Raw genomic sequence first — 56,109 nt, forward strand, 5'->3', positions numbered from 1 at the left:
GCTCGCACGAACATCATCAATCAAATCGGCGTTCTTGTTTGTGTGTTTCCCGAGATTCCGTGAAGAACCTTTTTTTTTCGCCAACCTCGTCCAGGCTTAGGTAGGATGAACCTTCCCTGCCCACGAGGTTTCGCGACATGTTCATCGGCGTCTTGCTGGTCATCACCTGGCTGATCCTGCTGTTGCGTTATCCGGCCAAAGCCTTGCCGGTGTCCATAGCCGCCGCCGTGGGCCTCGGGTTGGTGGCGATGTGGGTGGTGTGGCTGGACAACCGTGAGATCAAGCAACTGGCGCGGCTTGAACTGCGCATCGTCTATGCCCCCGAACACTGCCCCGCCGACCGTCCGCTGTTGCTCAAGTTGAACAATGGCAACGACGTGCCGCTGACCGAACTGCGCTGGCGCATTGCCGCGTACGCGCCGGGCGATACCGTGAACCTGGCCGACAATCAATACGCCGCCCCACGCTATCGCGGCCCCGGCGAATTGCAGGCCGGTGGCAACTGGGAAGACTGTTTGCCGATGCCGCCACTGCGTCCCGGTTATCGCCCGCAAACCCTGGAGTTTCGCGCCGAGCGATTGCAGGGTAGTTTCTCCGACTGATCCCCTCTCCCACTGTTTTGCACAAGGAATGCGCCATGCCCGTTGCGTTGATTACCGGTTGTTCCAGCGGCATCGGCCGCGCCCTCGCCGATGCCTTCAAAAGCGCCGGCTACGAGGTCTGGGCCAGTGCGCGCAAGACCGAAGATGTCGCGGCTCTCAGTGCCGCCGGGTTCACAGCGGTGCAGCTCGACGTCAATGACAACGCAGCGCTGGAACAACTTGCCGAACGAATCAACCAGCAACACGGCGGCCTCGATGTGCTGATCAACAACGCCGGCTACGGCGCCATGGGCCCATTGCTCGATGGCGGTGTGACGGCCATGCAGCGCCAGTTCGAAACCAATGTGTTTTCGATTGTCGGCGTGACCCGTGCGCTGTTCCCGGTACTGCGCCGGGCCAAAGGCCTGGTGGTGAATATCGGCAGTGTTTCCGGGGTGCTGGTCACGCCATTTGCCGGCGCCTATTGCGCGTCGAAAGCGGCGGTGCATGCACTGAGCGATGCGTTGCGCATGGAACTGGCGCCGTTCGGGATTCGCGTGATGGAAGTGCAGCCGGGGGCGATTGCATCCAGCTTCGCCAAAAATGCCGGGCACGAGGCCGAACAATTGATCAACGAACAATCGCCGTGGTTTCCGTTGCGCGAAGGCATTCGGGCGCGGGCCAAGGCCTCGCAAGACAAACCAACGCCGGCCAGCGAATTTGCCGCCGAGTTGCTCAAGGCTGTGCAGCAGAGCAAACCGCCACGGCTGATCCGCATCGGCAATGGCAGCCGGGCGTTGCCGTTGCTGGCGACGTTGTTGCCAAAAGGGTTGCTGGAGTCGACGTTGATGAAGCGCTTCGGGTTGCGGGGGCAGCTTTGAAATACAGGACGTGACGCAGAGCGTCACAGGATGCATTCCCACGCAGAGCGTGGGAACGATCAATGAAGGCGTTGCGGTCTGTCAGTTATCCACAGCGCCCTGCTTCACCACCACGGTGCAGGTAATCCCTGCCGCCAGCAACACACCTTCCGGCACTTCATCGATGTGAATCCGCACCGGCACCCGTTGCGCCAGACGCACCCAGTTGAAGGTCGGGTTCACATCGGCGATCAGCTCGCGGCTTTCCGGGTTGTCGCGGTCGTAGATGCCGCGAGAAATGCTCTCCACGTGGCCCTTGAGGACTTCGCCGCTCATCAGTTGCATGTCGGCTTTGTCGCCGACCCGCACGTGAGGCAGTTTGGTTTCTTCGAAGAAGCCGTAGACCCAGAACGAGTTCATGTCGACCACGGCCATTTTCGCCTCGCCGATGCGCGCGTAGTCACCGCGATGGACGTTGAGGTTGGTCACGTACCCGTCCACCGCCGCCCGCACTTCGGTGCGTTTGAGGTTGAGTTCGGCGGCTTCCAGCTGCGCCTGGGCCTGTTGGTAATCGGCCAGTGCGGAGTCTGCGATGTTGCTGGCGTCGTCGCGGTTTTCCTTGGAGATCACCAGGTTGTCCAGGTCGGCGCGGCGATGGGCGTTGACCTTGCGCATCTCCCACGTGGCCTTGCGCGAAGCGACCAGCGACTGCGCCTGCTTCACCGCCAGGCGGTAGTGCTCGGGATCGATCTGCATCAGCAGATCACCTTTCTTCACCAACTGGTTGTCGCGCACCGGCACGTCAACCACTTCACCAGTGACGTCGGCGGCGACGTTGATGATGTCGGCGCGGACCCGACCGTCGCGGGTCCACGGGGTGTTCATGTAGTGCTCCCACAACGTGCGGCCGATCCACAACGCCAGGGCCAGCACCAGCAGGGTCGCGAGCAGGCTGAAAAACTTTTTCATCGGGACAATTCTCAGACTCAACGGTAGACAGTCAGCGCCATCGCGCCGAACAGACAGGAAAACAGGCTCAGGCGCAGCAGCGCCGGGTGCCAGAAGAAGCGGTACAGATCGAACCCGGACAAGAACCGGTCCAGCGCCCAGGCCAGTGCCGCGGCGATGAAGAACATCAGGGTCATGGTCGGCATGTACACGCCGTGGAAGGCGATTTCACGAGGCATGGGCAAGTCCTTCGGGCTTGGCGATGGCATAGGCAGCGAGTGGCGATTGCGGGTCGAGCAACGAGGTGCGGATGAAGTGCAGGTAGCTCTTCACCCGACGCAGGGCCGAGGTATCGAAGTGCGGTGCGAACGGTTCATCAGTGGCGGCGACCCGGCTGATCGCGTGATCGACCGCCACCAGCGCACGTTCCAGATTGCTCGAATTCGGCTGCAGGAACAGGCGCACCAGCGAGCGCCCCATGACCCGGATTGCCTGGCGCCATGGCTGCGATTCGGCATAGGCCGGATGCACCGGCAGGATCGCCTGTTCCTTGCGCAGCTCGATGATCGCGTGGCCGACTTCCAGCACCACGAACATCCAGCGCAAGAGGTTTTTCTGCACCAGCGGCTGACCGGCCGCCAGACCGTAAGCCTGATGCATCAAGTCGCGGGTACGGCTTTCGAAACTCGACGCCAGACCCTTGAGTTTGCCGCTGATCGCGTACACCACTTGCCCGCGCAAATCCTGTTCCAGACGCTGCCACAACCAGCGGCTGTTCGGCGGCAGAATGATCGCCCCCGCCGCCGCGCAGACCAGCATGCCCATGACCATGGCGATGTAGTCGTTGATGAAGGTGTAGGGGTTGTAGATCGTCAGGTTGTCCGGCACCGAACCGGTGCTGAAAAAGATCAGCAACCCAAGACCGACACCGGCGTATTGCGGACGCGAAGTGAGGAACGAGCCGAGCACGATCACCGGCGCAAGCATCACGCACAGCAGCGGGAAACCATCGATCCACGGGAAGATGAAAAACATTTCGACGAAGCCGATCAGCGCCCCCAGAAACGTGCCGCACGCCATTTGAAACGCCATGCGTTTCGGGTTCGGTGTCGCCGCCGACAGGCCCACGGTGGCGGCAGCGATCAGGGTCATGGTCGCGCCGCTCGGCCACGCGGTGGCAACCCAGTAACTGCCGAGCACGACCAGGATGAACGCAGCACGAATCCCCGAAGCCGCTGCCGCCCACCAACTGGTTTGCGGGGTGAACGGCTCGTCCCAGCGCTCGCGTTCGTGGCTGTGGTCGGCCAGCGAGGCGTGGGTCTGTGCATAACTGTGCAGGTCATCGACGAAGCGATAGAGCAGCTCGTACGCGGTGTGGAAATCCAGTTGCTCGGCGTCGCTCGGTTCGCTCTCCTGAAAGATCGCCCGCAGGCTGCGCACCCGCGCCGGCAAGCCTTCCTTGTACGCCGCGAGCGCGAGCGCCAGACGCGCCGCGTCCGGGCTGGTCAGGGCGCGGCCGCTGAACCCGTCGAGCACTTCGGCCAGATCCTGCAGGCCCGGTTTGATCGCCGCCACGACATGCGCTTCGTCATTGACGCGCAGACGCTCAAGCAACTGATGCAAGGCGTTGAACCGGGTGGTGATGCCCATGAACTCGCTGTTCAGGCGACTGAGACGACCGTTGCGCCGACGCATGTGCGGGTCTTCGAACACGGTCACGCTGCGCAGCCCTTCCAGCCCCACCGCTTCGGCGATGAAGCGCACGTTGCTGGCCTCGAACGACTCCGGCTTGCTGCGCCCGCGCAAGCCGTCGGTGACGAACAGGGCGAACACACCGAAGCGCTGATACAAGGCGTTGCGCATCGCCGCGCTGGCGGTTTGCGGCAGGATCGCGGCGCTGACCAGGGTCGAGCAGAGAATCCCCAGCGAAATCTCCAGCACCCGCCACACCGCCGCCATGAACGCGCCATCGGGATGGGCGAGCGCCGGCAGGCCGACCATCGCCGCCGTATACCCGGCCAACACAAAACCGTAGGCGCGGAAGTTGCGGCAACGGGCGGCGCCGGCCGAGCAGATGCCGACCCAGATCGCCAGCGAACCGAGGAACAATTCAGTGTTCTGGGCGAACAGGGAAATCAGCGTGACCATCATCGCCGACCCGGCCAGGGTGCCGAGGAAGCGATAGAAGCTCTTGGCGAACACCTGGCCGCTCTGCGGCTGCATGACGATGAACACCGTGATCATCGCCGTGCGCGGTTGCGGCAGTTCCAGGCGCATCGCCAGCCACAGGGTCAGGAATGCGGCGATCAACACCTTGAAGATGTAGACCCAGGTCACGCCGTCGCTGCGTGCCCATTCGAAGAAACCCCGGCGCCATTCCAGGGAGTAGAGCCAGCGCAAGGGTGCGGGCAAGGGAGTCATTCAATTATGCTCAATGAGTTTCAGGTCGGACCCATACCCTGTGGGAGCGAGCTCGCTCGCGAATGCGGTGTATCAGCCGACATGTGTGCTGGCTGACACTCCCGCTTCGCGAGCAAGCTCGCTCCCACAGATTGTGTTTTCAACGCAGGAGAACCGGGGTTTTCGGGGCGGCGGTCTGTTCGGTGGTCGGCACGTCTTTACCCGCGCCAAGACCGCCGCCCAATGCCGTCACCAGTTCCGCATGGGCGCTCAAGCGCGCCGCCTGCACCTGCTGCTGAACCTGTTGCTGTTTGAACAGCAGGGTCTGGGCGTTGAGCACGTTGAGGTAATCGGTGAGGCCGCGCTGGTAGGCGATCATCGCGATGTCGTAAGTCTTCTGCGCGGTGGCCACGGATTCGGCGGCGAACGTCTGCTGCTTGTCCATCGACTCGCGGCGGATCAACTGGTCGGAGATGTTCTTCAGCGCATTGACCAGGGTCTGGTTGTAATGCGCGACGGCGATGTCATAACCCGCCGAGGCCTCACCGAGTTCGGCACGCAGTCGCCCACCGTCGAAGATCGGCAGCGAGATCGCCGGCCCGACGTTGTAGTTGAGCTTCTTGCCGGTCAGAAACTCCAGCGCCCCGCCGCCGGTGGCCATGTAGCCGAGGCTGCCGACCAGATCGACGTTGGGATAAAACCCGGCATGCGCCACATCGATCCCGCGCGCCTGCGCCGCCACTTGCCAGCGACTGGCAACCACGTCCGGGCGCTGGCCGAGCAGTTCGGCGGGCAATGCCGACGGCAGTTTCAGCGCCGCGCCGAGGGACAGGGTCGGACGCTGCAACTGCGCGCCGGCGCCCGGCCCTTTGCCGGCCAGTGCAGCAATCTGGTTGCGGCTCAGGGCGATTTCTTCGTCCAGCGCATCCAGTTGCCGATGGGTTTCCGGCAGCGGGGTTTCAGCCTGACTGACTTCGAAGTGCGTACCGATCCCGCCGTTCAGGCGTTTCTGCGCCAAATCGAGAATCTGCTGTTGCTGCTTGAGCGTCGCCGCGACGATGTCGCGCTGGGCGTAATGCAGCGACAGCTCGATGTAGGCGCGCACGATGTTGTTCTGCAATTCGAGTTGCGCCTGCCGCGCCTCGGCAGCGCTCATGTGCGCCAGATCGACGGCCCGCTCGGTGCTGTTGCTTTCACGGCCCCAGAGGTCGAGGGCGTAACTGAAACCCAGCGCGGCGTTGTTGTCCCAAGTCGTGGTATTGGCCAGCTCACCGGGGCCATAGAACTGGTCGGTCGGCCAGTTGTGACGTTTGAGGGTCGATTCGCCATTGATCTGCAACGACTCGGCGGCTTCGGCGACACCGGCCATGGACCGGGCCTGACGCACTCGCGCAGCGGCCATGGCCATCGTCGGGCTGCCTTGCAGGGCAAGGTCGATCCAGCGGTTGAGTTGCGGGTCGCCGTAGGCTTGCCACCATTGGGCGGTGGGCCAGTTTGCGTCACGGGCGGCGTGTGCGATGGCCTCGTCGGTGGCCAGTTCATTGGCCTCCAGAGCCTTGCCCTGCGGGGCAATCCCTCCGGTTCCGATGCAGCCGCCAAGACCTAACGAAAAAGCCAGAACACTGAGCGGCAAAAGCGCTCTGTTGATGCGACGCGGCACTGCTGCGAATTCCTGAGGTGGGAGATGTTTCGAGGTGGGCGCAATTCTAGGGGGCGCCCTGAACGGCGATAAGCTGGGTTTTCTGCGAATCTTTGTTACGGTTAACGAGATAATCCCTTGGTCGGGGGTCTCAGCCCCTGAAACTTCGTGTCACAATTTGCCATCTCCCTTGAGAGCACCCCATGGACACATTGCAAAACATGCGCGCCTTCAGTTGCGTGGCCGAAGCGGGCAGCTTCACCGCCGCCGCCGTGCAACTCGACACCACCACCGCCAACGTCTCGCGCGCGGTCTCCAACCTTGAGGCCCACCTGCAAACCCGCCTGCTGAACCGCACGACGCGGCGCATCGCACTCACCGAAGCCGGCAAGCGCTACCTGCTGCGCTGCGAGCAGATCCTGGCCTACGTCGAAGAGGCCGAAGCCGAAGCCAGCGAAGCCCACGCGCGCCCGGCCGGTCAGTTGAAAGTGCACACCATGACCGGCATCGGCCAGCACTTCGTGATCGACGCCATCGCCCGCTACCGCAAGACCCACCCGGACGTGACCTTCGACCTGACCATGGCCAACCGCGTGCCGGACCTGCTCGACGAAGGCTACGACGTGTCCATCGTCCTCGCTCGCGAGCTGCCGGACTCAGGCTTCGTCTCGCAACGCCTGGGCATCACCTACAGCATCGTCTGCGCCTCCCCGGCCTATGTGAAAGCCAACGGCTGCGCACAAAAACCCAGCGACCTGCTGAACCACGCCTGCCTGCGCCTGGTGAGCCCGGTGATCCCCCTGGAAAAATGGGCCTTCGACGGCCCGGACGGCCAGGAAATGGTCACCATCAACAGCTCGCCGTTCCTGGTCAACTCCGCCGACGCGATGAAAACCGCGATCACCAGCGGGATGGGGGTCGGCGTGTTACCTGTGTACGCCGCCATTGAAGGCCTGCGCAATGGCTCGTTGGTACGGGTCATGCCCAACTACCGCTCGCAGGAACTGAACCTGTATGCGATCTACCCGTCGCGGCAGTATCTGGATGCGAAGATCAAGACCTGGGTCGAGTACCTGCGTGGCTCGTTGCCGGAGATATTGGCGGGGCATCAGGCGGAACTGGCGGCTTATGAAATGAGTGGAAGTCTGGCGGGGGCTCGGGTGGCGAATTGACTTGGCCGTCCTACAGACGGGCTGGTTTTTGGCGGATGTTTCCGACAAGTCGTGTCGGTTGTCCCTCGGAAACGAGGTGGATAGGCTTTTGGGGTCGCTGACGCATCGGCGGCCGGGTCTGGAAAACCCGAAGTTCAGGATCACAGCCCATGACATAATGCGGCGTTTTTTCGCGACGTTATGGTAGCTGTACGTGGGAGACCTCCGGGTCTGCCGGGTTTGATCCTTTCCGGTTTTTCCAGTCCGCGTACAGCTGCCACCTCTTTCGCCTGGAAAACGAAGAATGGCAGCTCCTCCAAGACTTAAGGATCTATGCCATGAAAAAACTTACTCCGAATCCCCCTGAAACCAACGACACCTCGCCCTACGAGTCCGCCGATTCAAAAAAACTCCACGAGGCTGCCGAACGCGCCCTCGACCATCACCTCAACCCCTTCCCGAAAAAATGCTCCAGTCGCCGACCAAGCAAGATGTTCCAGGTCGCCCCGGACATGGACGACGAAAGCCTGCTGGCCCACGCCTGCGAATCCCTGGCCACCGCCAGTGCCATGGCCAGTGATGTAGCGGCTTTTTTCGACACACCGCAGCGGCACCGCATCCTGGGTATTCAGCAAGTAATCATGCTGGCGGAACTGGCGGTGAATCGGGTGCTGGACAACGTCGAAGTTCAGCGTTGCCCAACACACAGCTAAGCCGTTCCGACAAAACCGACCTGCCAGCGCCGACTGCATTCGCTGGCAGATCGATTGGGACGCAGAGCGTCCCGGGCTGCATTCCCACGCGGAGCGTGGGAACGATCAAAGCAAAAGCAGTCCGCTTTCTGCTTTCTGCTTTCTGCTTTCTGCTTTCTGCTTTCTGCTTTCTGCTTTCTGCTTTCTGCTTCTGCTTTCTGCTTCTGCTTTCTGCTTTCTGCTTTCTGCTTCTGCTTCTGCTTTCTGCTTCTGCTTTCCGCTTCCCACCACTCAACACAATGAGCGTTAGCTCGAGTACCGCTCTTGACGTACCGGCCCCATCGGAAGGCTGAGTGTAGGGATTGATCCGGGGGTGGGAGCGAAGCGACCGTTTGGCGAAGCCAAACACATCGAGAGGAGGTGCAGCGAAGCAAACCGTAGGCGATGCCCCCGGATCAATCCCGGAACGAAGGAACACCGAGCCACAGCGAGGTGCCGAACGCAGGGGCCAAGCCTTTTTGGTTACTTTTGAGGCGTTTGTCAAAAGTGACCCGCCGTAAGGGCGGAACCATAATCCGCAACACCCGCAGAAACGGATATTCACCCAAAACCCCAAAAGTCTGGTCGGCCCAGAGGCCGCCAAGACAACCCAAAACAGAAATGTTAGCTTGCTTGGCAACCCAGAACAGCCGAGCCCAATGCCAATGAAAAAAACAGTCCTGGCCTTCAGCCGAATCACCCCACCCATGATCGAACGCCTGCAACAGGACTTCGACGTCATCGTCCCCAACCCGAAAAACGGCGACATCAACGCCCAGTTCAACGAAGCCCTGCCCCACGCCCACGGCCTGATCGGCGTCGGACGCAAACTCGGCAAGGCCCAACTGGAAAACGCCGCAAAACTCGAAGTGGTCTCCAGCGTCTCCGTCGGCTACGACAACTACGACCTCGCCTACTTCAACGAACGCGGGATCATGCTCACCAACACCCCGGACGTCCTCACCGAAAGCACCGCTGACCTGGCCTTCGCCCTGATCATGAGCAGCGCCCGCCGCGTCGCCGAACTGGACGCCTGGACCAAGGCCGGCCAATGGCAGGCCAGCGTCGGCGCATCGCTGTTCGGCTGCGACGTATACGGCAAGACTCTGGGCATCGTCGGCATGGGCAACATCGGCGCCGCCGTCGCCCGTCGCGGCCGCTTCGGCTTCAACATGCCGATTCTCTACAGCGGCAACAGCCGCAAGACCGGACTGGAACAGGAACTCGGCGCGCAGTTCCGCAGCCTTGACCAACTGCTGGCCGAAGCCGATTTCGTCTGCCTTGTCGTGCCACTGAGCGACAAAACCCGCCACTTGATCAGTCATCGCGAACTGGCGCTGATGAAGCCGGACGCGATTCTGGTGAACATCTCCCGCGGCCCCGTGGTCGACGAGCCGGCACTGATCGAAGCGTTGCAGAACAACCGCATTCGCGGCGCCGGCCTCGACGTCTACGAAAAAGAACCGCTGGCCGAATCGCCGCTGTTCCAGCTGAAAAACGCTGTCACCCTGCCGCACATCGGCTCGGCCACCAATGAAACCCGTGAAGCCATGGCCAACCGTGCGCTGGCCAATCTGCGCAGCGCCCTGCTCGGCGAACGGCCGCAGGATCTGGTTAATCCGCAAGTCTGGAAGGACTGATGACCCACGGGGCTGGAGTAAAAGTTTCCCGGCCCCGTCTGTTTTAAACCTGTTTCCCAAATGGCCTGAAGTTATTAACCCCCTTTAACTACACAACTTGAAAACGACTCCTCACCCAACTTCTTTATACTCGCTATAGAATCCCGAGAGTCATCTGCCAACGGACAGACACTACTCACGGAGAATCAATAATGACTTATCTTAAAACCTCCCAACTTATTCGAAGAAGTAAAGTTGCAATCGTTTTCATGGTAGGTATTCTGGGCGCCCTGATTGTTTTCAGCAACGCCACCGATTACAACTCAAACTACATTTACCTTGGTCATATCCTGAGCATGGATACGACAGGCAGCCATTTGATGTACCGGTCGATCAACTCGGAAATGATGCATCACCGGATCTACTGGATGATCATGACACTGGAGACCATATTTACTTCAGCCTGCCTGTTGGGAGGCTATCAACTTGCAAAGAATATAAATGCATCAGACGAGCAGTTTCATGAAGCCAAGAAATATGCCGTACTGGGATTTCTCGTGGCGCTGTTTATTTATTATTTTTGCCTGCAAGTCATTGGCATTGAATGGTTCGACATGGATCAATCAGAAGACTGGAATGCCATGAAGTGGGCACAAAGCATTGTCGACTTTCTGTTACCGGCACTGATCTTTCTTGTAATGAAAGTCGACAGTTGAACATTCAATATTCAATGTGCAGGTTTGGCGACCATGGCAATGTCGGGTTTGGGTTTGCGAAACACCAACACATTGCCCAACATCACCAGCACCAGACCCACCAATGCCGGCGCCGTCCATTGATAGCCTTCGGCAAAGGCCGAAACGTTCAGCGCCACCACCGGGAACAGCACGGTGCAATAAGCTGCGCGTTCCGGCCCCATGCGACCGACCAGCGTCAGGTACGCGGTGAAACCGATCACCGAACCGGGGATGACCAGGTACAGCAGAGCGCCGATGTAGCGCGACGTCCATTCCATCTCGAACGGAATGCCTTTGACCAGGCACCACACCGACAGCATCGCTGCACCGTAAGCCATGCCCCACGCATTGGTAGTCAGCGGCTTGAGACCGGCCTTCTGTTGCAGGCTCGACAACATGTTGCCGGCCGAAAAACACAAGGTGCCGCAGAGTGCCAGGCCAAGGCCGAGCAGGGTTTGCGGACTGGCGTGATGCCCGGCCAGTTCGGGCCAGAACAACAGGCCCAGACCACACAGCCCCAGCGCCCCGCCCATCAGTACATTGCGCGCGATACGCTGGCCGAAGAACACCCGCGCATTCAGCGCGTTCCATAAGGTCGCGGTGGAAAACACCACCGCCACCAGACCGCTGGGAATCCACTGACTGGCGGTCAGGAAACACATGAAGTTGACGCAGAACAGGCACAAGCCCTGCGCCACACAGATCAAATGCCCGCGCCGGTTCATCGGTTGCAGGCGACGGCTGAGCAGCAACAGCGCAAACAGCACCAGCGCGGCGAGACCGAAGCGATAGACGATCGACACCGGAATCGCCACCACGCCCAATTGCCACTTCAGGGCGATCCAGGTGGTGCCCCAGATCAGCACGGTCAACAGATACAACGACAGGTTCATGGCAGACACTCCTTGATTGGGTTTCAGTCTCCGCCTGCGCCCTCGCCCCTCGCTTGCATAAACTTGCGCTTTTGTCGGTGCGCAGGCTGCCAGCGCGAAATCCAGGGAGTAGGATGCAAGGCGTTGAAGAGAACCGATCATGGCCGCCATCGATACCCTGCAAGTCTTTCAAGCGCTCAACAATTCGCCCAATGCACGCCTTGTGCACAGCGCCGAACTGGGTGACGGCTTGTCTGCAGCTTTGTGGACCAATCACCACGACGCCCAGGAATACGAAGCGCCAAGCCATCACACCCTCTCCTGCTACATCGCTGGCGGCACCGGTACCTTCCGCCGTGGCGAACCCGCTATCAAGGGTGGCCCGGACAAGTTGTGCATCCTGCCGGCCGACCATGAATCGGGTTGGGTCATCAACGGTGATATTCGTCTGGCCCACCTGTATTTCAGCGCCGAACAATTTGCCCTGGGTTGCGTCACGCTGCTGGACCGCGAGCCTCGGGAAATGCAGTTGCGCGAACAGACTTTTCTGGAGGATCCGCAACAGGCCCGACGGTTTCGCCAGTTGCTGACGCTGAACTGGGACGAGCCCGGCGAGCGTTTACTGACCAGTAGCCTGGCCCACGAATTGATCAGCCATACCTTGCTGAGTCAGGTCGGCGTACGTCAGGGCTTGCGCCTCAAGGGTGGGCTGGCGCCGCATCAACGCCGGCAACTGGCGGAATTCATCGACAGCCAATTGGCCGAGCCGATCAGCCTCGGGCAACTGGCGGGGTTGTGTGCGTTGTCGGAATACCACTTTGCGCGGATGTTCCGGGTGAGTTTTGGCTTGCCGCCACATCAGTACGTGCTGGCACGGCGCTTGAGCCGGGCGCGGGAGTTGTTGCGCGCAACGACGTTGCCGCTGGGGGAGATTGCTCTGGCGTGCGGATTCGCCAGCGCCAGCCACTTCACCAACCGCTTTCGCCAGGTGCTGGGTGGAACGCCCGGCGAGTATCGCCAGGCGTTTTTGCGCTGATCAGAACTCCAGGGTGCTCGACAACGAAATCTGCCGCGAATCGCCCATCGACACGAAGAACCGGCTCGCCGCCGAGGTGTAGTAAGTGCGGTCGAACAGGTTCTTCACGTTGAGCTGGAACTTGACCTTCTGCCCCTCAACCCGGGTGTCGTAAGTGGCGAACGCATCGGCCACGGTGTAGCTCGGAAGATCGAAATCATTCACCGCGTTACCCGCTCGTTCACCGACATAGCGCGCACCGGCACCGACCCGAAGCTGATCGCCACCGATCACGCTGCCGAAGTCATAGACCGCCGACAACGAGCCGCTATTCTTCGCCACGTTTTGCAGCCGGTTGCCTTTGTAGTCCGGATCTTCCGTGACCTCGGCGTCGGTGTAGGCGTAGCTGCCGATCATGCTCCAGCGGTCGCTGAGCTGGCCGGTCAGATCGACTTCCAGACCACGGGAGCGTACTTCACCGGCGGCGCTGTAGATGGTGGTCGGGCCTTCGGCGTTGGCCACCAGCACGTTGCGTTTCTTGATGTCGAACAGCGCGACGTTGCCGGTGATGCGTCCCGGTATATCCAGACGTGCGCCCAGCTCCCAGGATTTGGCTTCTTCCGGCGCGATGCTGCCGTCGAGCACGGTACTGCTGCCGCTCAGCGGGGCGATGGTCGAGTTGGGTTTGAACGATTCGGTGTAGCTGCCGTAGAACGACAGTTCGTCGGTGTAGCGATACACCAGACCTGCGCGCGGCACCCACTTCTGGCCGTTGCTGTCGGTGTTGGCCTTGAACGGCACGCCTTTGCCGGCGTACTGGTCGTACTCCTGGAAGCGCCCGCCAGCTACCAGGATCCACTGGTCGTTGAGGTGGATCGAGTCCTGCAGGAACACCGAATCGCTGCGCAGCAGATCGGTCTGCGCGCTGTCCGCCGGGCTGACGGTGGTGCCTTCGACTTCACGGCCGTAGACCGGGTTGACGTAACTGAAGGTGCTCAGGCTTTTCTGGCGGATCAGGTCGGCGCGATAGATCTTGCGGTATTCGTCGTCGACGCCGAACACCAGGTCATGTTGCATGCCCAGCACGTTGACCTTGCCTTCGAGGCTGGCGGTGGTGAAACGGTCGGTGCTGATCGCGCCCCGGGTGCCATCCATGCTGCGGGTCAGCGTGCCTTTTTTGGTGTCGATCGCGGTTACGCGGACCTGGCTGGCATCGTAGGTTTCGCGGTTCCAGCTGTAGCCGAAATGGGCTTTCCAGTCGTCGTTGAGTTCGTGGTCGGCCTCAAAGTGATAGAGATCCGAGCGCCCTTCCATGTCGTTGAATTTTTCGTCGAGGCGCTCGTTGCGCGAGATGTCCAGCGGATGGTTAGTGCGTGGGTCGATCAGGGTTCCGCGATCAAATGGCGTCAGAAATTCTCGATGCTCGTAGGCGAACAACAGCTTGGTGCGCTCGCCATACCAGGCCAGCGACGGCGCGATCAGGGTTTCGCGATGCGTGCCGAAGTTGCGCCAGTAATCTTCGTCTTCGTGATCGAGCACCATGCGATACGCGAGGCCGGAATCCCCCAGCGCACCGGTGCTGTCGAACGAGCCACCGCTGCCATTCTTGCCGTCGCCGTAGGTCGAGCCGCGCAGGGTCAGCGCGTTGTACTGGGTCAGTTCAGGCTTCTTGCTGACCATGTTGACCACGCCGCCCGGATCCTGAATCCCGTAGAGCAGCGAGGCCGGTCCCTTGAGCACTTCGACGCGATCCACGGTCGCGTTCATGCCACGGCCCTGCACCACCGGCATGCCGTCGCGCATGATCGAGCCGTTGCGGTTATCGCCGAAGCCACGGGTCATCACCGAATCCTGGGTACTGCCCAAAGTGTTGCCCTGGGTAATGCCGCTGACGTTGGCCAGGGCGTCATCGAGATTGCGGGGTGCCTGATCGCGAATGACCTGGGCCGGGATCACGTTGACGGTCTGCGGAATTTCCTGCAGCGAAGCGGAAGAACGCATCACCGAACTGGTTTCCGGTGGCTGATAACTCATCGGCTGGTTGGCCACCGAGGTGATGGTGGTCGCGCCGAGGTTCAATGCGCCTGCGGTCGGTTGCGGTTCGAGCGCCAGGGTATGGCTGTCGGTGCGACGGAAGGTCAGGCCGGAGCCTGTGAGCAGACGTTGCAGCGCCTGTTCGACACTCATCTGGCCGTTGATCGCTGGAGCGGTCAGACCGTAAGGCGCCTCATCGGTGTAGACCACGCTCTGTCCGGTGACGCGGCTGAAATCACTCAGGGCCTGAGGCAGCGGCTTGGCTGCCAGAGAAAAACTGAATTGCTTTTGCGGCTGACTGCTGACTGTTTCAGCGGCCAGCGCCACGCTCACCGGCAACAGGGCCAATGCTGAAAAACCCAAGGCCGAAACGCCTAACCACTGTTTGACCGAACCCGATTTTGCCCTGGACTTCATTGCTCATGACCTGTGTAGAACCGCAACGGATGCGAATGACTCGCAGTTTCAGTCACTACACGGATGGCGTCCGGGTCTACCTCACCACAAAGGTGAAAATATTTTCGTTGTCGCTGCCGACGCCTTCGCGAGCAAGCTCACTCCCACCTTGGAATGCACTCCCTGTGGGAGCGAGCTTGCTCGCGAAGGGGCCAGCAAAGTCAGCGAAGAATTATCAGATGCCCCAGCACTTGATGCTGCTCGAATCCAAGAACCCCTTGCAGCGAATTCAGCACGGCTTGTGGATCCTTGCTCGGAAAGCTGCCGCTGACCTTTCGTGCGCCCAGTTCGTCGTTGAGCAACACGATCCGTCCGGGGTAATAGCGGCGAAGATCCTGCACCACATCGGCCAGTGTCGACTTGTAGTAAGTCAGCCAGCCCTGACGCCACGCCAACTGCGCTTCGCTGTCTACGGCATGCAGTTTTTCCGCAGTGCCTGCGCCGTACGCCACTTGCTGGCCGGCGGTGAGAATCTGCTGCTCGGCATCACGCGCCGCCGTCACACCGACGCGTCCTGACAGCACGGTGACTTGTGCGCCGTGAGGTTGCAGGCGCACTTCGAACTGCGTGCCGAGCACCCGCGCCTGGCCCTTCTCGGCCTCGACCACAAAAGGATCACCGGTGTGGGTCACGCTGAAAAATCCGGCGCCGCGGCGCAATTGCACATGCCGCTCGCCGTGATTGAAATTCACCGCGATGGCGCTATCCGCGTCCAGCGTCACCTGCGATTGATCGGCCAGGGTCACGGTGCGGATCTCGCCCGGTGCCGACACGTAATCGGCGCCCAGATCATCGATCCAGCGTTGCGGCTGCCAACCTGTCCCGAGGCTGATCATCAACAGCAGACAGGCCGCCATCGCCAGCGCGCCAGTCCAGCGTCGCAGCGGTACACGGCGTGGCCGGTCCATCGCATCAAGCAAACCCTGCAATGCCAGCGCGTCTTCGCCGGCCAAGGTGCGCGCTGGCTCTTCGCTCAATTCCCACACCACTTGCGCCTGGGCATAGGCCTCGGCGTGGGCCGGGTCAGCGTGCAGCCACTGGCTGAAGGTCAATTGATCACCGGTGCTCGGGTGGTCGTGCAGCAGGCTCAGCCAGGCGAAAGCGGCCTGTTCCTGAGCGGGCGTCGGGATGACGCGGTCGGTATTGTTCACGGTGCTTTCCCTGGCAGGCGTGGCGCGGGTTCGCGCAGGCTGGCCTTGCAGGCCTCGAGGGCGCGCATCATATGTTTTTCCACAGCGCTTTGGGACAGGCCCATGGCCCTAGCGATCTCGGCGTACTTGCGCCCGTGGATGCGATTGAGCAAAAAGATCTGCCGCGTGCGTTCGGGCAACGCACGCAACGCCGCTTCGACGTGGCGCAAATCGTTGCCCGCTTCGAGCGCCGCCTGCGGTTCGCTGGCGCTGCTGTCGGGCTCATCCGGTTGCCAGCCTTCGTTGACCCGCACCCGCGCGCCTTCACTGCGCAAATGATCGATGGCGATATTGCCGGCACAACGCAACAGATAAGTGCTGAGCTCTTCGACCTGCACCAACGGCCGACGCCAGAAACGCAGGAACAGGTCCTGCACCAGATCCGCCGCCGTCGCCCGGCAACCGACGCGCCGGTTCACCAGCGCTTCCATCTGCGAACGCTGGGACAGGAACACCTGAAGAAAATGCGCACGGGCGCCATGGGGTTCGTCGTCGCGGTGTTCGGGAGGATGGCCGATCAACATGTCAGTTCAAGACCCATGCAGCGACCGGGCTGGCGAGCAGGCTCAGTCCGGCCATGGTCAATGCCAGACGCGGGCGATAGGGCAACAACAGCACCAGCGTCAACGCACTGAGCATCAACACCGCGCACCAGTCGACCAGGCCGAAGCTCCAGCCTTTCATGGAAACCGCCGCCCAGAGCGACAACCCCAACAACAACCAGCCCGCCAGTTTCAGACCTTGACGAAGGCGAGCTGAAGGTTTGTGGCCCAGCAGTTCTTCGTGATGCCGAGGCATCGCCAGGCACAGCGCGGTGAATGCGCAATAGCAAAGCAACAGCGCCAGCAACATTCAATTCGCCCCTTGCTCAAGGGTGATCGGCCGGGTCTTTTCGCGGACCGGTTTTATCACGCTGACGGAGTGCCCGGCGCGCTGCATTTTCCGGGCGGCCCAGGCCAGGAAGAGTCCGCTGCCCAGACACGTCAGGTCAAAACCGGCCAAGACCCAGTCGCCTTCGGGCACTGTCACGCCGAGGTGATAAGGCGTGGTCAGGCCATTGAGAACCGGCACCGCGACAAACAACGCGGCCCCCAGCGACAGCTGTTCGACCCAGGCCTTGCGCCCCGGCCGCAACATCGCATGGGCCACGCTCAGCCCCCAGGTGATAAAGAACGCGTTCACTTCCCAATCGGCACGCCCGGCCAGACTCACCGGCAGCAGACGATTGGCCCAGAAGAACACGGCAATCGCTGCCACCAGCCCGGCCATGCTGGCGATGTTCAACACTTCAACCAGCCGCAATTCGAAAGGCATCACACCGGTTTTGGCGTGTTTAAGCTGACGCTTGCCGAGCCAGATCACCAGCCCGGTCCCAATCATCGCCGTGCCCGCCAGGCCGCAGATGAAATACAGCCAACGCAACACCGGCCCGGCAAAGTGGCCCATGTGCAACCCGTAGAAACTGCCGGCAATCGCCATCGCCATTGGCTGCTCAGGCACGCTGCCAATGATTTCTCCGCTGACACCGTTGAAGGTTACGGCGCTACCGGAGTCGTTCACCACACGGTCGGAGCTCGCGCGGGACATCACCACCGAGGCATTGGCGTCGCCCGGATTGTTGACGCTGATACGTCCGACATGCCCGCCCGACCATTGCTCGCTGGCCGCCAGCACAAGGGACGCCAGCGGTGCCAGTGTCGCCGGTTGATTGGCTCGCTCGGGAATATTGGAGGCGGGAAATACCTCGTCGTAAAACGCCCGGACGTTGTCGCCGTACGAAGCCAGAATGCTTGCCGGCATCACCATCGACATGAAAATCACCAAGCTGCTGTAGGTGATCATCAGATGAAACGGCAGCACCAGCACGCCCACCGCATTGTGCCCGTCGAGCCACGAACGCTGGCCCTTGCGCGGGCGGAAGGTGAAGAAGTCCTTGAAGATTTTCTTGTGGGTGATGATCCCGGTGATCAGCGCGACGAACATCACCATGGCGGCGATGGTCGAGAGCCAGCGGCCCCACGGGTAAGGCATTTGCAGCTGGAAATGGAAGCGATAGAAGAACTCGCCGCCCATGCTTTCCCGGGCCTGTACTTCGGCACCGGTCTCTGCGTCGAGGGTCTTGCGGATGAATGCGCCGCGTTCGCCGGGCCTGGCGGGCGACTGCTGCCAGCCCACGCTCAGGCCGGGATCGCGGGCGTCGGGCAAACCGATGATCCAGCGTGTGGCGTCGGGGGCTTGTTGTTGCAGATACTGCTGGGCCAGCGTCAGGCTTTTTTCGGCATCCAATGGATGGGCGGCGATCTCCGGCTGCATCCAGTGACTGGTTTCATCCTTGAAATAGGCCAGGGTCCCGGTCAGGAAAATCGCGAACAATAGCCAGCCAAAGACCAGCCCGGTCCAGGTGTGCAGCCAGGCCATCGCCTGCCGAAAACCCTCTTTCATGCCAGCCCCAGACCGCGCGCAGCCCCGGACACGGTCGCCAGGATCACGCTCGGCACCAGCAGACCGACCCACGCCGACCACGCCGTACGACAGGCAAAACACCAGAGCACCGCCACCAGATAGACCAGAAACGAAACGGTCATGCCGGTGACAACCGCTTCGGCGCGGTTTAGCGGCAACCACAGTGTCAGCGTGACACTGGCCAGCGCCGCGACCAGATAGCCGCCAAACACCGCCGCGAGCACCCGCGAAGTGACGGCCAGACGATAGGACATGGGGAGAGTGGCGAGTTTGGCTTTCATGTTTCGACCCTGAAACGGTTAACGCCCGGTCAACAGACCGGGACGGCAGGCATGCGATATTAATGATAAATATTCTCATACGCAAAAGAGTCTGATTGCCGGGCATCACTGACAGCCCAACAATGCGAATAAGTGAAACCGGAAAAGGCCCGCACCTGGGAAGTCGGTACCCGTTACGACAACGGTGCGCTGCGAGCGGAGATCGGCGCATTCCTGATCAACTTCGACAACCAGTACGAAAGCAACCAGACCAACGACTCGGTGATCGCCCGTGGTGAAACCCGGCATCAGGGCATCGAGACCAGCGTCAATTACGCTCTCGACGACTTGAGCCCGGCGCTGGCCGGCTTCGATGTCTACGCCACTTACGCCAAGACTTCGGCCCGCAGTTGTCGGACCTGAACGTGGCGGTGGGGGTGAAGAACATCTTCAACACCCAGTACTTCACCCGTTCGTTCGATGACAACAACAAAGGCAAGTATGTCGGTGAGCCGCGCACGGTGTACGTGCAGACTTCCGTTGCTTTCTGATCCCTGCCGAAAACAGAAAGGGCCTGCAATTGCAGGCCCTTTCTCATTGGGTGGCTTGGAAAATCAGCGCATCAACTGTTGATCGCTGCCTGTTCGTTTTCGTCAAACTCTTCCGCCAACAGCTTGTCATTGGCTTTGCTTGTGAATGGCACCACAGCGGCCCGCGGTTTGCCGCGCAGTTTGCCAAACAGGTGCTCCAGCGCGTGCTCCAGTTTTTCGGCTGCACCATCGATCGCCTGTTCCAGCGAATCGGCTTTGTGGGTGACGGAAATCGGTTGATGGCCTTTCGGCCGCGCTTCCAGTTGGCAGCGCAAGTCATGGGGACCCGGCTTGTCACCGTTCTCGTCGCTCAGATGGACTTCGACACGGGTCAGGTCTTCCTCATAACGGTCGAGCGTGCTCTCAATTGTGGTGCGTACCCACTCCTCCAGTCGTTTGCTGCTTTGAATATGGTTGTCGCTGTTGACTTGGATTTGCATAGTTCATCCCTTATTTCAGCTAGCTCGCAAGAGGCCTGGAACAGGATTTCGTGACCTCTTGATTACAACAATCGGCCCGCCGGACGAACATTTCAACCCCTTAAAAAAGATAAATATTCATACGCAAAAAAAGCCGGACAACCGAGCAAAGCGCTGGTAAGGTCGGGAGTTGCATCGCCCCGCCACCCCGAAAAATCTGCTCACAATTGGCCATCACCCAACGGGTGCAGGCTGCGGAAAATCCCCGCCTCTTCCACCAGCCAGTCATGCACCGCCCGCACGCCCGGATGGCTCAGCGCCCCCGGTGCATAAAGCAAGACATAGCGCTTGTGATTGGGTACCGAAATCCCGAACGGCACAATCAGCGTTCCCCGCTCCAACTCGTCGTTGAGCAGCGTGCGCCGGGCAATCGCCACGCCCATACCGGCAATCGCGGCTTCGATGGTCAGGTGGTTGCGATTGAATGTGTGCCCGCGCCGCACATCGGCGCCCTCGAAACCGATGGCATTGAGATAAAACTCCCACTCCGCGTATTCGTAGCTGCCGCGCCAGGCAGTGATGTCGTGCAACAGTGGGAAATGCACCAGATCCGCCGGCCCATGCAGCGGTGGCCGCCCGCGAAGGAGGCCCGGCGCGCACACCGGAAAAATCTGCTCATCGAGCAAGGCTGTGGATAACAGTCCCGGATAGCTGCCGTCGTTCAGGTCGATGGCCAGGTCGAAATCCCCTTCATGTAACGGCACGCTGCTGTCCTCGGCCACCAGCCGCAGCTGTATGTCGGGGTAACGCTGTTGCAGACGCGGCAGGCGCGGGGTCAGCCATTTGCTGAGGAACGACGGAATCGAGCGCAGCCGCAGAATCCCGCTGATCATCCCTGCATCAAGACGACGCAATTCCGCATCGATGCTGCCGTAAGCCTCGTTGACCGTAATCGCCAGTCGCTGCCCTTCCGCACTCAGCTCCACACCCCGCGCACGACGGTGAAACAGACGAAAGCCCAGGCGCTCTTCCAACTGTCGGATTTGCTGACTCACCGCTCCCGGCGTGATGTGCAGTTCTTCGGCACAACGGGTGAATGACAGGTGCCGCGCGGCACAGGAAAACACCTGCAGCCAGACGTAAGTCTGGGCATGCAATTGACGACTCATGGTTTAGTCCTGCTAAAGGCTTACTTAGGAAGTTTCGTTAGTCACGCTGAAGCGAGGCAGGCAGTATCGCCGACATTGCGCTTGTCCTACAAAAAATGGCAGCGATTCCTACTCCATTGCTTGTAAGGGTTTAGCATGGCTATCAGTGTTTTCGATCTATTCAAAGTCGGCATCGGCCCGTCCAGCTCCCACACCGTCGGCCCTATGCGCGCCGCCGCGACCTTCGCCCAGGCCCTGATCGACCAGCGTTTGCTGAATGATGTGCAGCGAGTGGAAATCCGCTTGTACGGCTCGCTTTCGGCCACCGGTGTCGGCCATGCCACAGACCGCGCGACGGTCATGGGCTTGATGGGCGAATGGCCGGACAGCATCGATCCGTCGACCATCGAACCGCGCATCCAGCAACTGCGCGAAACCGGCCAACTGTCTCTGGCCGGTGAACGTTCGATCGCCTTCAACTGGCAGCACGATCTCCTGCTGCTGGACGAGAGCCTGCCCTACCACCCGAACGCCATGTCGCTGACAGCCTTCGGTGCATCCGGGCAACTGTTCGAGCAAACGTACTACTCGGTCGGCGGCGGTTTCATCATCGAAGCGGACGAAGCCGAATCCGGTGTAGTGCCGGCCGGCGACGTCGAGTTGCCTTACGAATTCTCCAGCGCCGTCGAACTGCTGGCGCTGTGCAAGCAGCACAACCTGCGGGTTTCCGAACTGATGATGGCCAACGAACGGGCCTGGCGCAGCGACGCCGAAATCCGTCAGGGCCTGCTGCACATCTGGTCGGTGATGCGCGAATGCGTCGAGCAGGGCCTGCGTCACGAAGGCGTCCTGCCTGGCGGTCTGAATGTGCCGCGTCGTGCCGCGAAATTGCACCGCAGCCTGCTGGAAATCGGCAAGCCGAACGTGATCAGTTCGACCCTGTCGGCGATGGAGTGGGTCAATCTGTTCGCCCTCGCCGTCAACGAAGAGAACGCCGCCGGCGGGCGCATGGTCACCGCGCCGACCAACGGCGCCGCCGGGATCATCCCGGCCGTTCTGCACTACTACATGAAATTCAATCCGGATGCGTCCGACGATGACGTGGTTGCGTTCTTTCTGGGCGCGGCAGCGGTCGGCATCCTGTGCAAGAAAAACGCTTCGATCTCCGGCGCCGAAGTCGGCTGCCAGGGCGAAGTCGGCTCTGCCTGTGCGATGGCTGCTGCGGGGCTCGCCGATGTGCTCGGCGCCACCCCGGAACAACTGGAAAACGCCGCCGAAATCGGCCTCGAACACAACCTCGGCCTGACCTGCGACCCGGTCGGCGGGCTCGTGCAGGTGCCATGCATCGAGCGCAACGCCATCGCTGCGGTGAAGGCGATCAACGCCACGCAAATGGCCCTGCGCGGCGACGGCAAACACTTCATTTCCCTCGACCGGGTGATCCGCACCATGCGCGATACCGGCGCCGACATGCATGACAAATACAAAGAGACTTCACGGGGCGGCCTGGCCGTGAGCTGGGTGGAGTGCTGAGGAGCGCTCCCTGACCGCCCGTAACACGTGAGCCCGAGCAAGAATAATAACGAGGCAAAAACGATGACCGATGTACGCACACCTGCTGCCGAAAATCCCGCTGTAGACCGCACATGCAACAACGAAATCGCCCACAAGGGCTGGAGCAAATTCGACACCACCTGGATGCTCGGCCTGTACGGCACGGCCATCGGTGCCGGCACCTTGTTCCTGCCGATCAACGCCGGTGTCGGCGGCTTCTGGCCGTTGCTGATCCTGGCGGTGCTGGCATTCCCGATGACTTTTTTCGCGCACCGGGGCCTGACCCGCTTCGTGCTGTCGGGCCGCTCCGGCGACATCACCGAAGTGGTGGAAGAACACTTCGGCATCGGCGCCGGCAAGCTGATCACGCTGCTGTATTTCTTCGCGATCTTCCCGATCCTGCTGGTGTACAGCGTGGCGCTGACCAACACCCTGAGCAGCTTCCTCGAACACCAGTTGCACATCGCCCCTCCACCGCGCGCGGTGCTGTCGCTGGCGCTGATCCTCGGCTTGATGGCCATCGTCCGCTGCGGTCAGAGCGTGATCGTCAAAGCCATGAGCGTGCTGGTCTATCCGTTCGTCGCCGCGCTGCTGTTGCTCGGCATCAGCCTGATTCCAAACTGGAACGGCGCATTCTTCGCCAGCGCCCGGGAACCGATGGAAATGTCGGTGTTCCTCAAGACCCTGTGGCTGGCGATCCCGGTGATGGTGTTCTCGTTCAACCATTCGCCGATCATTTCCGCCTTCGCCGTCGACCAGAAACAGCGCTATGGCGATCAGGCCGAGCGCAAGAGCAGCGGCATTCTCGCCATGGCTCACGGCATGATGGTTGTCACGGTGATGTTCTTTTGCTTCAGCTGCGTGCTGGCGCTGTCGCCGGCGGATCTGGCAGCGGCCAAGGCGCAAAACATCTCGATCCTGTCGTACCTGGCCAACCACTTCCAGACCCCGGTCATCGCTTACGCTGCGCCGCTGATCGCGCTGGTGGCGATCACCAAATCCTTCCTCGGCCACTACATCGGCGCCAGCGAAGGCTTCCAGGGCATGATCGTCAAAAGTCTGCGCAGCCGTGGCCGGGTGATGTCGGCGAGCTGGCTGAACCGTGCAACCGCGCTGTTCATGATCCTCAGCTGCTGGGCCGTGGCGACCTTCAACCCGAGCATCCTCGGCATGATCGAAACCCTCGGCGGCCCGGTGATTGCCTGCCTGTTGTTCCTGATGCCGATGTACGCCATCCGCCGCGTGCCAGCCTTGCGCCAGTATTCGGGCCAGGCGTCCAACGTGTTCGTGGTGCTGATCGGTCTGATTGCACTGTCAGCGATCATCTACTCGGTTCTGCCCTGAAACGGGCCGCAAACGAAGAAGGCGAGCCATGGGCTCGCCTTCTTTTTGACCGGTTTCATTGTTCGACAATATTCCCGGCATGTCCCTTGCTACATCGCTGAAGGAGACGGGACCACGGAAGGGCCGATGGTCAGGTTTGGCGAACCAACCCGATCAAGGCCGGTCAACAACTGCACGTTCAATCAGGCGGTGACGCATCATGGACAATCCTTTTCAGATCATTACCGATGCCTTCGCGCCGGACTATCAGATCAACCTGAGCATTCAGGGGCTCGACGGCAGCATCATGCTGACCCTTTCCAACGGCGGCCGGATCGTCGCCAAACGGATGATCAGCGCCGAACAGCGCAACGACCCCAAGCGCCTCAAGCGCCTGGTGCAAAGCATTCAGTTCGGCATCGCCATCGAGCAGGGCCATAGCGCCATGGCGATCCTCGACGCCATGACCCGCGGCGACGGAATCACTCCGCCACCGCGTCAGGCCAGACATCAGCCCCGGCCAGCTGCCGGCCTCTAGAGTTCGCCCTTCTCCACTTCCGGATGTTCACTGGAACCCGTGCCGATCTTGCGGTGCGGGTTCTCGATTTTCACCGAAGGGAATTGCGATGAGGCGTAACGCACCACCAGGATCGAAAACGCCAGCAGCAGAATCCCGCCGCACAGGTAGATGATGCCCATGTCTGGCGGATTGTGGTGGGAGACGTTGGAGATCAGCAGGCGCGTCAGTGCCGTGATTGCCACGTAAATCAGGAATCGCACCGGCATGTGGTTGGTCTTGAAATAAATCCCGACCATCGCCCCCAGTTCCAGATAGATGAACAGCAACAGAATGTCATCGATCTTGATGTGCCCTTCTTCGAGCATCCCGAGAAATTCCATCACAGCCGCCCACGCGGTCACCGCACCGATGGCGAACAGCGCCAGGTAGTGGAAAGTCTCGACGAACAGGTTGCCCAGGGACTCGGCCAGTTGATGCACGTTTTGCCGCAGTTTCTCGGCCCAGTTGATTTTCACGATGAAGGTTCCTTAGCCCGGTTCGAGCGGATGTTGCGTGCTGGACGTGACGGTTATTGCGCACGTACGCAGATGCATGCAGAAAAGAGGCCACGCCATGATGGCGAGGTGACGCAAAACCCGCGCCGTGGCGTTTGGTCGCACCTGCGCGCAGGCGCAGGGCTGACAAAATCCGAATCCGGTCTACATTGAAAAGCCACTACCCAAAGCGCAGGGATTCGCTTATCCTTTTCGCTGTATATAGATACAGTAGTCGCAAAGACAACTTAATGTGAAGGCATGTGAGGTGGTGAATGGCCGTCGAAGTGGTATACCGCAGCAGCCGAGATCTGGAGCGCTTGTTCATGGATAAAGCCGAAGCTGACCGTCATGACAAAATGCTCGAACTGGCCGAACTGTTGGCCGAAGTGCTGGAAAAAGCCGTTCCTTCGTTGAGCGAGCAGCAAGTGGAAGAAGTCGGGATCTTCATGGCGAAGAACCGCGATGTGTTCGCCCGGGCGTTCAAGAGCCAGCCTGACGCATTGTCGGAGTTGATCAACGCACCAGCGGCACCGGTTGTGGCAACCGGGCCTGCAGAGGTGGCTGAACCGGCAGAAGCGCCGGCCAAACCTGCCAAGGCGGCAAAGGCTGCGAAGTAATCGGCATCTGAATTGACGCCTTTGAATTGAATAGCCTCGGAATTGAATAGCCCCTGAGTTGAAAGACTCAGGGGCTTTTTCATGCCCGGACAAACCTCAGCGGTACAACACCTTTTCCGCCAGTTCGTCCGCCACCCGCGCCGGTGAACGTTTTTCCGCCTGGGCATGGGCAAACACTTCCGTCAGCCGCGAACTGATTTTCGACAGGTGCGCAGTGATGGTCGTCAGTTCTTCGCCCCGGTGCTTGAGGGAAACGTAGATCAGCCCGCCGGCATTGATCACGTAATCGGGTGCATACAGGATGCCGCGCCGTTCCAGTTGATCGGCGACGTCCAGATGCGTCAGCTGATTGTTGGCCGAGCCCGCCACCGCCGAGCAGCGCAACTGGGTGACCGTGTGGCTGTTAAGCACACCGCCAAGGCCGCACGGTGCGAGGATGTCGCACGGCGTGCTGAGCAATGCGTCGTTGGCAATCGGATGGGCGTTGAGCTGTTCCATCGCCAGTTGCACCTTGCCGTGGTCGATGTCGCTGACCAGCAGTTCGGCGCCCGCTGCGTGCAACTGCTCCGCGAGCGCAAACCCGACATTGCCCAAGCCCTGAATCGCCACGCGCAAGCCTTCGAGATTGTCGCTCCCCAGCCGTGCCATGGCCGTGGCGCGAATCCCGGTGAACACGCCCATCGCGGCATGCGGCGCCGGGTCGCCGGCTGAAGTAGTGCTGGTGACATGCTGAGTCTGCTGGGCGATGCAATCCATGTCCGCCACCGAGGTGCCGCTGTCGATGGCGGTGATGTAGCGCCCGTCGAGCTGATCGATGCAACGGCCGAAGGCTTCAAACAATGCAGCGCGGTTTTCCACGTGGACCGGCCGCACGATCACGGCCACCCCGCCGCCCTGAGCAAGACCGGCCAGCGCGGCCTTGTAGCTCATGCCCTGGGCCAGGCGTATGGCGTCCTCGACTGCAGATTCGTCGTTCGGGTAGGCAAGATAACGACAACCGCCCAGGGCTGGCCCGAGGCGACTGTTATGGATGGCAATGACCGCCTTCAATCCGGACACCGGATCAACGCTAAGGTGCAGCGATTCCAGGCGAGTGCTTTGCATGAGAGCAAACATCGGCAGGCTCCCGAATCACTTCTGGTAGACGCCAGTATAGGCTTGCGCCCAAAAATTGCTGAAGCGCACGGGAATAAGGCCCGACAGCGACCAATGTGTTGCGGCATAACCCGATGGCAGAGCAGCCCCGACACTGGACGAATGGCAAAGACGGGGCTAAAACGAGGCATGATCCGGAGATTGAGATGAGTCCGCGCCAACGTTTCTTCGATTGTCTGCACCGTTCACCGCCCGCGCTGTTCGAAGCCGCGTTGTGGATGGCCGCCGAACACGACAAACAAGCCGATCCCGAAGCGCTGTTGCAGGAATTCAAGGAACTGCAGCAGCGAGTCAGTTATGGCTTGCCGTTGCTTCCGGTCAGCGAACTGGCGCAACCGTTGCTGCGGCGCATGACTGACCTCGGTTTTGCCCAGGATGATTTCGTACCGCTGCGTCCGCAGGCCGCGATGGTGCACAAAGTCATGCAGACCAAACGCGGCCAGCCGCTGGCGCTGGCACTGATCGCCCTGGAACTGGCCCGTGGTCTGGAGATCCCGCTGGTTGGCGTGAACTTCCCCGGGCACTTCCTGCTGAAAGTGCCCGGAGCCGATCACCTGCTCGATCCGTGCGGCGGACGGCGCCTGTATCCGAACGATTGCCGCGAACTGCTGCATCGCCAGTACGGCCATCAGATGAAACTCAACGCCGACCACCTGCTGACTGCCGAGCCGGTGCAGATGCTTCAGCGTCTGTCACGCAACCTGCGCCAGTTGCACCTGACCCACGACGATTTCATCGCGGCGCTGATTGATGCCGAGCGCGTGCTCGAACTGGGCAACGCCAGCGCCGCCGATTACCTGGCCCGGGCCAGTCTGTACCAGCGCCTCGATTGTCCGAACGCCGAGCGTTTCGATCTGGAGCACGCACTGTTGCTCAGTGACGACCCGATTCAGCGACTTCGCCTGACGGAACGGCTGGGGCATCTGCCACCCAACTCAGTCGTCCACTGATCCCTTGTGGGAGCGAGCTTGCTCGCGAATCAGGCGACGCGGTCGATCAGTCAAACCGCGTTATCGTTCTTCGCGAGCAAGCTCGCTCCCACAGGATCTTGCGCAACCTGCGAAGGCGAACGCACCTGAATGATCAGCAACGCCGCGATCACCGCCGGAATCGCGCAGAAGAAGAAAATCTGCTCCACCGGAATGTGCATCGCCAGCAACAGGCTGCCGAACAGCGGCCCGAGAATCGAGCCGAATCGCCCGACTCCCAATGCCCAGCCAGTGCCGGTGGCGCGAACCTGGGCCGGATAGAAATTGCTGGCGAACGCATTGAGCGTCAGTTGCCCGCCGATGATGCAGAACCCTGCCGCGAACACACAGGCCACCAGATAACGCGGGTTGTCGTGATTCAGGCCCAGCAGAATCGTGCACACCGCCGCGCCAGCCAGCACGCCGGACAACAGTCGCACCTTGCTTTTCAATCGATCGGCGAACCACGCCATGCAGATCGCGCCGAGCGTACCGGCGAACAGGAACATCGACGTCACCAGGTTCGCTTCGTTGAGTTTCAGGCCACTTTCCAGCAGCAGCGACGGCAGCCAACTGATCATGAAATACAGCAGGATCAGGCTGACGAAAAAGGTTGCCCAGATCAGCAAGGTCGGACGCGCATAACCGTTGCGGAACAATTCCACCACGGTCAGCTTGCTGCCCTGCTCGCGTTCGTTCTGCTCGACCGATGCGGCGGGCGGTTGCCACTCCGGCAGCATGCGTGCGGTGACCTTGCGCAGGCGCGCATAGGGCGGCGCATCACGTAGAAGACGCGGCAAGGATTCCGGCAGCATCCACCAGAGAAACGGAAACAGCAGCAACGGCGTGACACCACCGGCGAGGAACACCGCTTGCCAGCCGAAACGGTCGATGAACCCGGCCGCCACAAAACCACCGGCCGCACCGCCGAACGAGAAGCCGCAAGCCGCCAGCGTCACCATCAGCGTACGCAGGCGCGGCGGTGAATATTCCGACATCAACGCCATGGCGCTGGGCATCGCGCCGCCCATGCCGATACCGCAGATGAAGCGCGCGATCATCAGGGTATTCAGGGAATCGGCGAACACCATCAGCACGGTGAGGCTGGCGTAGATCAGCACGCAGGCGAGCAGAATCCGTCGAACGCCGAAGCGGTCAGCCAGAGGCGTCACCGCGAGGGAGCCAAGCGTCAGACCCAGCAGGTTGGCGCTGAACACCGGGCCGAACGCGGACTTTTCCAGGCCCCAGTCCTGCGCCAGTGCCGGCACCACGTAACCGAGCACCTGGGCGTCATAGCCGTCGGTGACCAGCAGCAAGGCGAGAAGAATCAGGAGCAACCACTGAAAGCGGGACACAGGACGGGCGTCGAGTGCCGCCCGGAAGCTGGCAATCTGGTTGTGCATCGCAAGGTACCTGTTTTGTTTTTATGATTTTTTGGTCACAGCGCAGATCTATTGTGGGAGCGAGCTTGCTCGCGAAAGCGGTCAGTCAGGCGACATTGCTGGCGCTGACCCTCCCTCTTCGCGAGCAAGCTCGCTCCCACAGGGGTTACGGCGTGTCCGGCTGATTCGCCGGATGCGCCGCAATGAACGCCGGATGTTCAGCGGCCAACGCGGCGACCCGGCGAATCCGTGGATAGGCCTCCAGCGAAACGTTGAACCGCTCGGCCGCGTACAACTGCGCAATCAGGTAAACGTCAGCCACACACGGCCACTCGCCAAAACAGAAACCGCTGTCGCCGATCAATTGCTCCACCGTCGCCAGCCCCTGACTGATCCAGTGGCCGATCCACTCGTTGACCTGCGGCTCGTCATGCCCCAACCCGCGCAGGCGATTGAGCACGCTGACGTTGTGCAGCGGATGCACGTCGCAGCCGATCACCGCCGCCACACCGCGCACCTGGGCACGGGCAACGAGGTCCTCGGGGAGCAACGGCACCTGTGGATAACGCTCTTCCAGGTATTCGATGATTGCCGGCGACTGGATCAGCAACTTGCCTTCGTCAGTGCGCAGCGCCGGCACCCGGCCCTGGGGATTGATCGCCAGATACGCCGGTTGCCGATGCTCGCCGCCAGGCGCTGCGATCAGATTGACCGGCAGCGCCTGATAGTCGAGCCCCTTGAGTGCCAGCGCGATCCGCACCCGGTACGACGAGGTGGAACGGTAATAGGTGTAAAGATCCATGACCCGCTCCTGTCAGCGTGCCGCCAGCACGGTGCCACGGCACTCGCCGAAACCGATCGAGGCAAAACCTTCGCGGGCGCAGCGAGCGCGCAAGATGATTTCGTCGCCGTCTTCAAGGAATTTGCGCACTTCGCCGGACGCCAGCTCGATCGGTTTTTTGCCGCCCTCGGTGATTTCCAGCAGGCTGCCGAACTGACCGTTTTCAGGGCCGGACAAGGTGCCCGAACCGAACAGGTCACCGGCCTGCAACTGGCAACCGTTGACGCTGTGGTGCGCGACCATTTGCGCAACGGTCCAGTACATGTAGCGCGTGTTGCTCAGGGTCAGGCGATGGGCCGGCAGATTCTGCTCGCGCATTTTCTCGGTAAGCAGCAGCACTTCCAGCTCGATGTCGAAACCACCGCCCTCCTGATCGCGTTTGTCGAGCAGGTACGGCAGCGGCTGCGGATCACCTTGCGGACGCGCCGGTTGTGCGGTGCGGAATGGCGCCAGCGCTTCGGCAGTCACCACCCATGGCGAGACGCTGGTGATGAAGCTCTTGGACAGGAACGGGCCAAGCGGCTGGTATTCCCAGGCCTGAATGTCACGGGCCGACCAGTCGTTGAGCAGGCAGAAACCGGCAATGTGTTCAGCGGCATCGCCAATGGCAATCGGCTCGCCCATCTCGTTGCCCTGGCCGATCCAGATTCCCAGCTCCAGCTCATAGTCCAGACGCGCGCACGGGCCGAAGGTCGGCTCGGTCGCACCGGCTGGCAGGGTCTGGCCTTTCGGGCGGCGCACGTCGGCGCCGGAGGCGCGTACGGTGGATGCACGACCGTGGTAGCCGATCGGCACGTGTTTGTAGTTCGGCAGCAGCGGGTTGTCCGGGCGGAACAGTTTGCCGACGTTCTGCGCGTGTTCGATGCCGACGTAGAAGTCGGTGTAGTCGCTGATGCGCGCCGGCAGGTGCAGCTGGCAATCGGCGGCCAGCGGCAGCAGTTTTGCGCCCTGGGCTTCAATGTTGCCGCGATGGGTGCTGCCTTCGCTGAACAGCTCCAGCAGACGTTCGCGCAATGCAACGCGGGCGTCGCGGCCGAGTTCGAAGAAGGCGTTCAACTGACCGCCGCGCATGGCTTCGACAGCACGGCGCGCGACGCCGTCGAACAGCCCGGCCTCCAGCGCTACTTGCAGATCGAAGATGTGTTCACCAATCGCCACGCCCGCGCGCGGCGCCGAGCCGTTGAGGCTGAACACACCCAGCGGCAGGTTCTGCAGCGGGAAATCGCTGTGGCCATTGGCGGAAGCGACCCAACTGCGGGTGATGGAATTCTGAGTCATGGATTATCTCCGGGTCGGGTCGAACGTGGCGGGCAGCGAGGCCCAGCAGGCGTCGTAAGTGGATTGCAGTTGCGGGCAGTCGAGGGCGAAGCGGCTTGGGCGCAGCACCTGGCTGGTCTCGAACATGAAGGCCATGGTGTTGTCGATCTTGGCCGGTTTCAGGTCCGCATTGATCGCTTTAGTGCAGGTCTCGCCGTCCGGGCCGTGGGCGCTCATGCAGCTGTGCAGAGATGCGCCGCCGGGCACAAAACCTTCGGCCTTGGCGTCGTACTCGCCCTGGATCAGGCCCATGAATTCGTTCATCAGGTTGCGGTGGAACCACGGCGGACGGAAGGTGTTCTCGGCCACCATCCAGCGCGGCGGGAAGATCACAAAGTCGAGGTTGGCCAGGCCGTGGACGCTGGTCGGCGAGGTCAGCACGGTGAAGATCGACGGGTCCGGGTGATCGAAACTGACGGTGCCGATGGTGTTGAAGCGGCGCAGGTCATATTTGTACGGCACGTTGTTGCCGTGCCAGGCGACCACGTTCAGCGGTGAGTGATTGAGTTCGGTGCCCCACAACTGACCGAGGAATTTCTGCACCAGGGTGGTCGGTTGTTGCAGGTTTTCGTAAGCCGCGACTGGAGTCAGGAAGTCCCGCGGGTTGGCCAGACCGTTGCTGCCGATCGGCCCCAGATCCGGCAGGCGCAACGGCGCACCGTGGTTCTCGGCGATATAACCGCGCGCCTGCGCATCAAGCAATTCGACGCGGAATTTCAGGCCCCGTGGCAGCACGGCGATTTCCAGCGGCGCCACTTCCAGCACACCCAGTTCGGTGGCGATGCGCAGGCGACCCAGTTGCGGCACCAGCAGCAGCTCGCCGTCGGCGTTGAAGAAAACGCGTTCCATCGAACGGTTGGCGCAATAGTGATAGATGCTGATGCCGGCCGGTTTTTCGGCAGCGGAGTTGGCCGCCATGTTCACCAGACCATCGATGAAATCGGTGGGTTCGGCCGGGATGTCCAGTGGGTTCCAGCGCAGGCGATTGGGGGTCACTTCACCCAACGGACCACCTGCCAGTTGCCGCTCCAGTTTGACGAAGGCCGGGTGATTGGCCGATGGCTGGATCCGGTACATCCATGTACGCCGCGCTTCGCTGCGGGTCATGGTGAACGCGGTGCCGGAGAACAGTTCGGTGTACAGACCGTAAGGGGCTTTTTGCGGAGAGTTCTGGCCGACGGGCAGCGCGCCGGGCAACGCTTCGGAGCTGAATTCGTTGCCGAAACCGGATTGGTAAGCCAGGGCTGAATCGAGGTTCATGGAGCCTCCTGAACAGGGAGTCGGCATGGCCGGACGCTCTGAATCGGAGGTCTTGGCACGCCGGGGTTATTTTTATCGTAATTCAATTACGCATAACGTAATTTGCTCGCTATCCAGCGTCAAGCTATAAAGACGCCCATTCGTTCCGGGACACGGCAGCACCATGGAAAAAACCAGCGACAGCAACGGCAAACAGAAAGTCCGCTCCGCCGAGGTCGGCACCGACATCCTCAAGGCCCTGGCCGAGTTGTCGCCGTCCACTTCGCTGTCACGTCTGGCCGAACATGTGCAGATGCCGGCGAGCAAGGTTCATCGTTATCTGCAGGCATTGATCGCCAGCGGCTTCGCCGAGCAGAACACCGCCACCAACCATTACGGCCTGGGTCGTGAAGCGCTGCGCGTGGGCCTGGCGGCACTCAACAGTATGGACGTGCTGAAAGTCGCCGCCCTGCCCCTGGCCGAGCTGCGCGACGAACTCAACGAAACCTGTTTCCTGGCGGTATGGGGCAATCAGGGCGCGACCGTGGTGCACATCGAACCTGCGGTGCGCGCGGTAACCGTGGTGACGCAACTGGGCTCGGTGTTGCCGCTGCTCAGTTCATCCACTGGTCTGGTCTTCGGCGCGTACCTGCCGCATCGTGAAACCGATGAATTGCGCGAGCAGGAAATCGCCGTCGGCGGCCATCCGCTGGCGGACGAAAAAGCCTATGCGGCGTTGTGCGGACAGATTCGCGAACGCGGTCTGCATCATGTCCACGGCTTGCTGATGCCTGGCGTCGATGCTCTCTCGGCACCGGTGTTCAACGCCCTCGGGCAGGTCGCGGCGGTATTGACCATCGTCGGCCCGACCTCGTTGTTCCACGCCGACGAAAACGGCCCGGCGGCGCAGCGATTGCTGGCGGCGACGCGGGCCGTGAGTTGGCGGATGGGGTATCAGCCAGCTTGAAAGATTGAATGATCAGCCGACGATATGGGTCTTGCTGTCCGCAATCACATGGGGAGAAACCGCTGCGGTGATGTAACCGATCCCGACCGGCACGCCGGTCGCGGTCGATACGATGTCCGCGATATCCTTGACCCGTGTCAACGCGCCCACCGCCGAAACCGATCCGCCAACACCGCCGATCACGCCGACGTACAAGAGGATGGAGCTTCTCCAGGCCGAGGCCAGATGGTTCCTGCCTGCGTCGTCATCCCCCAGGCTGTAGGCAACGATGCCCTGAACGATCGACCTTGTGATCCGTACGATACTGGCGACCAGTCCCACCGGCGGTACAAACAGCGAGACGATATCCACCGCCAGCTCCGTGACCACCAGCACCGTGTTCCAGAAACGCTCGGCAGGCGTGGTCGTTTGATGATCGACATCGCTGAGCACCCGCGAAACCATGCTGTCGAACTCGAACTTGAAATGAGTCACGGCGTAACTGTTGATCAATGCAGGTGCAGGGAGGGGGTTTGCAGCTTTCTGACAACGAATGACGAAATTCTGCACGACAGCTCGGTGCTCCAGCCTTGCCAGTGCAATGACGTGATTGCCCAGGCTGCCGCCCTTGAGTCCCAGTGTCAGCGACGCGAGCGGACGAAAGCTCAAACCGTCCGGTGCCTTGGGAATGTAGACCAGCAGTTGCAACTTCCCCGCCACACGGCGTCCGAACGTGTAGGCACCCTCGATGCGTCGCCCCTCAAGGGTCAGCGTATAAATACCTTCCTGCGGGGTGGTTCCGGGTTTGAACGGTTCCAGCTCATGAGGGCGGTCATGATCCAGCCCCTCGACCAGTCCCGCCAACCAATTGAATTGCTCGGAGGACAGGGAGCCCTGCATCTTTTGGGTCACTGCAGCCTTGAGCATTTCGTTTTGCTTGACCTTGCAGAAGAGCTTCGCCTTCAGGCTCTGCTTCGGGGAATTGGCGAAATGGTCAACCAGATGCCACTCATACGCCATGGCCGGTTTCAGGCTGATCAAGGCCCTCACAACGCTCGCATTCAGATTTCCCAGCGAAGCACCATTTCTGGAGGCAAATGCCACCTGACCATCGCTCGGCCAGAGTTGCCATTGAATGAACAGTTGAGTAAGCGTCATCCACTCCTGCCCACGCACCTTGACGTTCACTTGATCAGGATCGATCAATGGGTGTTTCGGGTCAGCCCCTCGCAGATGACGGTTCAGCCTTTCCATCACCAGGTCTCGCGAAAACGACACCATTGTGGGGATATTCAGCTCATCTTTTGACACTTCGTAGATCGCCTTGAACTCCGTATTCAGCCGGGTGAGCAGCTCACGATCCTGCGCCGCCGCGTTCCGGTACCAGACGGGGGTAGCCACTTTTTCCTCAGCGACTTCCCAGTCGATGATCCCGTGGATGGCCCCCATCAGCGGGCCATCATCCAGCCCTTGAGTCCATTGCACCAGTGTCACGTCCCCCCACCACCATGGCTGGAATACCGGGCCCGGTTCGCTGAAGGAAAGGTAGTCCTTCTCGAATTCCGCACGATTTTCGCTGAATGCCTGACCGGTCAGGAAGTCACGGTCACGCGGCTCGAATCCCCAGGCAATGAACTGTCGCTTCAATGCCGTCAGATCGGTGAACTCGAACCACTGCTGCCCTGTCGGTGCGCCGGGTGCATAAAGGACATGCCTTGAGTGATCAGGCGCCGCGCCTTTCGCGCGAAACGCAAGCATGTCCCTGAACGGTTTGTAGTAAGGCCGGAAAGCAACTCCCGTTGCCTCCATTTCCGGTTTCCCGAGCAGATACCGCTGCACCATATCCTGGGCCTGCGGGCTGATGTGTTTTTGCAGGATCGCGGCGAAGTTACTGACGGCAATCTGCTGTGCCAGCACTTTACACATGGCTTCTCTGACCGACGCCCGTCCAAAGCGGTCATTGCGTTCATTGGCGTATTGCACCCGCAGATCAAGCTGGCGGATAGTGCGTTCGATATTGGACGCGGTCAGTCGCGGGTTGTTGTGAAACGCCTCGAACTTGATCGAGTACGCAGCCCCCTTGTCATGCACGCCGTACATGAACAGCTGGGTCAGGGTTTTACGCTCGATATGCTCGATACGCCGGCTGCCCATCGGCAGCGAATGTTGCACCGTCACCCAGACCGTATCAGGATCCACACGTTGGGTATCGTCTGCGGAAATATGAGTTTCGACGACACCGCGCACATATTCCTGGAATGAAGACACCCCGCCCATCGACTCATGCAATGCCACCTGACTTCTCAACAATCCGTTTTCCATCGAGGCGAAAACTTCCTGATGGGCGGCGGGAGCGTCCTTGAGCCATTGCGGCCGATTTTTCTTGTTCATCAGGATCAGGAGGTGGGCAATGCGTCCCTTTGCGGTATCGCTCACTGTCTGCTGACGATGCACCGATTCGATGGACTGAATGACGGCCTGCAGATCCGCGCCGTTTTTTTCCAGTTGGCGAAGATGCCAGGTCACGTCTCTCTGCTGCTGTTCTAGCAACCCGGCCGTGAGGGTGTGGAAGAGTTCTCCCTGAATGTTCAGGTAACGGATGTCCGGAACCTGCCTGACCTGAGCGGCGTCTTCCAGGGCAATGCCCTTGAGCAGTTGCAGCCGGCTGTCCGGGTTGCTCAGGCGCTGCTCCAGAACACGCTGCATCATGGCCGATGTGCGGAATGTTTCCAGGCCGTTCACGTGAGTGAAAAGAACGACCCATTCGTTCTCGCCCGGTATCAGTTCAGAGACCGAGCGGCCAGAGAGGTAAGTGACAAAGCAACCGGCCAGCGTCGCGAATCGGCCGTTTTCCAGTTGCAGAGAAACACTGTAGGCCGGCGTCATGGATGCGCCCCTTATGAAGACGGCAAAACTTTCCTCTACTTCCGGTAGCACACCTTGCAACTGCACTGTCGCACTCAATTCCTGCCAGAACAGCGCGGCATAGGCATCCTGTAGTTGACGGCTGCGCGACGGCAGCTTGCGCCCCTTGTCATCCTTGCCCGAAGATGCGGCCCAATATTGCGCCAGCAAGGGCGAGTATTTTTGTGCCAGCGAGCCCAACACATTGGCGATCACCGAGCCGACGGCAGCCACATCCAGACCCTGGATTCGATCCTCGTCATCCGTGGAGTCAGGCCAGTCGTAGACGCCGTATTGGCTGGCGTCATACACGGGTGCCCGGCCCCGCGCCAGGCACTGCATGAATACGTCCATGACCAGCCCGGTCGGTTGCGGATTGACGATTTCCCGACTTCGGGCAGTGACGTAAGTCTTGCTGATGTAAATATCCGGCAGCAATTTCTGAAGTTCGTTTAACACTAGCTCCTGCAAATACGACTTGAACGAAGGCAACCCTCCCAGCATACGTTCAAACTCTACAAAACCCTGATCAACTTTACCCAGACTTGTTTCAATCGAAATCTTTTCCATGGCACTCATAAACAAACTCCGGCAATACACATTACTACCAGGCAATACAACATCACCCGAAACGTGTAATTAACTTAGCTTGAGAAGCACCCACACAGACACCCACCACACTTTACAAAGTATTGAAAACTCCGGTCGCCAACCTGATCTACAATTTCATTAACTGACAATTAGCTGACAACTAACTGACAATTAACTGCACAACCCCAGCATTCTTGCCCGCGCCACGGCATGCGTCCGACGTTCCACGCCCAACTTGGCGTGAATTCTTCTGACATGAGTTTTAACCGTATGCAATGAGATGAACAACTTGTCCGCTATTTGTTGATTGGAGTTTCCCGAAGCAATCAATTCCAGGACCTGAGACTCTCGCAAACTCAATGAATTTTCATCGCCACTTTTATCTGAAAGTTTCTTTTGCTGTACCAAATCAACCCAGGCATCCGGCACTTGCTCTTCAAACTTCAACAATAATCGTGACAACTTGAAATGGCTTGCCAATGCCCGGCCTCTTTCAAAGTAAAGCCGGGCAGATTCGCCTTCATCGAGCAACGAGGCCACCTCCCCCATCGCCAGCAACAGTTCGGCTTCAAGAAGGATCATCCGACGGGATCTGGCCTGTTCGAACAGTCGCTGCAAACGTGCCATTGGTTGAGGTGCCTGATGCAACCGGGTCTCGGCCAGAATCAGCAAACACTCGATGCGCGGGACAAGCTCCAGCGTCGCCGGCGGTGCCTGCCGTGCGTTGGGGCCACGAAAGTGCCGAATTACCCGAGTCAAGGCCTCCCGGGCCAGTTCTGGCCGCCCCTGTTGCAGCCAGAATTCGCTGCTGACCTGCAACAGGATGCTGCGATAGACCGTGTCCGGAATCTGCCGCTGCTGCATCAACCGTTCCGCATCGCGCAGACGCATGAAGGCTTGTGGGAAATCCCCCTGATCGGCAGCCAGTTGAGCCAGCCCCAGAAAGCCGTAAAGCACACGCTTGTCAAAGCTGCGCAGACAGTCGTCGAGCCCCTGTTGAAAGAACTCGGCTGCCCGTTCCTGCTGTCCCAGGCTTAGCGCCAGTCGCCCGCGTCGCAGGGCGATACGGCCCAGCAGCGGCGTCGGCCGCTCAATGGACAATCCGAGCATTTCGCAGAGATTGGCCAGCAGCTCTTCGGCCCGGGCGGCCCCACCACGCTGTTCGAGCACCTGGGCATGATCAAGCTCCAGCAACGCCTCGAACAGCAATGAACCTTCAGCCCGGGCCAGGCAAAGTGCTTCACGATTGATCGAATGCGCCAGCTCCAGATCGCCACACAGCAGCGCCTGCTGTGTACGTCCCGACAGGCACAGCAGGCGCGCTGTCCAGGCCTTCGGCGACAGATCGCTCAAGGCTTGTTCAAAGTGATCACGCGCCTCTTCCATCCGTCCTTGCAGGTGCAACAGCCAGCCTTGCTGAGCCTGCCAGCGGGCAATCAATTGCCGTTGCTGGCCAGCCGACGGTGGCGGCAAAAAACGCGACAGCTGCCCGATGCAATCCGCCGCCTGGACAAAACGACCGGCGAACAACAATGCAGCCGTGATCAACCCGACCAGTTGCGCCGAACCCAGCAACAGTTCCTCGCCGCGCTGTTCATATAGACGCAGCAACAGCACGACCGTCTGTTCCTCGAACAGATGCTCGAAACTGAAATGCTGTAACAGACTCACAGCGACCTCGTACTCCTCGGCCAGCAACGCCTGCTCGAAAGCACATTTCCAATGTTGCCCGGCAGCAAACCACTGACAGGCCCGGCGATGCCAGGAACGCCCGGCAGGCCACGGTTCGTCACGCATCAGGCGTGACAGTGGCGCACACACCTGCAACCAGTCCGGAGATCCTCGCCAGGGTTCGATAAAACATCCCAGCGTCTGCAGGTTGCGCATCCATTGCGCCCCGTCTCCGGCACCAAACAGGTGATCGCAAAGGCTGGCATTGAAACGCGGCAAATGCGCCAGCACCCGCCAGGCTTCGGCCAGTTCCGGGCTCAGGCCGCTGAACAGTTCGTGTTGCAGGTAGTCCAGCAAGGTATCCATGCGCTGCTGGGGCAAGGTCTTTTGCGACCAGTCGCATTTTTGCATCATCAGCATCCGTACTCCGGCACACCAGCCACCGCTGCGCTGATGAATACGAGCCGCCACGCTGTCGGCCTGGTCTGGCGGCAAGTGGCGCAGTAGTTGTGCGATTTCGTCCCGGGTCAGCGCCACCATCGCCCCTTCACATTCGTACAAGGCATCATCGAGCAGCAGACGCGGCCAGTTGCAGGGTGGCCGCCGCCGCGTACCGATCCACCATGTCACGGCCGGACTGCTGATCGCCAGCATCCGGTCGAGCAATGCGTCCAGCGCCGGCTGAGGATTGCGGCAGTAATCGTCGATCAACACCCAGGTTTCCGAGGACCTTCGCGCCAGTTCATAAAGCAACGAAGCCTCGTCCGAGGCCGTCAGTCCCATCGCACGTGCAAGCCGTTCGCAAAATTCGCCGACACCCAAGGCAGCCCCTGCCAGCGGCAACCAGCAGACGGTGCAATTGGCCGGCGCTTGCAGCAGGCACTCGGTGAGTAGCGCGGTTTTACCGCTGCCGGCCGGCGCACAGATCAGTTTGACCCGGGCCGTCGAATCGAAGAGTGCCTCGCAAAGGCGCGGGCGCGGCAGATGATGGGGAGACAGTCTCGGGAGAAAATCCGGTCGGTCCAAACTGGGTGTCATGGCGGTCATCGGGTGCGCCTTCTTATCGTTGTACGCTCACCCTAGACCTCTCTCCGGCGCTTGTTGACGAGTATTCAGCAAGCTGATTGGCGCCCATAAAAAAGGCGACCGTACGGTCGCCTTTCGCCTTGCCGATGTATCAAAACCCTTACCGTACGCCCTCGGCGCGCAGGGCTGACGGCGTGTAGTCGGCAGCCTTGGCTTCGAAGCCGAATTCGAAGCTGTGCTTCTCTTCGTTCTTCATCCCCAGAGCAATGTAGCGGCCGGCGATGATGTCGTAGAGCGCTTCAAGGGTGTAGGCCTGGGTCTGGTGATCGTAGTAATACTGCGCGTGTCCCTCGGCCACCCGCCACAGTTGCCCGCGACCGTCGTAATGATCGGCCAGCGCCACTTGCCAGCTGTCCTCATCGATGTACATGTGGCGCTTGGCGTAGATGTGCCGCTCGTTCGGTTTCACCGTGCCGATCACTTCCCAGACCCGGTGCAGTTCATAGCGGGTCAGGTCCTGATTGATGTGCCCGGCCTTGACGATGTCGTCGTACTTGAGACTCGGCGAGTCGAGCTTGTAGCTGTTGTACGGAATGTACATTTCCTTTTTGCCGATCAGTTTCCAGTCGTAGCGATCCGGCGCACCGGAGAACATGTCGAAGTTGTCCGAGGTGCGCAGGCCATCGGCAGCGGTGCCCGGCCCGTCATAGGCAACTTGCGGCGCACGACGCACTCGGCGTTGCCCGGCGTTGTAGATCCACGCCAGACGCGGTTCCTTCACCTGATCGAGGGTCTCGTGCACCAGCAGCACGTTACCGGCCAGACGCGCCGGGGCGGTCACCGACTGCTTGAAGAAGGTCAGGACGTTGGCGGCTTTTTCCGGATCGAGATCCTTCATCAGTTGCGGCACGGCGATCTCTTCTTCGAAGCGGATCGGTGTGTAGCTGCCATTGGTCTGCGGGGTCACCTGAGTGATGATCCGTCGCAGATTGCCGCCGTGATACCGGGTGATGTGATTCCACAGTACTTCAACACCGTTCTTCGGAATCGGAAATGCGTAGTAACGGTTGCCGGTGAAGTTGGCCAGGCCGTTGCCGTCGTTGATGCTAGTGACGTTGAGCGCACTGCGCTTGGCCGATTCGTAGATTTCCGGCGGTACGGCCACGGTGCGATGGGTCGGGTAGACCGGGATCCTGTAGGTTTCGGGGTAGCGCTTGAACATCGCCACCTGGCCGTCGGACAGCTTGTCCTTGTACTTGTCGACGTTGGCAGCAGTGATGGTGAACAGCGGTTTTTCGCTGGCGAACGGGTCCGCCAGAAAGCCTTTGCTGTCGACCGCACCGGCGTTTTTCGCAATACCGCCGGTCCAGGCCGGAATCGAGCCGTCGGCGTTGCCGGCCTTTTCGGCGCCCAGCGGCGTCAGGCTGGTGCCGAGCTTGCTGGCCTCTTCCGGCGAGACCGCCGCGATCACGTTGGCGGCCAGCAGGCTCAGGGCCAGGACACCGCATTGCAGAATCATCTTGCGCATTGCATTCATCCTTCTCGGGCAGATCAGAAGTTCACACCGAAACTCAGCGCCACGAAGTCACGGTCTTCGAGGGTGTTGTAGTCACCACCGAAAAAGTCGGTGTAACTCAGGCTGGCGGTATAGGTATTGCGGTAATCGGCATCCACCCCGACGCTGATGGCCTTGGCGCCTTCGTTGAACAGACCGTTGGGGCCATAACCGGCAACGTCGTGGGACCAGGACAGGTTGGGTTTGAGGTTGATCCCGCCGATCACGTTGGCGTAATCGAGGATCGCCCGGGCGCGATAGCCCCAGGAGGTGGAGGTGACGAAACCGTCGGTGTCACCGCCGAAACCGTACTGACCGTAGACCGAGTCACGGCCATAACGCAGCTTGCTGCGCGACTCCAGCCCACCGACCCGCACCACCGCCGCTTCGCCGACCAGGGTCAGGCGTTCCGCACCCCAGACCTGATCGAAAAAGTGCGTCAGCGTGCTCTGGATCTGCGTCACTTCCTTGCGCCGGTAGCCCTTGTTGTCGGCGCCCGGCGAGGTCACCAGCGGCGACGCGGCACCGCCGGCAATCGGATTGAGCAGCGCCAGGGTCAAGTCGTTGGTGTTGACCTGCACCGGCGCGTTGGGCCGGTAGCTGATCTCGCCGGTCCAGGCGGTGCCGGTCGGCAGCGTGGTGGAGAAACTCGCGCCGTACAGGCGGATGTCTTCCGGGTATTCGAGGTAGTACTGGCCGCGCCCAAGCATCACGCTTTGCGCCAGCCCCGAACCGCTGCCGGGTGCCAGACCGTTTGCGATCCCGACCATGCCCGGCAGCGCCGCGAGGGTCGAAAGCCCGGCGGTGCTGGTGCCGACGGTCGGCGTGCGGCTGTGGTAATTCATGAAGTAGAGGCCGTACTCGGTGTCATCGCCGAGCCAGCGCAGTGCCGTACCCCATTGTCCGGAATCCCGCGCATCGCGGTCGCCGCCACGGGGCACGATCACGCCTTCGCGGGTCACCTGGATCGGCTGACCGAAGGCTGCCGTCAGCGGTACAAACGGGGCGATCGCCGGACTGCCGACGGTGTAGCCGTTGTTGCAGCCGTCCGCCGCCACGTCAACACCGAAGAAGGTGCCGCAGTTGTCGAGGACGGTCTGATCCCATTCCAGTTGATAGAAGCCCTCGACCGTCAGTTGATCGGTGAGCCCCTGAGAGGCGAACAGCATGTTTACCGGAATCAGCCCTTCCTTGATCTCCGCACCCGGCCGGCGAAACGCCGAAACGTCGATCGGGTTGATGCTGTTGATCGAGTTGCCGATGAAAGTACTTTCACCCCAGCTCACCACCTGTTTGCCGGCGCGCACGGTGCCCGGCAGATCGGCGATGGAATAGTTGTGATAGATGAACGCATCGAGAATCTGCGCGCCGGAGGACTTGGCGCCCTCCTTGCGGCCCTTGTCGCTGATCGGCTTGAACTCGCGGTCTTCGTCCTTGAGCTCGAAGTCGTACCAGTACTTGCCGCGCACGAACACACCGGTGTCGCCGTACTTCAGTTCGAGGTCGTGGATGCCCTTGAAGATCTTGGAAAAGGTCTCGCCTTTCTTGAAGTTCAAACGCCCGTCATCACCGGTGGACGACTGGCCGGTTCCGCCGTTGACCGTACCCACCAGCGACTTGTCGGCATCGCGCATGCCCCAGCTCGCGCCGACCGACAGCGAAGAATCAAAGGTGCCTTCGATTTCCCCGATATTGAAAGCGACCGCGTGCGCCTGGGCACAGCAGCCCAAGCCCACCGCAGCGGCGAGCGCGTGCGGTGTGAAGATGGCGCGCATTGTTGTTTTTGTCATGCGTCTTCCCCGGTGAGTGACAGAAGGCCCCACCCTACTGCCGCTACACGGGGACGATAAGCGCACCAAGGAGGTATTCGCGCCGTCGCTCGAAAGGATGAATACCCGCCTGCGGCAAGGCTCTGCGCCCGCCATGAACAGGCTGGATGCACCACCATCAACGTGACGGATGATGGCCCTTCGAATCACTGCACTGTTACATGCCCCGTAACAGTGCATGTCCGGTTTCGCTATTTTTACTTTGGTCTCGAGCGCTTATTCTGAGCGGGCTTTCACGGCGCACCGCCCGCAAGCACAAAGTCCGCGACCGAGTCGTCGGCAACCGATTTCTGATGGACCGAAGCATTTCTTCGATCCATCGCCCCGGTGTTCACTGACGTTGATTTGTAGCTCCTTGATCCAACGTCTTACCTTGGCCGCTGCGTTTGCAGCGGCCTTTTTTATGGGCGCGACCTGGCAAATGTCGCTGGCGCACCGACAGCTTCCTCTGCACTGGGCAATGCGATCTACAAGTGCCCGAACTACACAATTTCCCGAAATCGGCTACACGTCTCTGTAACTTCGCGATCGCGCTTCTCAATTAAGATCATTGCCAGACCAGCGAACACAAAGGGCTGGTTTTGACTTTATCCATTGGAAGGATTGCTCGTTGAAAACCATCAGCTATAACCAATACCGCTCCATCCACAGTTTCAACGGACGGATTCGGTTTCTTGTCTTTCACTACACCGCCGTCGACTTCGCCGGCTCTATTGCCGCCCTGACCGGCCCGAGTGTCAGTGCGCACTATCTGGTGCCGGACATCACTGATCCCAGCTATCAGCGGGCCGGTCACAGCACCCAGGAGGTTTTCGGTCTGGTGGATGAAACCCAGCGTGCCTGGCATGCCGGGATCAGTCAGTGGGGTAATCGCAGCAACCTCAACGACACGTCCATCGGCGTGGAAATCGTCAACATGGCGACATTCAAGGACGGCCTCTTCAACTTTCCGCCGTACCATCCTGAACAGATCCGTGCGATCGAAGAATTGGCATTGAACATTCTTGCGCGCTATCCGGATATCGGGCCGACCCAGGTGCTCGGCCATTCGGACATTGCCATTGGCCGCAAGAGTGATCCCGGACCGAAGTTTCCGTGGTACGCGTTGTATTTGAAGGGCGTTGGCGCCTGGTATGACGAGGACACCCGGAACCGCTTTTTGCAGCAGTTCACCGAATCAGGCATTCCATCCCGGGCCGACCTGCTGCAACAGTTCAAGACCTATGGCTACGACACATCCAGGGCCACAGACGAAGCGGGCTATCGGCAACTCGTGCGTGCCTTTCAATTGCACTTTCGCCCGCAAGCCTGCGAAGGAGAAATGGACGCACAGACGGCGGCAAACCTGGCGGCACTCGTGGCCAAATACTTTCCTTGAACACTTGAAAGGCAAGGTCGTTTCTTGACCTTGCCGGTACGGTTTACAGCGAATATTTCTGCAGGTTCGCCATCATTTCCTTCAGCGCCTCGATGTTGTCCTTCGGATGCGCCGCGCCTTCGAAATCACAGATCTGCTGCCAGTGCGCCGCGACGTCTTCCGGGGAAAAACCGACGCGGGGATCGAACCCGGCGCCCAGGCTGCGCTCCCAGCGCACTTTGCCCATCCAGCCGCCGCCGACTTCGAACAGGCCCGAGGTTTCCTGGCATTGCTCGCTGGCCAGGTACACCACCAGCGGGCTGACCAGTTCCGGTTTGAGTTGTTCGAACACTTGCGGCGGAATCAGGCCTTCGGTCATGCGGGTGCCGCCGGTGGGGGCGATGGCGTTGACCAGGATGTTGTTCTTGCGGCCTTCGATGGCCAGGGTGCGAGTCAGGCCGTAGAGGCCGAGTTTGGCCATGCCGTAGTTGGACTGGCCGAAGTTGCCGTAAATGCCCGAGGTCGATGCGGTGAAGATCACTCGCCCATAGTTCTGCTCGCGCAGGTGCGGCCACGCGGCGCGGGTCACCTTGTAGGCGCCTTCGACATGGACGCGATAGACCAGATCCCAGTCGGCGTCTTCCATTTTGTGGAAAGTCTTGTCGCGCAGGATCCCGGCGTTGTTGACCACCACGTCGACGCGGCCGAATACGTCGAGCGCGTTCTGCACCAGTTTTTCGCCGTCGGTGACCGAGTCATGGTTGGCTTCGGCGATGCCGCCGGCCTCACGGATTTCCGCCACCACGCGGTCGGCCGCCGAAGCGTTGGCGCCTTCGCCCTGAGTCGAGCCGCCGAGGTCGTTGACCAGCACTTTGGCGCCCTGTCTGGCGAACAGCAAGGCGTGCGCGCGTCCCAGGCCACCACCGGCTCCGGTGACGATCACGACTTTATCTTCGAAACGCACAGAATCATTCATCGGGGCAACTCCAGCAGGCCTGAGGGACAGTTTCCCCGAGTGTCAGGCACGACGCGCTCGGTCACAACGAACACGGATGGGGCTGAATGGTGCGCGATAAGGCTGGGGGATGATGAAAACGTGCCGGGGCGCCAGGCGCCTCCGGCAAGAATTCAGGAGCACGCCGCCTTGCGCGGTGGCAACACGAAGTGATCGCGAAATGCGAGATAGTGTTTGAGCACCTGTACCGGCGCTTCGGTTTGCGGGTAGTGGCCGATACCCGCCAACAGCACGATGTCCGCGTCGGGGATAAGCTCGCGATAACGCTCGACCATGTGCGCCCCGGAAATCGGATCGACTTCGCCATCGATCACCCGCAGCGGCACCTCGCCACGCTGCATCGCCGCGACCCAGCGATCACGCTGAACCCGACGCTCGGGAATGTAGTGAATCAGCTTGTGCATGACGCGTTGCCCGCGATTGCACTCGATCAGGCTCCAGAAATCATCCATCTCGCTTTCGCTGGGCCGGGTGTCCGGGCCGAAAATCTGATGGAAACTTTTCACCAGCGCATCCCGGGTGAAGGCCCGGCCGATCATCCAGCCCAGCGGGCTGAGCAGCAGTTTTTGCGTCAGCAGTGGCCGGTGGGTTTCCGGAAACAGACCACCATTGAGGAACACACAACTGGCGACTTCGATCAGGTCTTCGTAATGTCGGGCCAGCAGTTCCTGGGCAACACTGTCGCCGTAGTCGTGGGCCAGAATGTGCACCGGTTGCTCGACCTGCAGATGCGCGAGCAAGGCCTGTTGCAGATCGGCCTGCTCCAGCAGGCTGTAGGTGTGATTGAGCGGTTTGGCCGAGTCACCGAAGCCGAGCATGTCGCAGGCAATCACCCGGTAGCGCTGGGACAGCGGTTGCCACAGGTAATGCCAGTCCCAACTGGCCGTGGGAAAGCCATGGATCAGCAGCAGCGGTTCACCCTGCCCGGCCGTCCAGTAGCGGATCGGCTGACCATGGAAGACAAACGCCTGGCTGCGTTTGCGCCAGGCACTCAGCGGAATCTCGGCAAGAGGCATTAGAGTTTATACCCCGGGTCTTGTTTATCGAGTTTGCGCAGCAGCGCCGGCCAGGCCAGCGCGCCACCCATGCCTTGAGCACTTTTGGTGACACCGGCGATCATCGCCTTGGCGCCTGCCAGAATCTGCGGTTCGATGGCGATCAGTTCGGCCCCGCCGGTCTGCGCCATGACCTGGATGTCGCAGGCGCGCTGAAAGGTGAACATCATCAGGAAGGTATCGGCGATGGTGCCGCCACAGGTCAGCAGACCGTGGTTGTGCAGCATCAGGAAATTGTTGTCGCCCAGATCCGCCTGCAACCGCGCTTTCTCTTCATGGTTAAGCGCCACCCCTTCATAGGCGTGAAAGGCCAGGCTCGACAGCACGAACAACGATTGCTGACTGATCGGCAGCACACCCTGCTTCTGCGCCGACACCGCGACACCGGAAGCGGTATGGGTGTGCAGCACGCAGGCCACGTCGTGGCGGACTTCATGCACGGCGCTGTGGATGGTGTAGCCAGCGGGATTGATTTCGTAAGGGCTGTCCATGAGTTTGTTGCCGGCCTGGTCGACCTTCACCAGGCTCGAGGCGGTGATCTCATGGAACATCAGGCCAAACGGGTTGATCAGGAAATCTTCGGTGCCGGGCACCTTGGCGGAAATGTGGGTGAAGATCAGATCATCCCAGCCATGCAGCGCGACCAGACGATAGCAGGCGGCCAGATCGACCCGGGTCTGCCATTCCGCGGCACTGACCTGGTCTTTGACGTTTATGGACGAAGGGACGGGGGCTACGCTCACTGTATGCACCTCTGCGTTCTTATTGTTTTTGCGTGTGTCAGCAGTCTAGTCAGCCCCGGACGGTCGCGTAGTTGCATTGGCAGCCAGCTTGATGACTGAACGAGTCAGCAACGCAAACAGCTTGGATCCATGTCAAAGCAACGACGCCAACAAAGGTGCGGCGAACAGATTGAGCAGCCCGGTGAGCACCATCACCAGGCCCGCGACCGAGCCTTCTTCGCCACCCACTTCATGGGCCCGGCTGACCCCGGCGCCGTGCGCACCGACGCCGAACAATGCACCGCGTGCCAAAGCGCTGCGCAACGGCAACCACTTGAGCAGCACACCACCGAGCATCGCGCCGAACACCCCGGTGAACATCACGAACACCGCAGTCAGTTCCGGTACGCCACCGAGGTCCTGGGCCAGCGGCATCGCAAACGGTGTGGTGATCGAGCGCGGCACCAGCGACAGCGTCACCGGACTGTCCAGCGCCAGTGCTTTCGCGAGACCGAACGAAGTGGCGATCGACGCCGCACTGCCGGCCAGCATGCCCAGCAGCAATGCCGACCAATGCCGCACCAGCAACTGGCGCTGCTGCCAGATCGGCACCGCAAATGCCACCGTGACCGGACCAAGCACCAGCATCAGCCAATGGGTATTGCTTGAGTATTCGGCGTAAGCGGTGTGCAGCGGCACGGCAAGCGCCAGCAGCAACGCGGGGACCAGAATCAGTGGCGACAACACGTAGCGCCCGGTCCGGCGATACAGCCAGCGACTGAACAGATAAGCCAGCAACGTGAACGCCAGCCAGAACATCGGCATCAGCTCAAGCTTCATGGGACCGCCTCAGGCGCACGGCCAGCTCTACGGTGAACGCGGTCACCAGCATCACCATCAATGTGCTGGCCGCGATCACCAACAAGATCCGCCAGCCGTCATCGTGCAGCAACGCGCCGTAATCCAGCAGGCTCATCAACGCCGGAATGAAGAACAGCAGCATCTCGGCCATCAGCAATCCCGCGCCCATTTGCAGCGCCGCCGGTTTGACCCAGCCGAACGCAAAAGCCAGCAGCAGCAATGCCATGCCGATCACCCCGCCGGGAATCGGCCAGGGCAGCCACGCTGCGATCTGGCATCCGAGCAGGTAGAGACCGAGCAGCACGGCCAGTTCGGCCAGCAGGCGGGAAAAGTATTTAACGGTCGAGGATTTCATCGGGGGGCTCCTTTCACAGGTGCCTATTTTACGAACCCGACTTCCATCTCCGAAGCGAATTGTTAGACTCAAGGCCATTCCAATCTGGAATCAGGCCATGGAATTCAAACAGCTCAAAAGCTTTGTCGAAGTCATGCATCAGGGCGGTTTCACTCAAGCCGCAAAAAACCTGCACATCAGTCAGTCTGCGGTGAGCAAGCAGATTGCCCAGCTCGAACAAAGTCTCGGCACCCCGCTGCTTGAACGGCTGGGCTCGCAATTACGCCTGACCGCCGCCGGCAGCGTGGTGCTGCAACGGGCCGAAGGCATGCTGCGGTTGCGCAATGAATTGCTCAGCGAGCTGGATGATCTCAGTCATCTGGCACGCGGCGAGCTGCGTCTCGGGCTGCCATTACTGGGCAGCGACGCGTTGTTTGCCGGGCTATTTGCCGAATACCGACGGCGATATCCGAACATCAGCGTTCAACTGATAGAGGGCGGCAGTCGCAACATCGAACAGGCTGTGCTCAGCGGGGAGCTGGAGTTGGGTGGCAGCTTGCTGCCGAAAGATCCGCAGTTCGACGTTCAGCCGTTCTGCGATGAACCGCTCGATGCGCTGCTTCCGGTGGATCACCCACTGGCGGCAAAAGGCGAAATCGGTCTGGAAGAATTGGCCGATACGCCGTTCCTTTTGTATCAGCGCAGTTTCGTGCTCAACGATCGTTTGCTTCAGGCCTGCCAGCAGATGGGCTTCACCCCGAAGGAAGGCGGGCGCAGTGGGCAGGCGGATTTTCTCGCGGCGCTGGTCGCCGCCGGACAAGGCGTGGTGTTGCTGCCCAGCGTGGTGGCGCGCGGACTGGTGCGGCCAGGCGTGGTGCGCCTGACCTTGAACGCGCCGGATTACTTGCGCTGGGACATCGCTTTCATCTGGCGCCGGGGCGCCTATCTGTCGAAGGCTGCGCAGGCCTGGCTGGCGCTGCTGCGCGAACGTGAAATCAGCCCTTGAGCGTGGCGATCAACTGTTCCAGCCAAGGTTCGGCGTCGGTTTCAGGCGTGACGCTTTCGCTGGCGTCGATGCGCAGCATGTCCTGCACCTCGCGCACGCCCAGTTCGCCGAACAACTCGCGCAATTGCTCGCCGCCGCCGCAGAAGGTGTCGCCATAACTGGCATCGCCCAAGGCGATCACGGCACCAGGCAAGCCACGCCAGGCCGCCGGCAATTGGTCGCGAATGGCCGAGTACAACGGTTGCAGGTTGTCCGGCAGCTCGCCCATGCCGGTGGTCGAAGTTACGCCGAGCAAGACTTCAGGGCCAAAGGCCTGGAGATCAGCGAGGCTGGCGCGCGAGTTGTAGAAGGTTTCAAAACCGGCGGCGTTCAACAGGCTCTGAGCGTGGCGAGCGACTTCTTCGGCCGTGCCGTACACAGAGCCGGAGAGGATGGCGACTTTCATCAATCTGATCCTGAAACTGAAAAAAAGAGCGGCGATAGTAACAGCCAGCGGCGCCTTGTCGCGATTGGCTCTCGATAAGCGCTGGTGGCCGGTAGACAGCGCCGATCGATCTTCTAGAATGCCTGCCACCGAAATCCTTAAAGGCTTCATAGATGATCAGTGCCAGTTTGCTGCAAATGGTGATCAACGCGTCGAACGAAGGGATCGTGGTGGCAGAAAAGGAAGGCGATCAGGACAACATCCTGATCTACGTGAATCCGGCCTTCGAAAAAATGACCGGCTATACCAGTGAAGAGATTCTTTATCAGGACTGCCGCTTCCTGCAGGCCGGAGATCGTGACCAGGCCAGTTTGAAGTTGATTCGCGACGTATTGAGCGAAGGCGGCTCATGCCGGGAGATCCTGCGTAACTACCGCAAGGATGGCACGCCGTTCTGGAACGAGCTGTCGCTGTCGACCGTGAAAAATGCCGACGACGGGCTGACCTATTTCGTCGGCGTGCAAAAGGACGTCACGGTTCAGGTCAAGGCCCAGCAGCGCGTTGTGCAACTGGAAGCCCGGGTCGCGGCTCTGGAAGCCGAGCTCGCTGAACTGAAAGCGACGAACGGCGCAAACAAAACAGCGAACTAATTGTCACTAACTACAATCACCAATGACTTTGTAATTATTCATTTCGAGTTAGCCATGCAGCGTGACGCCCTCCTGACCCAGGATGAGCTGGATTTCATCCAGACCATGCAACACAACCCGCAACTCAACGTGCGGGATGCGACGTCGAGCCTGCTGGTCAACGGTGGTTCGCAGATCCGTGACCTGCTCACGCGCCTGGCGGCCCATGAACAAGTCACCATCCAGGCCAACTTCGAAAATCAGCAGATGACCTTCCCGTTACATCTGGTGGAAGACGAGTTCCACGCCCTGCACCTGCGCCTGGGTGTACCGAGCATCTATGAAGACGGACCGATGGTGCGTCCATGGCGCCTGACTCTGGAAGAGCCGGTGGCACTGGAAAATGCCAAAGGCCAGCCCGGTACGCTGTGGGTTCACGAGGTTTCGCACAAGGGTGTGCTGCTGGAAGTGCGCAACAAGACCAAACCACCGAAGCATTTTGCCTTGTGGTTCAGCCCGTCGGGCTATGAGCGGATTTCCCTGCGCGGGACGTTCGAGCGGGAAACCGAAAGCGGCTTTTATGCTTACGAGCTAAGCCAGAGCGATGCCGACGAAACCGAGCGTCTGCGCCAGTTCATCCTGCAACAGCATCGTCTGACCCACCCTGCCATACACACCTGAGTCTCAGGTATCCAGCGTCCCCGCCAGAAACTGATTCATGCGTTGACGCATGGTCGATCCGTCATTGCCCAGGCAGCCAACCGCTGATCCGGCGAGGCTGTCCTGCGCCAGATCGGCGGCATCGCCCGCCAGCATCAACTGACAATCCAGGCTCAAGGCCAGACGATTCAAACGTCGTGGCAGCTCGGCAGTCGGCGCATGATTGGAAAACAGCACCAGCGCCTGAGGCCTGGTCTTTTCGCACACCAGCGTCAGTTCATCGAACGGCTGGCCGGTGGTGAGTACACGAACACCCGCGTCATTGCCGCTGAGAAACAGCGCCGCCACCAGTAGTTCAAGCTCACGACATTGACCGGCCAGTGCGCTGACGATCACCCTGCGCGGTTGAGAGCCGCGGAGCATGACGATGCGCTGCAGCACCTTCGCTCGCAGAAAACCATCAAAGAACAGCCACTCGCTGGTTTGTCCGAAAGCGTCCTGGCGCTGCAGCATTTGCAGCCATAACGGCATCAGGATGTCCTGAAACACGACAGGCAATGCGTAGGAGGAGAAAATCTGGCCGTAGAGTTGATCCAGCGCCTGATCGTCGAATGAACCGACCGCGTGCCGAACCTGTTCCTGCCACTGCAGGTAATCCGTCTGCATATTGTCATCGGATATGAACGGGGCCAGGACTTTCATCGGCTCGGTCTTGGCCAGGATCCTGCCGATCTTGCTCACGGCGACACCCCGATCGATCCAGTCGACGATGCTGCGAACGCGCTCGATATCGGTCATCGAATACAACCGATGCCCGCTTTCGGTGCGTGTCGGCTGGATCAAACCGTAGCGACGCTCCCAGGCGCGCAACGTAACCGGGTTCACGCCGGTCAGCCGCGCTACTTCGCGGATAGGGAAAAGCTCTTCGCGCTCCAGCGCAACAGAGGCCGGGAAAGCAGGACGAACGTCAGTCATGACAGGCATTTGCGCGGGTACGTCCTCGTTGGCGAGTGTGAGCGTAGTTGGATCCCATTCTACTCCGGATGCCATCGAGCGGTTCAAGCGGTGAAATGAGACGAAAGTCTCTGGTTTGTCACGAAGATGAGGAATAATCCTTGCTTGTCGAAAAACGCAGCCCTCTACCCGGCGCTGCGTCAGGCGAAACTCCTACCCGGAGCGACGCACATGCAATACGGAGATACACAATGTCTACTTCCCCCGTCACGCTGATGGTCGCGCGTCGCGTCACCCATGGTCGTTATCAGGATCTGATCGCCTGGTTGCGAGAAGGCGAACAACTGGCCACCGATTTCCCCGGTTACCTCGGCTCCGGCGTACTGGCCCCGCCTCCCGGCGACGATGAATTCCAGATCATATTCCGCTTCGTCGACGAACAGACACTGCATGCCTGGGAACACTCGGCATCGCGCACCGCATGGCTGGCGCGTGGCAGCGATCTGTTTGCCCACCCGACGGAACATCGGGTCAGCGGCATTGAAGGCTGGTTCGGTGCTGCCGGTCATCGCCCCCCGCGCTGGAAACAGGCCGTGGCAATCTGGCTGGCGTTCTTCCCGGTGTCGCTGCTGTTCAATTTCGTGCTGGGTCCGCTGCTCGCTGAAATGAGCCTGGTTCCCCGAGTCTTCGTCAGCACGCTGTGCCTGACCCCGTTGATGGTCTACTTCTTCATTCCGCTGTCGACCCGCCTGCTGGCCGGCTGGCTCAACCCGGCGCCTGCACGCCCACTGCCCGCCGCGCCCTCTACGCAAAATCGCTGAAGCCGTCGCTCGCGTCGCTGTTATAGTTTTTGCTCTGACTTCGACGCGAGCCGTACATGACTTTTCCCACAGCTCCCATCCTCATCACCGGCACCGGCCAGCGGGTCGGCCTGCATTGTGCGCAGCGTCTGCTGGACGACGGCCATCGGGTGATCTTCACCTACCGCAGCGAACGACCGGGAGTGAAGGCTTTGCGGGATCTGGGCGCCCTCGGGCTGCACGCGGACTTTTCCAGCGAAGCCTCGATCCTCGCGTTCATCACCGAACTGAAGACCCACACCGACAGCCTGCGCGCCATCGTGCACAACGCCTCGCAGTGGCTGGCGGAAACCGACGACGGCGAAGCCGAAGCGTTCTGCCGCATGTTTAACGTCCACATGCTGGCGCCGTACCTGATCAACCTGCATTGCGCCGAATTGCTGCAACGCTCGAGTCCTGCCGACATCATCCACATCAGCGATGACGTCACCCGCAAGGGCAGCAGCAAACACATCGGCTATTGCGCCAGCAAGGCCGGGCTCGACAGTCTCACGCTGTCCTTCGCGGCGCGCTACGCGCCCTCAATCAAGGTCAACGGCATCGCGCCAGCCCTGCTATTGTTCAATCCCGACGACGACGCAGCGTACCGCGCCAAAGCGCTGGCCAAGTCCGCGCTGGGCATCGAACCCGGCAGCGAAGTGATTTATCAGAGCCTGCGTTATCTGCTCGACAACCCTTACGTCACCGGCACGACCCTGACCGTCAATGGCGGGCGGCACGTCAAGTAATACGCCCCGCGAGGATGCTCCATGACCCGTTCCCTGCCCGAGAGTTACCGCGAGATCCTGATCGGTCTCGGTGAAGACCCTGACCGCGAAGGATTGCTCGACACCCCGGTGCGGGCGGCCAAGGCCATGCAGTACCTGTGTCACGGCTACGAACAGAGCGTCGAGGAAATCGTCAATGGCGCGCTGTTTGCCTCCGACAGCGACGAGATGATCATCGTCGCCGACATCGAGCTCTATTCGTTGTGCGAACATCACCTGCTGCCCTTCATCGGCAAGGCCCATGTGGCTTATATTCCGACGGGCAAGGTGCTGGGGTTGTCGAAGATCGCGCGACTGGTGGACATGTTCGCCCGTCGCCTGCAGATCCAGGAAAACCTCACCCGCCAGATCGCCGAGGCGGTCCGGCAAGTCACCGATGCCGCCGGTGTCGCGGTGGTCATCGAAGCCCGACACATGTGCATGATGATGCGCGGTGTCGAGAAACAGAATTCGACCATGAACACCTCGGTCATGCTCGGCGCCTTCCGCGAGTCGAGCAACACCCGTCAGGAGTTCCTGCAATTGATTGGACGGAGCAAGTAAATGCCTCAACTTCAGCCGGGAATGGCGCGCATCCGGGTCAAGGATCTGCGCCTGCGCACCTTTATCGGGATCAACGAGGACGAAATCCTCAACAAGCAGGATGTGCTGATCAACCTGACCATCCTGTACGCCGCGCAGGAAGCGGTGCGTGACAACGACATCGACCACGCGCTGAACTACCGCACGATCACCAAGGCGATCATCGCCCACGTGGAAGGCAACCGTTTCGCGCTGCTCGAACGCCTGACCCAGGAGCTGCTGGATCTGGTGATGGCCAACGAATCGGTGCTGTACGCCGAAGTCGAAGTCGACAAGCCGCATGCCTTGCGTTTTGCCGAATCGGTGTCGATCACCCTCGCCGCCAGCCGCTGAACGTGTCTGGCGCTCCGGGCGTCAGGCTTTTATCATCCGCGCCACGATTTGACTGCACAGAGCCCATCATGACCGAGCAACAACGCCTCGAACTCGAAGCCGCCGCCTTCCGCCGGCTGGTCGCCCACCTGGACAGCCGCAAGGACGTGCAGAACATCGACCTGATGAACCTCGCCGGGTTCTGCCGCAACTGCCTGTCGAAGTGGTACAAGGCAGCCGCCGACGAGCGCCAGATCGAGGTCAGCCTCGACGATGCCCGTGAAGTGGTTTACGGCATGCCGTACGCCGACTGGAAAGCCCAATATCAGCAAGAAGCCAGCGCCGAACAGCAAGCGGCGTTCGCCAAGGGAAGACCCAATGAGTGATCTGAACACCCTGCGCGCCAGCCTCAAGAGCGGCGAACATGCTTTTGCCGACACCCTGGCCTTCATCGCCGCCGGTTACGACTACCAGCCTCAGGCGTTCAACAACGGCGGCGTGGAAAACGCAGCCGGGCAGAACGAAGGTTCGTGCAAGACCCTGGGTCTGGCGCTGCTGGAAGGCTTGAGCGATGAAGAAGCGCTGCTGGCGTTCGGCGAACACTACCGCTCGGTCGTGGCAACGCCTGAAGGCAGCGATCACGGCAATATCCGTGCGTTGATCCAGCACGGTCTGGCGGGCGTGAAATTCGATGCGCAACCGCTGACCCGCCGCTGATTCCGAGCGAATCGCAGGCATGAAAAAACCGGCCAATTGGCCGATTTTTTTCGTCAGATGGTTCCCACGCTCTGCGAGGGAATGCAGCCGGGGACGCTCCGCGTCCAAATGAGGCATTCCCACGCGGAGCGTGGGAACGATCATGTCGAGTTGTCTGCGATCTTAGAACGAAGCGTTCTGCAGACCGTCCAGGTAACGCTCGGTGTCCAGTGCCGCCATGCAGCCGGCGCCGGCCGAGGTGATGGCCTGACGGTAAACGTGGTCGGCCACGTCGCCGGCAGCGAAAATGCCTTCGACGCTGGTCGCGGTGGCGTTGCCTTCACGGCCACCCTGAACCACGAGGTAGCCGTCCTTCAATTCCAGCTGACCTTCGAACAACGAGGTGTTCGGGGTGTGGCCGATGGCGATGAACACGCCGTCGACCTTGATTTCGTCGGAGCTGCCGTCGTTGTTCTTCAGACGCGCACCCGTCACGCCCATGTTGTCGCCCAGCACTTCGTCCAGGGTCGCGTTCAGTTTCAGCTCGATCTTGCCTTCGGCCACACGGGCGTTGAGCTTGTCGATCAGGATCTTCTCGGCGCGGAAGGTTTCGCGACGGTGGATCAGGGTGACCTTGCTGGCGATGTTGGCCAGGTACAGGGCTTCTTCGACAGCAGTGTTGCCGCCACCGACCACGGCCACCGGCTTGTTGCGATAGAAGAAACCGTCGCAGGTCGCGCAGGCCGAAACGCCCTTGCCCATGAACGCTTCTTCCGACGGCAGGCCCA

53 protein-coding genes and 2 pseudogenes (1 of these 55 only partly in view) are annotated in these 56,109 nt (G+C 60.6%); 24 read left to right on the forward strand and 31 right to left on the reverse strand.

The features are described 5' to 3' along the window. Positions 1 to 137: 137 nt before the first annotated feature. Both MKZ87_RS24895 and MKZ87_RS24900 read left to right on the forward strand, forming a co-directional pair. Complete coding sequence (locus MKZ87_RS24895) at positions 138 to 602, forward strand: multidrug transporter (protein ID WP_266202105.1); 465 nt, start codon at positions 138 to 140, stop codon at positions 600 to 602. Positions 603 to 637: 35 nt separating this feature from the next. Further along, the gene (locus MKZ87_RS24900; RefSeq protein ID WP_266202106.1) at positions 638 to 1,462 is read left to right on the forward strand and encodes an SDR family oxidoreductase; all 825 of its coding nucleotides are present in this window, start codon (positions 638 to 640) and stop codon (positions 1,460 to 1,462) included. An 81-nt stretch (positions 1,463 to 1,543) separates the two neighbouring features. Here the strand turns inward: MKZ87_RS24900 and MKZ87_RS24905 are convergent, their stop codons facing one another. The 4 genes from MKZ87_RS24905 to MKZ87_RS24920 form a co-directional block, all read right to left on the reverse strand. Beyond that, a complete protein-coding gene (locus MKZ87_RS24905) occupies positions 1,544 to 2,410 on the reverse strand; it encodes an HlyD family secretion protein (RefSeq protein WP_085698530.1) in 867 nt (288 codons plus the stop codon). Between the two features lie 17 nt (positions 2,411 to 2,427). Then, complete coding sequence (locus MKZ87_RS24910; protein WP_085702513.1) at positions 2,428 to 2,628, reverse strand: DUF1656 domain-containing protein; 201 nt, start codon at positions 2,626 to 2,628, stop codon at positions 2,428 to 2,430. Next, a complete protein-coding gene (locus MKZ87_RS24915; RefSeq protein ID WP_085698528.1) occupies positions 2,618 to 4,810 on the reverse strand; it encodes an FUSC family protein in 2,193 nt (730 codons plus the stop codon). Before MKZ87_RS24915 ends, MKZ87_RS24910 begins: the two co-directional genes overlap by 11 nt. Before the next feature lie 139 nt (positions 4,811 to 4,949). Beyond that, entirely contained in the window at positions 4,950 to 6,449 is a 1,500-nt protein-coding gene (locus MKZ87_RS24920) for an efflux transporter outer membrane subunit (RefSeq protein ID WP_266202107.1), read from the reverse strand. A gap of 182 nt (positions 6,450 to 6,631) precedes the next feature. Between MKZ87_RS24920 and MKZ87_RS24925 the strand changes: the two genes are divergently transcribed. From MKZ87_RS24925 to MKZ87_RS24940, 4 genes are all read left to right on the forward strand, one after another. Then, positions 6,632 to 7,600: a LysR family transcriptional regulator gene (locus MKZ87_RS24925; protein WP_085698526.1), complete on the forward strand. Its 969-nt coding sequence runs from the start codon at positions 6,632 to 6,634 to the stop codon at positions 7,598 to 7,600. 317 nt (positions 7,601 to 7,917) lie between these two features. Continuing rightward, a complete protein-coding gene (locus MKZ87_RS24930; RefSeq protein WP_085698525.1) occupies positions 7,918 to 8,292 on the forward strand; it encodes a DUF6124 family protein in 375 nt (124 codons plus the stop codon). 683 nt (positions 8,293 to 8,975) lie between these two features. After that, positions 8,976 to 9,950, forward strand: a complete 975-nt coding sequence (locus MKZ87_RS24935; RefSeq protein WP_085698524.1) for a 2-hydroxyacid dehydrogenase — start codon at positions 8,976 to 8,978, stop codon at positions 9,948 to 9,950. 191 nt (positions 9,951 to 10,141) lie between these two features. Next, positions 10,142 to 10,645 (forward strand): DUF2165 domain-containing protein, encoded by a 504-nt coding sequence (locus tag MKZ87_RS24940; protein WP_085698523.1) that lies wholly within the window; start codon positions 10,142 to 10,144, stop codon positions 10,643 to 10,645. Between the two features lie 11 nt (positions 10,646 to 10,656). Here the strand turns inward: MKZ87_RS24940 and MKZ87_RS24945 are convergent, their stop codons facing one another. Next, entirely contained in the window at positions 10,657 to 11,559 is a 903-nt protein-coding gene (locus tag MKZ87_RS24945) for a DMT family transporter (protein ID WP_085702510.1), read from the reverse strand. A gap of 139 nt (positions 11,560 to 11,698) precedes the next feature. Here MKZ87_RS24945 and MKZ87_RS24950 point away from each other — a divergent pair, with 139 nt between their 5' ends. Beyond that, positions 11,699 to 12,574, forward strand: coding sequence for a helix-turn-helix domain-containing protein (locus MKZ87_RS24950; RefSeq protein WP_085702509.1), 876 nt, complete (start codon positions 11,699 to 11,701; stop codon positions 12,572 to 12,574). On the opposite strand, the gene MKZ87_RS24955 is transcribed toward MKZ87_RS24950, so the two are convergent. The 6 genes from MKZ87_RS24955 to MKZ87_RS24980 form a co-directional block, all read right to left on the reverse strand. Next, positions 12,575 to 15,004 (reverse strand): TonB-dependent siderophore receptor, encoded by a 2,430-nt coding sequence (locus MKZ87_RS24955; protein WP_085702508.1) that lies wholly within the window; start codon positions 15,002 to 15,004, stop codon positions 12,575 to 12,577. 200 nt (positions 15,005 to 15,204) lie between these two features. Then, a complete protein-coding gene (locus MKZ87_RS24960; RefSeq protein ID WP_085698519.1) occupies positions 15,205 to 16,194 on the reverse strand; it encodes a FecR family protein in 990 nt (329 codons plus the stop codon). Then, entirely contained in the window at positions 16,191 to 16,757 is a 567-nt protein-coding gene (locus MKZ87_RS24965; RefSeq protein ID WP_085702506.1) for an RNA polymerase sigma factor, read from the reverse strand. Before MKZ87_RS24965 ends, MKZ87_RS24960 begins: the two co-directional genes overlap by 4 nt. A 1-nt stretch (position 16,758) precedes the next feature. Continuing rightward, on the reverse strand, positions 16,759 to 17,085 hold the full coding sequence (locus MKZ87_RS24970; RefSeq protein WP_085702505.1) for a DUF3325 domain-containing protein: 327 nt from the start codon (positions 17,083 to 17,085) through the stop codon (positions 16,759 to 16,761). Beyond that, positions 17,086 to 18,675: a PepSY-associated TM helix domain-containing protein gene (locus tag MKZ87_RS24975; protein ID WP_085702504.1), complete on the reverse strand. Its 1,590-nt coding sequence runs from the start codon at positions 18,673 to 18,675 to the stop codon at positions 17,086 to 17,088. It abuts the gene before it with no gap. Beyond that, a complete protein-coding gene (locus MKZ87_RS24980; protein WP_085698515.1) occupies positions 18,672 to 18,977 on the reverse strand; it encodes a DUF3649 domain-containing protein in 306 nt (101 codons plus the stop codon). The genes MKZ87_RS24975 and MKZ87_RS24980 overlap by 4 nt, the downstream gene beginning before the upstream one ends. A gap of 132 nt (positions 18,978 to 19,109) precedes the next feature. On the opposite strand from MKZ87_RS24980, the pseudogene MKZ87_RS24985 reads away from it, so the two are divergent. After that, positions 19,110 to 19,507, forward strand: a pseudogene (locus tag MKZ87_RS24985) (TonB-dependent receptor domain-containing protein); the annotation flags it as partial. 71 nt (positions 19,508 to 19,578) lie between these two features. On the opposite strand, the gene MKZ87_RS24990 reads toward MKZ87_RS24985, so the two are convergent. Together MKZ87_RS24990 and MKZ87_RS24995 are read right to left on the reverse strand one after the other, a co-directional pair. Beyond that, positions 19,579 to 19,986: an HPF/RaiA family ribosome-associated protein gene (locus MKZ87_RS24990; protein ID WP_011332524.1), complete on the reverse strand. Its 408-nt coding sequence runs from the start codon at positions 19,984 to 19,986 to the stop codon at positions 19,579 to 19,581. 200 nt (positions 19,987 to 20,186) lie between these two features. Further along, positions 20,187 to 21,134, reverse strand: a complete 948-nt coding sequence (locus MKZ87_RS24995) for a LysR substrate-binding domain-containing protein (RefSeq protein ID WP_064593482.1) — start codon at positions 21,132 to 21,134, stop codon at positions 20,187 to 20,189. A 135-nt stretch (positions 21,135 to 21,269) separates the two neighbouring features. On the opposite strand from MKZ87_RS24995, the gene MKZ87_RS25000 reads away from it, so the two are divergent. From MKZ87_RS25000 to MKZ87_RS25010, 3 genes are all read left to right on the forward strand, one after another. Continuing rightward, positions 21,270 to 22,646, forward strand: a complete 1,377-nt coding sequence (locus MKZ87_RS25000) for an L-serine ammonia-lyase (RefSeq protein WP_266202108.1) — start codon at positions 21,270 to 21,272, stop codon at positions 22,644 to 22,646. A 63-nt stretch (positions 22,647 to 22,709) separates the two neighbouring features. Then, complete coding sequence (locus tag MKZ87_RS25005) at positions 22,710 to 24,011, forward strand: HAAAP family serine/threonine permease (RefSeq protein ID WP_085702501.1); 1,302 nt, start codon at positions 22,710 to 22,712, stop codon at positions 24,009 to 24,011. Between the two features lie 199 nt (positions 24,012 to 24,210). After that, a complete protein-coding gene (locus MKZ87_RS25010; protein WP_085698510.1) occupies positions 24,211 to 24,528 on the forward strand; it encodes a DUF3509 domain-containing protein in 318 nt (105 codons plus the stop codon). Here MKZ87_RS25010 and MKZ87_RS25015 read toward each other — a convergent pair. After that, entirely contained in the window at positions 24,525 to 25,025 is a 501-nt protein-coding gene (locus tag MKZ87_RS25015) for a phosphate-starvation-inducible protein PsiE (RefSeq protein ID WP_007957255.1), read from the reverse strand. The genes MKZ87_RS25010 and MKZ87_RS25015 overlap by 4 nt on opposite strands. Before the next feature lie 293 nt (positions 25,026 to 25,318). Between MKZ87_RS25015 and MKZ87_RS25020 the strand changes: the two are divergent. Next, positions 25,319 to 25,576, forward strand: a pseudogene (locus MKZ87_RS25020) (YebG family protein); the annotation flags it as partial. A gap of 183 nt (positions 25,577 to 25,759) precedes the next feature. On the opposite strand, the gene MKZ87_RS25025 reads toward MKZ87_RS25020, so the two are convergent. After that, positions 25,760 to 26,779: a Glu/Leu/Phe/Val dehydrogenase family protein gene (locus tag MKZ87_RS25025; RefSeq protein WP_085698509.1), complete on the reverse strand. Its 1,020-nt coding sequence runs from the start codon at positions 26,777 to 26,779 to the stop codon at positions 25,760 to 25,762. 185 nt (positions 26,780 to 26,964) lie between these two features. On the opposite strand from MKZ87_RS25025, the gene MKZ87_RS25030 reads away from it, so the two are divergent. Then, positions 26,965 to 27,768 carry a SirB1 family protein gene (locus tag MKZ87_RS25030; protein ID WP_007957252.1) on the forward strand — a complete coding sequence of 268 codons (804 nt, stop codon included), beginning with the start codon at positions 26,965 to 26,967 and terminating at the stop codon, positions 27,766 to 27,768. A 50-nt stretch (positions 27,769 to 27,818) separates the two neighbouring features. On the opposite strand, the gene MKZ87_RS25035 is transcribed toward MKZ87_RS25030, so the two are convergent. From MKZ87_RS25035 to hmgA, 4 genes are all read right to left on the reverse strand, one after another. Beyond that, positions 27,819 to 29,189, reverse strand: coding sequence for an MFS transporter (locus MKZ87_RS25035; RefSeq protein WP_085698508.1), 1,371 nt, complete (start codon positions 29,187 to 29,189; stop codon positions 27,819 to 27,821). Positions 29,190 to 29,334: 145 nt separating this feature from the next. Beyond that, entirely contained in the window at positions 29,335 to 29,970 is a 636-nt protein-coding gene (maiA, locus tag MKZ87_RS25040) for a maleylacetoacetate isomerase (protein ID WP_085698507.1), read from the reverse strand. A gap of 12 nt (positions 29,971 to 29,982) precedes the next feature. Next, positions 29,983 to 31,287, reverse strand: a complete 1,305-nt coding sequence (fahA, locus tag MKZ87_RS25045) for a fumarylacetoacetase (protein ID WP_227234496.1) — start codon at positions 31,285 to 31,287, stop codon at positions 29,983 to 29,985. A gap of 3 nt (positions 31,288 to 31,290) precedes the next feature. Next, the gene (gene hmgA, locus MKZ87_RS25050) at positions 31,291 to 32,586 is read right to left on the reverse strand and encodes a homogentisate 1,2-dioxygenase (RefSeq protein WP_266202109.1); all 1,296 of its coding nucleotides are present in this window, start codon (positions 32,584 to 32,586) and stop codon (positions 31,291 to 31,293) included. A gap of 163 nt (positions 32,587 to 32,749) precedes the next feature. Here hmgA and MKZ87_RS25055 point away from each other — a divergent pair, with 163 nt between their 5' ends. Then, positions 32,750 to 33,532, forward strand: a complete 783-nt coding sequence (locus MKZ87_RS25055; RefSeq protein WP_085698504.1) for an IclR family transcriptional regulator — start codon at positions 32,750 to 32,752, stop codon at positions 33,530 to 33,532. A gap of 12 nt (positions 33,533 to 33,544) precedes the next feature. On the opposite strand, the gene MKZ87_RS25060 is transcribed toward MKZ87_RS25055, so the two are convergent. The 4 genes from MKZ87_RS25060 to MKZ87_RS25075 form a co-directional block, all read right to left on the reverse strand. Further along, positions 33,545 to 36,994, reverse strand: a complete 3,450-nt coding sequence (locus tag MKZ87_RS25060; RefSeq protein ID WP_266202110.1) for a dermonecrotic toxin domain-containing protein — start codon at positions 36,992 to 36,994, stop codon at positions 33,545 to 33,547. A 183-nt stretch (positions 36,995 to 37,177) separates the two neighbouring features. Then, positions 37,178 to 39,724 carry a helix-turn-helix transcriptional regulator gene (locus MKZ87_RS25065; RefSeq protein ID WP_266202111.1) on the reverse strand — a complete coding sequence of 849 codons (2,547 nt, stop codon included), beginning with the start codon at positions 39,722 to 39,724 and terminating at the stop codon, positions 37,178 to 37,180. Positions 39,725 to 39,863: 139 nt separating this feature from the next. Continuing rightward, positions 39,864 to 41,231 carry a DUF1329 domain-containing protein gene (locus MKZ87_RS25070; RefSeq protein ID WP_227234487.1) on the reverse strand — a complete coding sequence of 456 codons (1,368 nt, stop codon included), beginning with the start codon at positions 41,229 to 41,231 and terminating at the stop codon, positions 39,864 to 39,866. A gap of 23 nt (positions 41,232 to 41,254) precedes the next feature. Further along, complete coding sequence (locus MKZ87_RS25075; protein WP_266202112.1) at positions 41,255 to 43,048, reverse strand: DUF1302 domain-containing protein; 1,794 nt, start codon at positions 43,046 to 43,048, stop codon at positions 41,255 to 41,257. A 649-nt stretch (positions 43,049 to 43,697) separates the two neighbouring features. Between MKZ87_RS25075 and MKZ87_RS25080 the strand changes: the two genes are divergently transcribed. Beyond that, entirely contained in the window at positions 43,698 to 44,465 is a 768-nt protein-coding gene (locus MKZ87_RS25080) for an N-acetylmuramoyl-L-alanine amidase (RefSeq protein WP_234206491.1), read from the forward strand. A gap of 43 nt (positions 44,466 to 44,508) precedes the next feature. Here MKZ87_RS25080 and MKZ87_RS25085 read toward each other — a convergent pair whose 3' ends face one another. From MKZ87_RS25085 to MKZ87_RS25105, 5 genes are all read right to left on the reverse strand, one after another. Then, positions 44,509 to 45,420 carry an SDR family oxidoreductase gene (locus MKZ87_RS25085; RefSeq protein ID WP_085698498.1) on the reverse strand — a complete coding sequence of 304 codons (912 nt, stop codon included), beginning with the start codon at positions 45,418 to 45,420 and terminating at the stop codon, positions 44,509 to 44,511. 152 nt (positions 45,421 to 45,572) lie between these two features. After that, positions 45,573 to 46,475 (reverse strand): alpha/beta fold hydrolase, encoded by a 903-nt coding sequence (locus tag MKZ87_RS25090; protein ID WP_085698497.1) that lies wholly within the window; start codon positions 46,473 to 46,475, stop codon positions 45,573 to 45,575. Beyond that, positions 46,475 to 47,257, reverse strand: a complete 783-nt coding sequence (locus MKZ87_RS25095; RefSeq protein ID WP_085698496.1) for a class II aldolase/adducin family protein — start codon at positions 47,255 to 47,257, stop codon at positions 46,475 to 46,477. Before MKZ87_RS25095 ends, MKZ87_RS25090 begins: the two co-directional genes overlap by 1 nt. 132 nt (positions 47,258 to 47,389) lie before the next feature. Next, positions 47,390 to 48,076 carry an LrgB family protein gene (locus MKZ87_RS25100; protein WP_085702493.1) on the reverse strand — a complete coding sequence of 229 codons (687 nt, stop codon included), beginning with the start codon at positions 48,074 to 48,076 and terminating at the stop codon, positions 47,390 to 47,392. Further along, complete coding sequence (locus MKZ87_RS25105) at positions 48,066 to 48,452, reverse strand: CidA/LrgA family protein (RefSeq protein WP_085698494.1); 387 nt, start codon at positions 48,450 to 48,452, stop codon at positions 48,066 to 48,068. Before MKZ87_RS25105 ends, MKZ87_RS25100 begins: the two co-directional genes overlap by 11 nt. A gap of 97 nt (positions 48,453 to 48,549) precedes the next feature. On the opposite strand from MKZ87_RS25105, the gene MKZ87_RS25110 reads away from it, so the two are divergent. Beyond that, positions 48,550 to 49,437 (forward strand): LysR family transcriptional regulator, encoded by an 888-nt coding sequence (locus tag MKZ87_RS25110; protein ID WP_085702492.1) that lies wholly within the window; start codon positions 48,550 to 48,552, stop codon positions 49,435 to 49,437. On the opposite strand, the gene MKZ87_RS25115 is transcribed toward MKZ87_RS25110, so the two are convergent. Then, a complete protein-coding gene (locus MKZ87_RS25115; RefSeq protein ID WP_085698492.1) occupies positions 49,427 to 49,882 on the reverse strand; it encodes a flavodoxin in 456 nt (151 codons plus the stop codon). The two genes, MKZ87_RS25110 and MKZ87_RS25115, sit on opposite strands and share 11 nt — an antisense overlap. Positions 49,883 to 50,034: 152 nt before the next feature. Here MKZ87_RS25115 and MKZ87_RS25120 point away from each other — a divergent pair, with 152 nt between their 5' ends. Both MKZ87_RS25120 and MKZ87_RS25125 read left to right on the forward strand, forming a co-directional pair. Next, a complete protein-coding gene (locus tag MKZ87_RS25120; protein ID WP_085698491.1) occupies positions 50,035 to 50,511 on the forward strand; it encodes a PAS domain-containing protein in 477 nt (158 codons plus the stop codon). A 54-nt stretch (positions 50,512 to 50,565) separates the two neighbouring features. Next, positions 50,566 to 51,171, forward strand: a complete 606-nt coding sequence (locus tag MKZ87_RS25125) for a hypothetical protein (RefSeq protein ID WP_085702491.1) — start codon at positions 50,566 to 50,568, stop codon at positions 51,169 to 51,171. Between the two features lie 3 nt (positions 51,172 to 51,174). On the opposite strand, the gene MKZ87_RS25130 is transcribed toward MKZ87_RS25125, so the two are convergent. After that, positions 51,175 to 52,134, reverse strand: coding sequence for a MerR family transcriptional regulator (locus MKZ87_RS25130; RefSeq protein WP_085702490.1), 960 nt, complete (start codon positions 52,132 to 52,134; stop codon positions 51,175 to 51,177). Positions 52,135 to 52,355: 221 nt separating this feature from the next. Between MKZ87_RS25130 and MKZ87_RS25135 the strand changes: the two genes are divergently transcribed. From MKZ87_RS25135 to MKZ87_RS25160, 6 genes are all read left to right on the forward strand, one after another. After that, entirely contained in the window at positions 52,356 to 52,925 is a 570-nt protein-coding gene (locus MKZ87_RS25135) for an antibiotic biosynthesis monooxygenase (RefSeq protein WP_085698488.1), read from the forward strand. Between the two features lie 56 nt (positions 52,926 to 52,981). After that, positions 52,982 to 53,692, forward strand: a complete 711-nt coding sequence (folM, locus tag MKZ87_RS25140) for a dihydromonapterin reductase (protein ID WP_085702489.1) — start codon at positions 52,982 to 52,984, stop codon at positions 53,690 to 53,692. 21 nt (positions 53,693 to 53,713) lie between these two features. Continuing rightward, positions 53,714 to 54,274, forward strand: a complete 561-nt coding sequence (folE, locus tag MKZ87_RS25145) for a GTP cyclohydrolase I FolE (protein ID WP_085702488.1) — start codon at positions 53,714 to 53,716, stop codon at positions 54,272 to 54,274. Beyond that, positions 54,275 to 54,646: a dihydroneopterin triphosphate 2'-epimerase gene (gene folX / locus MKZ87_RS25150; RefSeq protein ID WP_007957207.1), complete on the forward strand. Its 372-nt coding sequence runs from the start codon at positions 54,275 to 54,277 to the stop codon at positions 54,644 to 54,646. A 68-nt stretch (positions 54,647 to 54,714) separates the two neighbouring features. Further along, complete coding sequence (locus tag MKZ87_RS25155; protein ID WP_085702487.1) at positions 54,715 to 55,011, forward strand: DUF1244 domain-containing protein; 297 nt, start codon at positions 54,715 to 54,717, stop codon at positions 55,009 to 55,011. Continuing rightward, positions 55,004 to 55,342, forward strand: coding sequence for a HopJ type III effector protein (locus MKZ87_RS25160; protein WP_085702486.1), 339 nt, complete (start codon positions 55,004 to 55,006; stop codon positions 55,340 to 55,342). Before MKZ87_RS25155 ends, MKZ87_RS25160 begins: the two co-directional genes overlap by 8 nt. 162 nt (positions 55,343 to 55,504) lie before the next feature. On the opposite strand, the gene trxB is transcribed toward MKZ87_RS25160, so the two are convergent. Further along, positions 55,505 to 56,109 carry the 3' portion of a thioredoxin-disulfide reductase gene (trxB, locus tag MKZ87_RS25165; RefSeq protein WP_085698483.1) on the reverse strand. The gene runs 358 nt beyond the window's last position, so the window shows 605 of its 963 coding nt (coding positions 359–963); its start codon lies beyond the right edge, outside the window; the stop codon is at positions 55,505 to 55,507.

Origin of the sequence: Pseudomonas sp. MCal1 (genome assembly GCF_026341415.1) — a bacterium.
Taxonomy (GTDB): Bacteria; Pseudomonadota; Gammaproteobacteria; order Pseudomonadales; family Pseudomonadaceae; genus Aquipseudomonas.

Coding starts and splice junctions, on each gene's coding strand:
- MKZ87_RS24895 (WP_266202105.1), top strand. CDS start 138: ATGTTCATCGGCGTCTTGCTGGTCATCACCTGGCTGATCCTGCTGTTG.
- MKZ87_RS24900 (WP_266202106.1), top strand. CDS start 638: ATGCCCGTTGCGTTGATTACCGGTTGTTCCAGCGGCATCGGCCGCGCC.
- MKZ87_RS24905 (WP_085698530.1), bottom strand. CDS start 2,410: ATGAAAAAGTTTTTCAGCCTGCTCGCGACCCTGCTGGTGCTGGCCCTG.
- MKZ87_RS24910 (WP_085702513.1), bottom strand. CDS start 2,628: ATGCCTCGTGAAATCGCCTTCCACGGCGTGTACATGCCGACCATGACC.
- MKZ87_RS24915 (WP_085698528.1), bottom strand. CDS start 4,810: ATGACTCCCTTGCCCGCACCCTTGCGCTGGCTCTACTCCCTGGAATGG.
- MKZ87_RS24925 (WP_085698526.1), top strand. CDS start 6,632: ATGGACACATTGCAAAACATGCGCGCCTTCAGTTGCGTGGCCGAAGCG.
- MKZ87_RS24930 (WP_085698525.1), top strand. CDS start 7,918: ATGAAAAAACTTACTCCGAATCCCCCTGAAACCAACGACACCTCGCCC.
- MKZ87_RS24935 (WP_085698524.1), top strand. CDS start 8,976: ATGAAAAAAACAGTCCTGGCCTTCAGCCGAATCACCCCACCCATGATC.
- MKZ87_RS24940 (WP_085698523.1), top strand. CDS start 10,142: ATGACTTATCTTAAAACCTCCCAACTTATTCGAAGAAGTAAAGTTGCA.
- MKZ87_RS24945 (WP_085702510.1), bottom strand. CDS start 11,559: ATGAACCTGTCGTTGTATCTGTTGACCGTGCTGATCTGGGGCACCACC.
- MKZ87_RS24950 (WP_085702509.1), top strand. CDS start 11,699: ATGGCCGCCATCGATACCCTGCAAGTCTTTCAAGCGCTCAACAATTCG.
- MKZ87_RS24955 (WP_085702508.1), bottom strand. CDS start 15,004: ATGAAGTCCAGGGCAAAATCGGGTTCGGTCAAACAGTGGTTAGGCGTT.
- MKZ87_RS24965 (WP_085702506.1), bottom strand. CDS start 16,757: ATGTTGATCGGCCATCCTCCCGAACACCGCGACGACGAACCCCATGGC.
- MKZ87_RS24970 (WP_085702505.1), bottom strand. CDS start 17,085: ATGTTGCTGGCGCTGTTGCTTTGCTATTGCGCATTCACCGCGCTGTGC.
- MKZ87_RS24975 (WP_085702504.1), bottom strand. CDS start 18,675: ATGAAAGAGGGTTTTCGGCAGGCGATGGCCTGGCTGCACACCTGGACC.
- MKZ87_RS24980 (WP_085698515.1), bottom strand. CDS start 18,977: ATGAAAGCCAAACTCGCCACTCTCCCCATGTCCTATCGTCTGGCCGTC.
- MKZ87_RS24990 (WP_011332524.1), bottom strand. CDS start 19,986: ATGCAAATCCAAGTCAACAGCGACAACCATATTCAAAGCAGCAAACGA.
- MKZ87_RS24995 (WP_064593482.1), bottom strand. CDS start 21,134: ATGAGTCGTCAATTGCATGCCCAGACTTACGTCTGGCTGCAGGTGTTT.
- MKZ87_RS25000 (WP_266202108.1), top strand. CDS start 21,270: ATGGCTATCAGTGTTTTCGATCTATTCAAAGTCGGCATCGGCCCGTCC.
- MKZ87_RS25005 (WP_085702501.1), top strand. CDS start 22,710: ATGACCGATGTACGCACACCTGCTGCCGAAAATCCCGCTGTAGACCGC.
- MKZ87_RS25010 (WP_085698510.1), top strand. CDS start 24,211: ATGGACAATCCTTTTCAGATCATTACCGATGCCTTCGCGCCGGACTAT.
- MKZ87_RS25025 (WP_085698509.1), bottom strand. CDS start 26,779: ATGTTTGCTCTCATGCAAAGCACTCGCCTGGAATCGCTGCACCTTAGC.
- MKZ87_RS25030 (WP_007957252.1), top strand. CDS start 26,965: ATGAGTCCGCGCCAACGTTTCTTCGATTGTCTGCACCGTTCACCGCCC.
- MKZ87_RS25035 (WP_085698508.1), bottom strand. CDS start 29,189: ATGCACAACCAGATTGCCAGCTTCCGGGCGGCACTCGACGCCCGTCCT.
- maiA (WP_085698507.1), bottom strand. CDS start 29,970: ATGGATCTTTACACCTATTACCGTTCCACCTCGTCGTACCGGGTGCGG.
- fahA (WP_227234496.1), bottom strand. CDS start 31,287: ATGACTCAGAATTCCATCACCCGCAGTTGGGTCGCTTCCGCCAATGGC.
- hmgA (WP_266202109.1), bottom strand. CDS start 32,586: ATGAACCTCGATTCAGCCCTGGCTTACCAATCCGGTTTCGGCAACGAA.
- MKZ87_RS25055 (WP_085698504.1), top strand. CDS start 32,750: ATGGAAAAAACCAGCGACAGCAACGGCAAACAGAAAGTCCGCTCCGCC.
- MKZ87_RS25060 (WP_266202110.1), bottom strand. CDS start 36,994: ATGAGTGCCATGGAAAAGATTTCGATTGAAACAAGTCTGGGTAAAGTT.
- MKZ87_RS25065 (WP_266202111.1), bottom strand. CDS start 39,724: ATGACCGCCATGACACCCAGTTTGGACCGACCGGATTTTCTCCCGAGA.
- MKZ87_RS25070 (WP_227234487.1), bottom strand. CDS start 41,231: ATGCGCAAGATGATTCTGCAATGCGGTGTCCTGGCCCTGAGCCTGCTG.
- MKZ87_RS25075 (WP_266202112.1), bottom strand. CDS start 43,048: ATGACAAAAACAACAATGCGCGCCATCTTCACACCGCACGCGCTCGCC.
- MKZ87_RS25085 (WP_085698498.1), bottom strand. CDS start 45,420: ATGAATGATTCTGTGCGTTTCGAAGATAAAGTCGTGATCGTCACCGGA.
- MKZ87_RS25090 (WP_085698497.1), bottom strand. CDS start 46,475: ATGCCTCTTGCCGAGATTCCGCTGAGTGCCTGGCGCAAACGCAGCCAG.
- MKZ87_RS25100 (WP_085702493.1), bottom strand. CDS start 48,076: ATGAAGCTTGAGCTGATGCCGATGTTCTGGCTGGCGTTCACGTTGCTG.
- MKZ87_RS25105 (WP_085698494.1), bottom strand. CDS start 48,452: ATGAAATCCTCGACCGTTAAATACTTTTCCCGCCTGCTGGCCGAACTG.
- MKZ87_RS25110 (WP_085702492.1), top strand. CDS start 48,550: ATGGAATTCAAACAGCTCAAAAGCTTTGTCGAAGTCATGCATCAGGGC.
- MKZ87_RS25115 (WP_085698492.1), bottom strand. CDS start 49,882: ATGAAAGTCGCCATCCTCTCCGGCTCTGTGTACGGCACGGCCGAAGAA.
- MKZ87_RS25120 (WP_085698491.1), top strand. CDS start 50,035: ATGATCAGTGCCAGTTTGCTGCAAATGGTGATCAACGCGTCGAACGAA.
- MKZ87_RS25125 (WP_085702491.1), top strand. CDS start 50,566: ATGCAGCGTGACGCCCTCCTGACCCAGGATGAGCTGGATTTCATCCAG.
- MKZ87_RS25130 (WP_085702490.1), bottom strand. CDS start 52,134: ATGCCTGTCATGACTGACGTTCGTCCTGCTTTCCCGGCCTCTGTTGCG.
- MKZ87_RS25135 (WP_085698488.1), top strand. CDS start 52,356: ATGTCTACTTCCCCCGTCACGCTGATGGTCGCGCGTCGCGTCACCCAT.
- folM (WP_085702489.1), top strand. CDS start 52,982: ATGACTTTTCCCACAGCTCCCATCCTCATCACCGGCACCGGCCAGCGG.
- folE (WP_085702488.1), top strand. CDS start 53,714: ATGACCCGTTCCCTGCCCGAGAGTTACCGCGAGATCCTGATCGGTCTC.
- folX (WP_007957207.1), top strand. CDS start 54,275: ATGCCTCAACTTCAGCCGGGAATGGCGCGCATCCGGGTCAAGGATCTG.
- MKZ87_RS25155 (WP_085702487.1), top strand. CDS start 54,715: ATGACCGAGCAACAACGCCTCGAACTCGAAGCCGCCGCCTTCCGCCGG.
- MKZ87_RS25160 (WP_085702486.1), top strand. CDS start 55,004: ATGAGTGATCTGAACACCCTGCGCGCCAGCCTCAAGAGCGGCGAACAT.